This window comes from Halalkalicoccus subterraneus (assembly GCF_003697815.1).
Lineage (GTDB): Archaea > Halobacteriota > Halobacteria > Halobacteriales > Halalkalicoccaceae > Halalkalicoccus > Halalkalicoccus subterraneus.
In genome coordinates, this window is record NZ_RDQG01000023.1 from 1 (window position 1) to 54519 (window position 54519).

Annotated in this window: 57 protein-coding genes and 1 pseudogene (1 of these 58 only partly in view); 31 read left to right on the forward strand and 27 right to left on the reverse strand. The window is 64.9% G+C overall.

What is annotated here, in order from left to right; translation table 11 throughout:
• The 6 genes and pseudogenes from EAO80_RS06380 to EAO80_RS06405 form a co-directional block, all read left to right on the forward strand.
• Positions 1–269 (forward strand): annotated as a pseudogene (locus EAO80_RS06380) (NAD(+)/NADH kinase); the annotation flags it as partial.
• Positions 270–341: 72 nt separating this feature from the next.
• A complete protein-coding gene (locus tag EAO80_RS06385; protein ID WP_122089098.1) occupies positions 342–1373 on the forward strand; it encodes a phosphate signaling complex PhoU family protein in 1032 nt (343 codons plus the stop codon).
• A gap of 53 nt (positions 1374–1426) precedes the next feature.
• Positions 1427–1612: a DUF7525 family protein gene (locus EAO80_RS06390; RefSeq protein WP_122089099.1), complete on the forward strand. Its 186-nt coding sequence runs from the start codon at positions 1427–1429 to the stop codon at positions 1610–1612.
• A gap of 41 nt (positions 1613–1653) precedes the next feature.
• Complete coding sequence (locus EAO80_RS06395; protein ID WP_122089100.1) at positions 1654–1878, forward strand: DUF7123 family protein; 225 nt, start codon at positions 1654–1656, stop codon at positions 1876–1878.
• A 39-nt stretch (positions 1879–1917) separates the two neighbouring features.
• A complete protein-coding gene (locus EAO80_RS06400; protein ID WP_122089101.1) occupies positions 1918–2352 on the forward strand; it encodes an SRPBCC family protein in 435 nt (144 codons plus the stop codon).
• A complete protein-coding gene (locus EAO80_RS06405) occupies positions 2349–3158 on the forward strand; it encodes a carbon-nitrogen family hydrolase (protein ID WP_122089102.1) in 810 nt (269 codons plus the stop codon). Before EAO80_RS06400 ends, EAO80_RS06405 begins: the two co-directional genes overlap by 4 nt.
• 296 nt (positions 3159–3454) lie before the next feature.
• Here the strand turns inward: EAO80_RS06405 and EAO80_RS06410 are convergent, their stop codons facing one another.
• Both EAO80_RS06410 and EAO80_RS06415 read right to left on the reverse strand, forming a co-directional pair.
• A complete protein-coding gene (locus tag EAO80_RS06410) occupies positions 3455–4987 on the reverse strand; it encodes an aldehyde dehydrogenase family protein (RefSeq protein WP_122089103.1) in 1533 nt (510 codons plus the stop codon).
• Between the two features lie 89 nt (positions 4988–5076).
• A complete protein-coding gene (locus EAO80_RS06415) occupies positions 5077–5874 on the reverse strand; it encodes an RIO1 family regulatory kinase/ATPase domain-containing protein (protein ID WP_122089104.1) in 798 nt (265 codons plus the stop codon).
• Positions 5875–5970: 96 nt separating this feature from the next.
• Between EAO80_RS06415 and EAO80_RS06420 the strand changes: the two genes are divergently transcribed.
• Positions 5971–7113, forward strand: a complete 1143-nt coding sequence (locus EAO80_RS06420) for an acyl-CoA dehydrogenase family protein (RefSeq protein WP_122089105.1) — start codon at positions 5971–5973, stop codon at positions 7111–7113.
• Between the two features lie 96 nt (positions 7114–7209).
• Here the strand turns inward: EAO80_RS06420 and EAO80_RS06425 are convergent, their stop codons facing one another.
• Complete coding sequence (locus EAO80_RS06425) at positions 7210–7392, reverse strand: YHS domain-containing protein (protein WP_122089106.1); 183 nt, start codon at positions 7390–7392, stop codon at positions 7210–7212.
• A gap of 127 nt (positions 7393–7519) precedes the next feature.
• On the opposite strand from EAO80_RS06425, the gene EAO80_RS06430 reads away from it, so the two are divergent.
• The gene (locus EAO80_RS06430; RefSeq protein WP_122089107.1) at positions 7520–9430 is read left to right on the forward strand and encodes an ABC transporter ATP-binding protein; all 1911 of its coding nucleotides are present in this window, start codon (positions 7520–7522) and stop codon (positions 9428–9430) included.
• Between the two features lie 217 nt (positions 9431–9647).
• On the opposite strand, the gene ggt is transcribed toward EAO80_RS06430, so the two are convergent.
• From ggt to EAO80_RS06445, 3 genes are all read right to left on the reverse strand, one after another.
• A complete protein-coding gene (gene ggt, locus EAO80_RS06435; protein ID WP_122089108.1) occupies positions 9648–11261 on the reverse strand; it encodes a gamma-glutamyltransferase in 1614 nt (537 codons plus the stop codon).
• A 201-nt stretch (positions 11262–11462) separates the two neighbouring features.
• Positions 11463–12719: a Glu/Leu/Phe/Val family dehydrogenase gene (locus tag EAO80_RS06440; protein WP_122089109.1), complete on the reverse strand. Its 1257-nt coding sequence runs from the start codon at positions 12717–12719 to the stop codon at positions 11463–11465.
• Between the two features lie 63 nt (positions 12720–12782).
• Positions 12783–13625: an HpcH/HpaI aldolase/citrate lyase family protein gene (locus EAO80_RS06445; RefSeq protein ID WP_122089110.1), complete on the reverse strand. Its 843-nt coding sequence runs from the start codon at positions 13623–13625 to the stop codon at positions 12783–12785.
• An 81-nt stretch (positions 13626–13706) separates the two neighbouring features.
• On the opposite strand from EAO80_RS06445, the gene EAO80_RS06450 reads away from it, so the two are divergent.
• Positions 13707–14261, forward strand: coding sequence for a YqaA family protein (locus EAO80_RS06450; RefSeq protein ID WP_245998495.1), 555 nt, complete (start codon positions 13707–13709; stop codon positions 14259–14261).
• 54 nt (positions 14262–14315) lie between these two features.
• Positions 14316–14765, forward strand: coding sequence for a MaoC family dehydratase (locus tag EAO80_RS06455; RefSeq protein ID WP_122089112.1), 450 nt, complete (start codon positions 14316–14318; stop codon positions 14763–14765).
• On the opposite strand, the gene EAO80_RS06460 is transcribed toward EAO80_RS06455, so the two are convergent.
• The gene (locus EAO80_RS06460) at positions 14762–15094 is read right to left on the reverse strand and encodes a DUF5658 family protein (RefSeq protein ID WP_122089113.1); all 333 of its coding nucleotides are present in this window, start codon (positions 15092–15094) and stop codon (positions 14762–14764) included. The genes EAO80_RS06455 and EAO80_RS06460 overlap by 4 nt on opposite strands.
• Before the next feature lie 140 nt (positions 15095–15234).
• Positions 15235–16932, reverse strand: coding sequence for an acyl-CoA carboxylase subunit beta (locus EAO80_RS06465; protein WP_122089114.1), 1698 nt, complete (start codon positions 16930–16932; stop codon positions 15235–15237).
• A gap of 118 nt (positions 16933–17050) precedes the next feature.
• On the opposite strand from EAO80_RS06465, the gene EAO80_RS06470 reads away from it, so the two are divergent.
• Entirely contained in the window at positions 17051–17251 is a 201-nt protein-coding gene (locus EAO80_RS06470) for a hypothetical protein (RefSeq protein ID WP_122089115.1), read from the forward strand.
• A gap of 66 nt (positions 17252–17317) precedes the next feature.
• Complete coding sequence (locus tag EAO80_RS06475) at positions 17318–18409, forward strand: baeRF10 domain-containing protein (protein ID WP_122089116.1); 1092 nt, start codon at positions 17318–17320, stop codon at positions 18407–18409.
• Positions 18410–18756: 347 nt separating this feature from the next.
• On the opposite strand, the gene EAO80_RS06485 is transcribed toward EAO80_RS06475, so the two are convergent.
• Both EAO80_RS06485 and EAO80_RS06490 read right to left on the reverse strand, forming a co-directional pair.
• Positions 18757–19614 carry a class 1 fructose-bisphosphatase gene (locus tag EAO80_RS06485; protein ID WP_122089117.1) on the reverse strand — a complete coding sequence of 286 codons (858 nt, stop codon included), beginning with the start codon at positions 19612–19614 and terminating at the stop codon, positions 18757–18759.
• A complete protein-coding gene (locus EAO80_RS06490; RefSeq protein WP_122089118.1) occupies positions 19614–20429 on the reverse strand; it encodes a class I fructose-bisphosphate aldolase in 816 nt (271 codons plus the stop codon). Before EAO80_RS06490 ends, EAO80_RS06485 begins: the two co-directional genes overlap by 1 nt.
• 181 nt (positions 20430–20610) lie before the next feature.
• Here EAO80_RS06490 and EAO80_RS06495 point away from each other — a divergent pair, with 181 nt between their 5' ends.
• The gene (locus EAO80_RS06495; protein WP_122089119.1) at positions 20611–21468 is read left to right on the forward strand and encodes a 3-hydroxyacyl-CoA dehydrogenase family protein; all 858 of its coding nucleotides are present in this window, start codon (positions 20611–20613) and stop codon (positions 21466–21468) included.
• Complete coding sequence (locus EAO80_RS06500) at positions 21465–21734, forward strand: hypothetical protein (protein WP_122089120.1); 270 nt, start codon at positions 21465–21467, stop codon at positions 21732–21734. The genes EAO80_RS06495 and EAO80_RS06500 overlap by 4 nt, the downstream gene beginning before the upstream one ends.
• Here EAO80_RS06500 and EAO80_RS06505 read toward each other — a convergent pair.
• Positions 21725–22849, reverse strand: a complete 1125-nt coding sequence (locus EAO80_RS06505) for a squalene/phytoene synthase family protein (RefSeq protein WP_122089121.1) — start codon at positions 22847–22849, stop codon at positions 21725–21727. The two genes, EAO80_RS06500 and EAO80_RS06505, sit on opposite strands and share 10 nt — an antisense overlap.
• 228 nt (positions 22850–23077) lie before the next feature.
• Between EAO80_RS06505 and EAO80_RS06510 the strand changes: the two genes are divergently transcribed.
• Positions 23078–24220 carry an acyl-CoA dehydrogenase gene (locus EAO80_RS06510; protein ID WP_122089122.1) on the forward strand — a complete coding sequence of 381 codons (1143 nt, stop codon included), beginning with the start codon at positions 23078–23080 and terminating at the stop codon, positions 24218–24220.
• Positions 24221–24376: 156 nt separating this feature from the next.
• On the opposite strand, the gene EAO80_RS06520 is transcribed toward EAO80_RS06510, so the two are convergent.
• On the reverse strand, positions 24377–25369 hold the full coding sequence (locus tag EAO80_RS06520; protein WP_122089151.1) for an arsenic resistance protein: 993 nt from the start codon (positions 25367–25369) through the stop codon (positions 24377–24379).
• Between the two features lie 81 nt (positions 25370–25450).
• Between EAO80_RS06520 and EAO80_RS06525 the strand changes: the two genes are divergently transcribed.
• From EAO80_RS06525 to EAO80_RS06535, 3 genes are all read left to right on the forward strand, one after another.
• On the forward strand, positions 25451–25714 hold the full coding sequence (locus EAO80_RS06525; RefSeq protein WP_122089123.1) for a DUF7111 family protein: 264 nt from the start codon (positions 25451–25453) through the stop codon (positions 25712–25714).
• Between the two features lie 49 nt (positions 25715–25763).
• Positions 25764–26930 carry a thiolase domain-containing protein gene (locus EAO80_RS06530; RefSeq protein ID WP_122089124.1) on the forward strand — a complete coding sequence of 389 codons (1167 nt, stop codon included), beginning with the start codon at positions 25764–25766 and terminating at the stop codon, positions 26928–26930.
• 169 nt (positions 26931–27099) lie between these two features.
• On the forward strand, positions 27100–27477 hold the full coding sequence (locus EAO80_RS06535) for a Zn-ribbon domain-containing OB-fold protein (protein WP_122089125.1): 378 nt from the start codon (positions 27100–27102) through the stop codon (positions 27475–27477).
• Here EAO80_RS06535 and EAO80_RS06540 read toward each other — a convergent pair.
• A complete protein-coding gene (locus EAO80_RS06540) occupies positions 27454–28392 on the reverse strand; it encodes an alpha/beta fold hydrolase (RefSeq protein WP_122089126.1) in 939 nt (312 codons plus the stop codon). The two genes, EAO80_RS06535 and EAO80_RS06540, sit on opposite strands and share 24 nt — an antisense overlap.
• Here EAO80_RS06540 and EAO80_RS19995 point away from each other — a divergent pair.
• Positions 28391–28714 (forward strand): hypothetical protein, encoded by a 324-nt coding sequence (locus EAO80_RS19995; protein WP_211330654.1) that lies wholly within the window; start codon positions 28391–28393, stop codon positions 28712–28714. The two genes, EAO80_RS06540 and EAO80_RS19995, sit on opposite strands and share 2 nt — an antisense overlap.
• 1 nt (position 28715) lies before the next feature.
• Here EAO80_RS19995 and meaB read toward each other — a convergent pair whose 3' ends face one another.
• Both meaB and EAO80_RS06555 read right to left on the reverse strand, forming a co-directional pair.
• Positions 28716–29702 carry a methylmalonyl Co-A mutase-associated GTPase MeaB gene (meaB, locus tag EAO80_RS06550; protein WP_122089127.1) on the reverse strand — a complete coding sequence of 329 codons (987 nt, stop codon included), beginning with the start codon at positions 29700–29702 and terminating at the stop codon, positions 28716–28718.
• Entirely contained in the window at positions 29699–30115 is a 417-nt protein-coding gene (locus EAO80_RS06555; protein WP_122089153.1) for a cobalamin B12-binding domain-containing protein, read from the reverse strand. Before EAO80_RS06555 ends, meaB begins: the two co-directional genes overlap by 4 nt.
• A 181-nt stretch (positions 30116–30296) precedes the next feature.
• Between EAO80_RS06555 and EAO80_RS06560 the strand changes: the two genes are divergently transcribed.
• Positions 30297–31397, forward strand: coding sequence for a putative sulfate/molybdate transporter (locus EAO80_RS06560; protein ID WP_122089128.1), 1101 nt, complete (start codon positions 30297–30299; stop codon positions 31395–31397).
• A 1-nt stretch (position 31398) separates the two neighbouring features.
• On the opposite strand, the gene EAO80_RS19560 is transcribed toward EAO80_RS06560, so the two are convergent.
• The 3 genes from EAO80_RS19560 to EAO80_RS06570 are packed head-to-tail and all read right to left on the reverse strand — an operon-like array spanning position 31399 to position 33252.
• Positions 31399–31551, reverse strand: a complete 153-nt coding sequence (locus EAO80_RS19560) for a hypothetical protein (RefSeq protein ID WP_162993908.1) — start codon at positions 31549–31551, stop codon at positions 31399–31401.
• A gap of 40 nt (positions 31552–31591) precedes the next feature.
• Positions 31592–32338, reverse strand: a complete 747-nt coding sequence (locus EAO80_RS06565; protein ID WP_122089129.1) for an ABC transporter permease — start codon at positions 32336–32338, stop codon at positions 31592–31594.
• Positions 32335–33252, reverse strand: coding sequence for an ABC transporter ATP-binding protein (locus EAO80_RS06570; RefSeq protein ID WP_122089130.1), 918 nt, complete (start codon positions 33250–33252; stop codon positions 32335–32337). The genes EAO80_RS06565 and EAO80_RS06570 overlap by 4 nt, the downstream gene beginning before the upstream one ends.
• A gap of 240 nt (positions 33253–33492) precedes the next feature.
• Between EAO80_RS06570 and EAO80_RS06575 the strand changes: the two genes are divergently transcribed.
• From EAO80_RS06575 to EAO80_RS06590, 4 genes are all read left to right on the forward strand, one after another.
• Complete coding sequence (locus EAO80_RS06575) at positions 33493–34566, forward strand: phosphate ABC transporter substrate-binding protein PstS family protein (protein ID WP_122089131.1); 1074 nt, start codon at positions 33493–33495, stop codon at positions 34564–34566.
• A 48-nt stretch (positions 34567–34614) separates the two neighbouring features.
• Complete coding sequence (gene pstC, locus EAO80_RS06580; protein WP_122089132.1) at positions 34615–35616, forward strand: phosphate ABC transporter permease subunit PstC; 1002 nt, start codon at positions 34615–34617, stop codon at positions 35614–35616.
• Positions 35616–37235: a phosphate ABC transporter permease PstA gene (gene pstA / locus EAO80_RS06585; RefSeq protein WP_122089133.1), complete on the forward strand. Its 1620-nt coding sequence runs from the start codon at positions 35616–35618 to the stop codon at positions 37233–37235. The genes pstC and pstA overlap by 1 nt, the downstream gene beginning before the upstream one ends.
• 83 nt (positions 37236–37318) lie before the next feature.
• On the forward strand, positions 37319–38332 hold the full coding sequence (locus tag EAO80_RS06590; RefSeq protein ID WP_122089134.1) for an aldo/keto reductase: 1014 nt from the start codon (positions 37319–37321) through the stop codon (positions 38330–38332).
• A 1-nt stretch (position 38333) separates the two neighbouring features.
• Here EAO80_RS06590 and EAO80_RS06595 read toward each other — a convergent pair whose 3' ends face one another.
• Positions 38334–39092 carry a DUF7546 family protein gene (locus EAO80_RS06595; protein WP_122089135.1) on the reverse strand — a complete coding sequence of 253 codons (759 nt, stop codon included), beginning with the start codon at positions 39090–39092 and terminating at the stop codon, positions 38334–38336.
• Positions 39089–40477 carry a heme o synthase gene (locus EAO80_RS06600; protein WP_394343429.1) on the reverse strand — a complete coding sequence of 463 codons (1389 nt, stop codon included), beginning with the start codon at positions 40475–40477 and terminating at the stop codon, positions 39089–39091. The genes EAO80_RS06595 and EAO80_RS06600 overlap by 4 nt, the downstream gene beginning before the upstream one ends.
• A 114-nt stretch (positions 40478–40591) precedes the next feature.
• On the opposite strand from EAO80_RS06600, the gene coxB reads away from it, so the two are divergent.
• Positions 40592–41398 (forward strand): cytochrome c oxidase subunit II, encoded by an 807-nt coding sequence (coxB, locus tag EAO80_RS06605; RefSeq protein WP_122089136.1) that lies wholly within the window; start codon positions 40592–40594, stop codon positions 41396–41398.
• A gap of 123 nt (positions 41399–41521) precedes the next feature.
• Positions 41522–41806: an amphi-Trp domain-containing protein gene (locus EAO80_RS06610; RefSeq protein WP_122089137.1), complete on the forward strand. Its 285-nt coding sequence runs from the start codon at positions 41522–41524 to the stop codon at positions 41804–41806.
• Between the two features lie 342 nt (positions 41807–42148).
• Here EAO80_RS06610 and EAO80_RS06615 read toward each other — a convergent pair whose 3' ends face one another.
• The gene (locus EAO80_RS06615) at positions 42149–43054 is read right to left on the reverse strand and encodes a cytochrome c oxidase subunit 3 (protein ID WP_122089138.1); all 906 of its coding nucleotides are present in this window, start codon (positions 43052–43054) and stop codon (positions 42149–42151) included.
• Positions 43055–43142: 88 nt separating this feature from the next.
• Here EAO80_RS06615 and EAO80_RS06620 point away from each other — a divergent pair, with 88 nt between their 5' ends.
• The 5 genes from EAO80_RS06620 (at position 43143) to EAO80_RS06640 (ending at position 46371) form a co-directional block, all read left to right on the forward strand.
• Positions 43143–43400 (forward strand): DUF7410 domain-containing protein, encoded by a 258-nt coding sequence (locus tag EAO80_RS06620; protein ID WP_122089139.1) that lies wholly within the window; start codon positions 43143–43145, stop codon positions 43398–43400.
• A 38-nt stretch (positions 43401–43438) separates the two neighbouring features.
• Positions 43439–43822 (forward strand): DUF7541 family protein, encoded by a 384-nt coding sequence (locus EAO80_RS06625; RefSeq protein ID WP_122089140.1) that lies wholly within the window; start codon positions 43439–43441, stop codon positions 43820–43822.
• A 45-nt stretch (positions 43823–43867) separates the two neighbouring features.
• Positions 43868–44095, forward strand: coding sequence for a DUF6684 family protein (locus tag EAO80_RS06630; protein WP_122089141.1), 228 nt, complete (start codon positions 43868–43870; stop codon positions 44093–44095).
• A gap of 109 nt (positions 44096–44204) precedes the next feature.
• Positions 44205–45932: a cbb3-type cytochrome c oxidase subunit I gene (locus EAO80_RS06635; protein WP_122089142.1), complete on the forward strand. Its 1728-nt coding sequence runs from the start codon at positions 44205–44207 to the stop codon at positions 45930–45932.
• Between the two features lie 175 nt (positions 45933–46107).
• A complete protein-coding gene (locus EAO80_RS06640; protein WP_162993909.1) occupies positions 46108–46371 on the forward strand; it encodes a DUF7520 family protein in 264 nt (87 codons plus the stop codon).
• A 12-nt stretch (positions 46372–46383) separates the two neighbouring features.
• Here the strand turns inward: EAO80_RS06640 and EAO80_RS06645 are convergent, their stop codons facing one another.
• The 6 genes from EAO80_RS06645 to EAO80_RS06670 form a co-directional block, all read right to left on the reverse strand.
• Positions 46384–47991 (reverse strand): long-chain-fatty-acid--CoA ligase, encoded by a 1608-nt coding sequence (locus EAO80_RS06645; protein ID WP_122089144.1) that lies wholly within the window; start codon positions 47989–47991, stop codon positions 46384–46386.
• 59 nt (positions 47992–48050) lie between these two features.
• Positions 48051–49757, reverse strand: a complete 1707-nt coding sequence (locus EAO80_RS06650; RefSeq protein ID WP_122089155.1) for a methylmalonyl-CoA mutase family protein — start codon at positions 49755–49757, stop codon at positions 48051–48053.
• Positions 49758–49829: 72 nt separating this feature from the next.
• Entirely contained in the window at positions 49830–51029 is a 1200-nt protein-coding gene (locus EAO80_RS06655; protein WP_122089145.1) for an acyl-CoA dehydrogenase family protein, read from the reverse strand.
• A 71-nt stretch (positions 51030–51100) separates the two neighbouring features.
• Positions 51101–52423 carry an MmgE/PrpD family protein gene (locus tag EAO80_RS06660; RefSeq protein ID WP_122089146.1) on the reverse strand — a complete coding sequence of 441 codons (1323 nt, stop codon included), beginning with the start codon at positions 52421–52423 and terminating at the stop codon, positions 51101–51103.
• A gap of 35 nt (positions 52424–52458) precedes the next feature.
• On the reverse strand, positions 52459–53256 hold the full coding sequence (locus tag EAO80_RS06665; RefSeq protein WP_122089147.1) for a CBS pair associated ParBc domain-containing protein: 798 nt from the start codon (positions 53254–53256) through the stop codon (positions 52459–52461).
• A 42-nt stretch (positions 53257–53298) separates the two neighbouring features.
• Positions 53299–54519, reverse strand: the 3' portion of a protein-coding gene (locus tag EAO80_RS06670; RefSeq protein ID WP_122089148.1) for a DHH family phosphoesterase. Its footprint extends 255 nt past the window's final position; 1221 of the gene's 1476 nt are visible here — the last part of the coding sequence; the start codon falls outside the window, past its right edge — the gene reads right to left on this strand; the stop codon is at positions 53299–53301.

A 54519-nucleotide genomic window follows, 5' to 3' on the forward strand; every position in this document is an offset into this window, starting at 1 on the left:
CGGAGATCCTCGACGCTCTCGGCGAGCGAAACGTCATCGTCGTCTCGCCGATCGGCGGCCAGGGGTTCGTCTTCGGGCGGGGCAACCAGCAGCTCTCACCCGCCGTAATCCGGCGGTGTGAAATCGTGATCGTCGCCTCACGCTCGAAGCTCGACGAAACCGGGGTGCTCCGCGTCGATACTGGGGATCCCGACCTCGACGAGGAGCTTCGCGGTTGGACGCGGGTCCGGGTTGGGCGGGTCGAACGCCGGATGCTCCGAATCGTCTGAACGTCGCCATTATTATTAGACATATAATGAGCAGGTAGTGAATATTAATACCCCCCAAGGCATATCGCCGCCATGGATACGCGAAAGGTCCAGCGGCTGGGACCATCGACGTTGGCGATGACGTTACCCGCGGACTGGGCGAAAGAACACGGCGTCGAGAAGGGCGACGAGGTGACCTTGCGGCGAGGGAGCAAGGGCGCGCTGACGGTGATGCCCGAGTCTGCCGACCGGGAGGAAAGCGAGGCGATCATCCACGCCGACGAGCTCGACGCCCGAGCGGTCGAGCGGGCTATCATCGCCCAGTACGTGCTCGGCCGTCGGATCATCCACGTCGAACAGGAAGACGGAGCGCTCTCGTCTGACCACATCAACGCCATCTACGAGGCCGAGACCCAGCTCATGGGGCTGGGCGTGATCGAGGAGACCCCAGAGAGCATCGCGATCCGGTGTTCGGTCGATCCCGAGGACTTCACCCTTGACAACCTCCTCCAGCGCCTCGAAAACACCGGCAGCACGATGCGTGGCGAGGCGGTCAAGGCCCTCGCGATGGGCAATCCCGATCTCGCCCGCCGGGCACTCAACCGCGAACGACAGGCCAACAAGATCTTCGTCCTCCTGCTCAGACTGATCTTCACTGCCTACCAGAACCCGACGCTTGCGCGGGCGGTCGGGCTGGACGACGGGTTCGCGCTGATCGGCTACCGATCGATCGCGAAGAACCTCGAGCTCACCGCCGACAACGCCGAGGACATCGCCGAGATCGCCCTCGAATCCGAGGACCACTCGTTGAACGTCGACAGCGCGACGATGCGCCGCATCCGGGAGTTCACCGACCAGGTCGATGACATCACGGTACTGGCGGTCGAGGCGGCCGTCAAGCGCGATTACGACCTGACGATCGAGGTCCGCGAGCTGTTCAAGGAGATCTCCGATCGCGAGGACGAGATCCTGAACGACCTCCCCGAGATGGACAACGAGGACCTCCTGAAGGTTCGGGAGGTCCTCGTCAGCCTCCAGCAGACCGCCCAGTTCGCCATGCGGAACGCCGAGATCGCGGCGAACCTCGCGTTGAACAAGGAGAGCGAGCACGTCACGATTCACTGATCGGCTTTCGGGAACCACAACGCACTAATCGCCCCGTCCGCGTATGGCGAGACATGGCACGAACGACGCAGGTGACCTCAGACAAGGGGATCGGGATAGGGCTACTCTTCGGACTGCTGGCCGCCGGCGGCGCGCTCGCGATGGTCGCCGTACCGGGCGGGCTGATCAGCGCGTGGGGCTTCGCGGCGGCAATGATCGCCGGGACGATCCTCGTGGTGGCAGTCCACGCCTACACGTAGGCGGGAAATGTTAAAGTCCGTCTGTACCCTACATCGGACCAATGAGCGATATCACGGACGACGACCAGCGCATTCTCACCTACCTCCGTGACAGCGTTTCAGCTGGCGAGAGCTACTTCCGATCGAAACACATCGCGAAGGCGCTTGGTCTCTCATCGAAACAGGTCGGCGCGCGACTCCCGTATCTCGATGAGAAGACCGACGAGGTCGAAATCGAGAAGTGGGGCCGATCGCGCTCGACGACGTGGAAGGTCACCCTGAGTTGATCCGGCGTCTTTTTGGTCGCAGGCTTCCCGACTCGTAGTATGACTGTTCGGGTCCAGCGACGTTTTACGCTACCGGCGACCTGCGAGGAGGTCTGGGAGTTCATTTCGGACCCCGAGCGGCGTGCGCAAGCGATCAGCGTCGTCTCGGAGTACGAAGTCGAGGACGGATCGGGCCGAAAAGCGACCTGGTATATCGACATTCCAATCCCCGTGATCCGGCGGGCCGCCCGCGTCGAAACCGAGGACGTCACCCGAGATCCGCCGAACTACGTCGAGTTCGTCGGCCGCTCGAAAGTGATGCAGGTCACCGGTACCCACCGGCTTGAAGCGCTAGAAGACGGATGTCGGCTCACCAACGAGTTCGTCGTCGACGGTAAGCTCCCCGGCGTCGAGCGGTTCTTCAAGAAAAACCTCGATTCGGAGCTCGAAAATCTAGAGAACGCGATCCGAGAGTACCTCGACGAACGGCAATGAAGCTCGCGCTCGCCCAACTGGACATCGAACACGGCGCAATCGAGACGAACGTCGAGCGCGCGGTCGAAGCCATCGCCGAGGCTGCCGAGCGCGATGCGGATCTGGTCTGCCTGCCGGAGATCTTCAACGTCGGCTACTTCGCCTTCGAGGAGTACGAACGCGCGGCGGAGGGGTTGTCGGGGCCGACGTTATCGCAACTCTCCGAAGCTGCCGTCGAGTACGGGATCAACGTGCTCGCGGGAACGATCGTCGAGGACCTCGCGGCGACGACCGGGGCCGATACGCCCGCCGACGAAGGACTCGCCAACACCGCCGTTCTCTTCGGTCACTCGGGCGAGCGCCGGGCGATCTACCGGAAACACCACCTCTTCGGATACGAATCGGCCGAATCCGAACTGTTGGTGCCGGGCGAGGACCCCCGCTCGGGGATCTGCGAGGTCGAGGGGTTCACCGTCGGAATCACGACGTGTTATGACCTTCGATTCCCCGAACTGTATCGCGACCTCGTCGATCAGGGTGTCGACCTCCTGCTCGTACCGAGCGCGTGGCCCTACCCGCGCGTCGAACACTGGATGACGCTCGCGCGGGCGCGCGCCATCGAGAACCAGTGTTACGTCGCGACCGTCAACGGGAGCGCCGAGTTCGAGGGCTCGACGCTCTTGGGTCGCTCGACCGTTTTCGACCCGTGGGGGACGACGCTCGCGAGCGCTGCGGACGAACCGGCACTGATCACGAGCGAAGTCGATCCCGAGCGCGTCGAGCGGGTCCGCGAGGAGTTCCCCGCCCTTCGGGACCGGAGATCATAACGGTTCTACACCGGTAATCGGTCAGATCCGAGCAAACACGTTTATTAGGCTCGACCCCCGAGTAGGGGATGCCGAAGAGCGCTTTTCTCGCTTGACGGCACACACAACCCGCGTCGCGCTCCGCTGGACCGCACCCGGACGGTCCATCTCTCGCCTCGTTCCGTTCGTTCTAACAGCCGCCTAATACTGGTTAGCGTCTGTATACTGATAGTCAGTGGCGTGGTAGAACGGAGCGCTGGTGCAAGCCAGCACAGTGCCTATCGAACGGGGTCTAGCCCGGCCCCGTTTTCTGTTCCTCAGTCGTCGCCGGTCTTGATGTCCGCCGAGAGTCCCTGGGCCATCTCGATGTCCCGCGAGTTGTTCAGGGTGAAGGCGGTGCGCTCGGTGACGGCCTCGATGACCTCGCGCGCGCTCGGATACCCGTTGCCCGACTTCTTCACGCCGCCGAAGGGGAGGTGGACCTCCGCGCCGATACACGGCAGGTTCGCATAGCCGAGTCCGACCTCGCCGTAGTCCCGGAAGGCGTTGATCTGGCGGTAGTCCTCGCTTATGATCGCGCCCGCGAGCCCGTAGGGCGTGTCGTTGTGGATCTCGATGGCCTCTTCGACGTCACCCTCGTACTCCACCAGGGCGACGTGGGGACCGAAGACCTCCTCCTGCAGGCAGCGAAGCTCCGGGTCGTAGTCGATCTCGTAGACGAAGGGGCCGACCCAGTGGCCGTCCTCCGAGCCCTCCGGAAGTTCTCCTGAATCGGGCTCCGCGCGGTCGACCAGTACGCGCCCGCCCTCCTGTCGCGCGAGGTCGTTGTATTTGTGGAACTTCTCGACCTGACTGTCGTCCACGACGGGCCCCATGAAGGTGTCCTCGTCCATCGGGTCGCCGATCTTGACCGACTCGGCGAGTTCGACATAGCGCTCCTTGAACTCGTCATACAGGTCAGAGTGGACGATCAGGCGTTCGCTCGAAACGCAGCGCTGGCCGGTGGTCTTGAAGCTCGACATGATCGCGGAGTGAACTGCCGTGTCCATATCGGCCTGTTCGGTCACGACGATGCCGTTCTTCCCGCCCATCTCGCAGGCGGCCAGTTTGCCGGGTTCAGAACCCACTTTTCCCGCGATCTCGTGGCCGACCTCCGCGGAGCCGGTGAACAGCACGGTCGAAACGCGCTCGTCCTCGACGATGGCGTTACCGGCGTCGCCGAAGCCCTGGACCATGTTGAAGACTCCATCAGGGATGCCCGCGTCCTCGAACATTTCGGCGATGATCTGCCCGCAGCGAGGCGTCTGTTCGGCGGGCTTCCACACCACCGTGTTGCCCTCCACCAGCGAGACCGCCATGTGCCAGAACGGGATCGCGACGGGGAAGTTCCACGGGGTAATGCAGCCGACGACACCGCGTGGCTTGCGGCGCATGTAGGCGTCCTTTGCGGGGATCTCCGAGGGAACCACGTCACCGTGGGGATGGCGGGCGTTGCCCGCGGCCCACTCGACCATGTGCCAGGCCTCGGCGACGTCGGCCTTTCCCTCACTGATCTCCTTGCCACACTCCTCGGTGACGACCCGACCCAACTCGTCGTGGCGCTCTTTCAGTTCGTGGTAGATGTCCCAGAGGTACTCCGCGCGGTCGATGTACGAGAGGGCGCACCACTCCTCTGTGGCCCCCTCGGCGGCTGAAAGCGCGCGGTCGATGTCCTCTTCGGTGCCTCGGCGGAACTCGCCGAGCGTCTCGCCGGTCGCGGGGTTGACGCTCTTGAAGGTCTCGCTCCCCTTGCCGTCGGTCCATTCCCCGGCGATGTAGTGCTGCGAGGCGCTTGTGGCTTGTTGACTCATGATCGTCCGGGAGTTTGCGAGGCGAGGGTAAAAAGCTGCCCTCCAGTCGGATGTGGGGGCGGGATCGGAGCCGAAACCGAAGCGACGGATCAGTCCGCTCGTCGTTCGATTTCACCCTTCAATCGGGTGGCCTCGAACTCGTGGTCCGGGCGCAGGCGGACGAGATCGAGGAAGTCACGTGCGGCAAGCAGCGTCGCGGCGTCGTAGTGCTCGGCGGCGAGATCGACGGTACAGTTCGCTCCGAGCGCGGGTTCGAGCGTCGCGATCGCACAGGCGATGTCGTAGGCTCGCGCGGTCGAGAGCCCGTCCTTTCGGACGTTGGTCGCGTCGATGAAGTACAGTTCCCCGCCGTGGACGAGGACGTTCTCGCCCCGGAGGTCGCCGTGGGCGAGGTTGTTGGCGTGCATGAGCGTGAGCGCCGAGAACAGTTCGGACGCAAGCGCCTCGACCTCGGTGGATGGAAGTTCGTCGAGGGTACGAAACTCCGGGAGATATTCGAGGACGAGAACGCCGAACTCGTCGACGCCGAAGGCCTCGATCGGCTCGGGAGCGTTCAGCCCGATCTCGCGGACCCTCCGGGTGGCCTCCAGTTCGTGCTGGCTCATCGCCAGTGGGTCCTCGAAGCGCTCGAAGAACCCTTCCTCGCCCCGTGAGAAGACGCCGAGATTGCGCGCGCCAGTAAAGAGCGCCTGCACCAGCGCGTTCTGCGGGCTGATCACCTTTACGAACCATTCCTCGTCGACGACACACGGCGTCGAGAGCCAGTTGTCCGCCTCCAACACCGAGATGCGAACGCTCTCGCGGTCGTATCGCTTGGCGATCTCGCGACCGATTCGTTCGAGCTGTGGCTCGTCGACTCGCCCACGAATCAGCCGACGGAACTCCATTCACTGAACGAACGATCCCGAAGGGTATAGGCGCTTCGCGACCGGTCTATCACGGTCGTTCGCTGTTTTTAAGCCGACACTCGCGCAAGACGGGGTATGGATTTCAGGCTCCCCGACGAACACCGAATGATCCGGGACACCGTCCGGGACTTCTGTGAGGAGGAGATCGCGCCCATCGCCCAGGCAATCGAGAGCGAACACCGCTATCCCGAGGAGGTCTTCGAGCAGCTCGCGCAGTTGGACATCATGGGTGTGCCCATCAGCGAGGAGGACGGTGGACTCGGCGGCGATCAGCTGATGTACGCGCTCGTCACCGAGGAGCTGGGTCGGGTTTCGGGCTCGATCGGACTCTCGTATGCCGCCCACGTCAGCCTCGCCTCGAAGCCGATCGAGCTGTTTGGAACCGACGAACAGAAGGAGAGATGGTTGAAACCGCTCGCGGAGGGCGAGTACGTCGGCGGGTGGGCGTTGACCGAGCCCGGAAGCGGGTCGGACGCCTCGGACATGGATACCCGCGCCGAAAAGGACGGCGACGAGTACGTCATAAACGGCACCAAACAGTTCATCACCAACGCCTCGGAAGCCGGCTCGATACTGGTGAAGGCCGTCACCGACCCCGAGGCGGGCTACGACGGGATTTCGACGTTCATCGTCGACCCCCGCGAGGACGACGGCTTCGAGGTGACGACGATCTGGGACAAGATGGGACTGAACGCATCACCGACCTGTGAGATTCGATTCGACGACCTCCGTCTCCCCGAGGACCGCCTGCTCGGCGAGGAGGGCGACGGTTGGGACCAGACGAAGAAAACCCTCGACGGCGGGCGAATCAGCATCGCGGCCCTCTCCGTGGGGCTTGCGCAGGGCGCCTACGAGGCCGCTCGACAGTACAGCACCGAACGCGAGCAGTTCGGCCAGCCGATCTCGAAGTTCGACGCGGTTTGGAACACCGTCGTCGCGATGCACCGGAAGACCGAGCGCGCCCGTTTGCTCACCCACGACGCGGCCACGACCTACGACCGGGGCGAGGAGGTCACCAGAAAGAGCGCGCTCGCAAAACTCGACGCCAGCGAGGCCTGTCGTGAGGTCGCAGAGGACGCCGTGCAGGTCTTGGGAGGCTACGGCTACACCGAGGACTTCGCGCCCCAGCGTTTTTATCGCGACGCGAAACTGATGGAGATCGGCGAGGGCACCAGCGAGATCCAACACCTCGTCATCGGTCGGGAGATCGGGCTGTAAAACGGCCGTTCGGTGTAAACAGGTGTGGTGGCCGGTCCGAGCGTGGCTGCCAGTCCGGCAGCCACGTGAGGAGGGCGGGGAAAGGCTGGCGGTCGGTTACGAACCCGCGTACTCCTCGGGAGCCGCTTCGAACGATTCCTTGTGATCCGAACAGCAGAAGTAGTAGATCTCGTCGTCGAACTCCGTCTGGGCGGGCGCGTAGCTCTCCCCGCCGTAGCCCTCCTCGGAGCCGGGAGTGGTCTCTTCGATCTCGTTGTCACAGACCGGACAGTCGGTCATGGTAGGTATGCGTTGTGTCCCCGACGGCAAAAGTCACCGGTGTGCGACTGCCGGCCGCCGGGCGAAACCGGGTCTCGACGTGGAGTTTCGGCGGATACATACGCCCCCGATTCGTTCGTGACGGCAGATGGGTGCGACCGAGGAGAACGTCTTCGACGTCTATCGTGACCGGGTCGAGCGCCCGCTCGTCCGGTTGTTCCGTGTCTACGGGCGACCCGAGATCCGGTGGTTCGGACTCGGAATGGCCGCGAACGTCGTCGCCCGGCTCGCGAGCCTGCTTCCCCCGCTGGTGCTAGGGATCGCCCTCGATGCGATCTTCGTCGAGACCGAGCCCTTCTCGCTTCCCGTGGTTCCCGACGCGTGGCTCCCCGCGACGCAGTCGGGCCAGTTCTGGTTCTCGGCGGCGCTGATCTTCGGCGCCTTCCTCACGACGGCCCTTTTCACGTGGGTCTACGGGATCGCCGCAAACGTCTTCGCACATCGCGTGATGCACGCGGTTCGCACCGACAGCTTCGAGCGGATGCAACGCCTTGACATGCCGTTTTTCGACGACAAACAGACCGGCGAGGTGATGAGCGTGCTGAACAACGACGCCTCGAATCTAGAGGTCTTCCTCGACGACGCCCTGCAGAACTCCGCGCGGCTGGGCGTGATGCTGCTCGGGATCGCCGTTATCCTGTTCTATCTCAACGCCCAGCTCGCGTTCGTCACGCTGATCGCGGTGCCGGCGATGGTACTGTTTACCCTCTGGTTCATGCGGGTCGTCGAGCCGATCTACGTCGCCCAGCGCGCCAGCGTCGGCGACCTGAACACCCGCCTGGAGAACAGTTTAGGTGGGATCCAACTCGTCAAGACGGCCACGACCGAGGAGTACGAAACCGAGCGCGTTCGGCGCGCCTCCTACGAGTACTTCGAGCAGACGATGCGGGTAATCAAATACAACTACGTCTACCGGCCGGGCATGGAGCTGCTGGCGGGGGTCGCTTTTGGGACCACGTTCGTCGTCGGCGGGATCTGGCTCTTCTCGGGCGCGCCGGGTCCCTTCACTGGCGAACTCACGGTGGGCACGTTCGTCACGTTCCTGTTGATGACCCAGCGGTTCGTCACACCGCTCGCGGAGGTCTCGAACATCATCGACCAGTACGAGAACGCGAAGGCCTCCAGCGAGCGCGTCTTCGGGCTGATGGACATCCCCGTTCGGATCACCGACGCCCCCGATGCGGTCTCGCTCGACGATCCAGAGGGATGCGTCGAGTACGACCACGTCGACTTCGCCTATCCCGAGAACGCGCTCAAGGCGGCCGAGCAGGAGGCCTCGGGCGAGCGCGTTCTCCACGACATCGATTTCGAGGTCGAACCCGGAAATACCGTCGCGCTCATCGGGCCGACCGGCGCGGGCAAATCGACCCTGCTGAAACTCCTGTTGCGGCTGTACGAAGTCGACCGCGGCGAGATCCGCGTCGACGGCCACGACGTTCGCGACCTGACGCTGTCGAGCCTGCGGGGTGCGATCGGCTACGTCGGCCAGGACGCCTACCTCTTCGACGGTACCGTCGCCGAGAACGTTCAGTACGGTGACTTCGATGCGGGCGAGGAGCGGATCCGGGAATCCGCCCGCGCAGCCGAAGCCCACGAGTTCATCCTCGATCTGCCGAAGGGCTACGACACCCGGATCGGAGAACGCGGGGTCAAACTCTCGGGAGGCCAGCAACAACGGCTCTCGATCGCGCGGACGATCCTGCAGGACCCGGAGATCCTCATTCTCGACGAGGCGACCTCCGACGTCGATACCGAGACCGAGCGGCTGATTCAGGAGAGCCTTGACCGACTCACCGCCGAGCGCACGACGTTCGCCATCGCCCACCGGCTCTCGACGGTGAAGGGCGCCGATACGATCCTCGTGATCGAGGGTGGCCGGATCACCGAGCGGGGGACCCACGAGGAGCTTCTGGAGACGGGCGGGACCTACGCGACCCTCTGGGGTGTGCAGGCCGGCGAGGTCGAAACGGGTTCCGATTCGGGAGCCTCCGAGGACTGAAAAGCCGAACGGAGCAGTACGGTACGGTGGCCGGTCCGAGCGTGGCTGCCAGTCCGGCAGCTACGCGAGGAGGACGGGGAAAGGCTGGCGTCCTCAGCGAGCGGTTCGGATCCGAACCGCTCGCAAGTTGGCCTTTCTTAGGGACCTGAAACGGGCGACCAGCGCGAGGTCGCTTCGCGTCCCGTGAGCGAAGGCCGCTAGGCCGGGCGAGGGCTTTCTAGAACCCGACCGCCTGCCCGTCCTTCCGTGGATCCGACCCACCGATCAGGCTTCCCTCCTCGTCGCGGTAGACGACCTGGCCGCCACCCCAGTGACCACCCTCGCCGAAGAACTCACCTTCCTCGACGACCTCGTGGCCACGCTCTCGCAATCCCTCGACGACGGTATCGGGGAGCCGCGAGGTTTCGAGCGCGACACGAGTCCCGTCGAGCCAGCGGAATCGGGGTGCGTCGAGTGCGGCCTGCGGGTTCAGCCCGTCGACCATGTTGGCGGCGACCTGCAGGTGGCCCTGTGGCTGCATCGACCCGCCCATCACGCCCCACGAGGCGCGAAACTCGCCGTCCTCGCGGAGCATTGCGGGGATGATGGTGTGGAACGGCCGCTTTTCGGGCGCCAGCCGATTGGGGTGATCGGGATCGAGGCTGAACGAGTGCCCGCGGTTCTGCAGCGCAAAGCCGCCCACCGTGAGCCCGCTGCCGAAGCTCATGTAGATGCTGTTGATAAACGAGACGGCGTTACCCTGTGGGTCGACGACGGTGAGATAGGCCGTGTTCGCGTGTTCACTCGCCTTCGCACCGTACGTCTTCGCTTCAGGTCCGATTTCGCTCGCGCGCTCGCGTGCGTAATCCTTCGAGCGCATCGTCTCCGTGGGAACCTCGACGTGCGCGGGGTCACTCACGTGGGCGTAGCCGTCCGCGAAGGCGAGTTTGGTCGCCTCGATCAGTCGGTGGAGGCGGTTTTCGTCGGTCGGCTTGTCCTCGATCCCGAGTTCCACAGCGAGGTTGAGCGCTTCGAGCGCGACGATCCCCTGGCCGTTGGGCGGATGTTCGAGCACCTCGATCCCGCCGTACTCCGTGCTGATCGGCTCCTCCCAGGTGCTCTCGTGGGCCTCGAGGTCCGACAGTGAGAGCGTCCCGCCGTGGTCTCCGACGACATCGACGACCTCCTCGCCCAGTTCCCCGCCGTAGAGCGCCTCGGGGCCCTCGCGGGCGATCAGACCGAGCGACTCGGCGAACGTGGGGTTGGCGAAGTGCTCGCCGGGGTCGGGCGCTCGGCCGTCCCGCAGGAAGGTTTCGGCGCTCGTATCGAACCCGGCGATTCTGTCGGCGGCATTCTCCCACTGGCGGGCGACGTACTCGGTGACCGGGATTCCGGAGTCGGCGTACTCGATCGCGGGCTCTAAGAGATCGGCGAGGTCGACGGTACCGTAGGTATCAAGTAGCGTCGACCAGCCGTCGAGCGCGCCCGGTACCGTGACGGGCAGCCCTCCCGCGGTGGGCATGGCCGGCTCGCCGTTTTCCTCGGTGTCGGTTCGCTCGCGGTAGTCCTCGAGATCGGCGTCGGCGGGCGCCCGACCGCTCCCGTTGAGCGCGCGGTATTCGCCGTCGAACTGAGTGAGCGCGAACATGTCGCCGCCGATCCCGGTCATGTGGGGTTCGACGACGTTCAGTACGGCGGCGGTCGCGACCGCGGCGTCGGCGGCGTTTCCGCCCTCTTCGAGGGTTTTCACGCCCGTTCGTGCCGCCAGTGGATGGCTCGTCGCGACCATACCGTTTGGGGCCATGACCGCCGAGCGCCGGCCGGCGAACTCCCAGGGATACTCGAACTCCATGCCGGGCGTCCGTACCGGGGGGTATTCAATGGTGAAGAAGGGGCAAAGGGAGGCTACGGGCGATGCGGTGGCCGATCCGAGCGTGGCTACCAGTCCGGCAGCCACGCGAAAAGGGCGGGAAGGGCAAGCTCCCTAAGCGGTCCTGGCCGGAAACGAAAAGGGCGAAATACGCCTGTACAGGCGTGCTAAGGACTTTCGCGTTTAGGGGAACGTGCCGCCTTCCTCGAACGCGTTCACGACCCGCCCGATCGCGACGACGTAGGCCGCGGTCCGGAAGTTCGGCACGTCGTGTTCCTCGTACGCCTCGACGAGGTCCTCGAAGGCGGTGACGATCACGGCCTCCAGTTCGTCGTTCACCCGCTCTTCGTCCCAGTAGAAGCGCTGGCGGTTCTGGACCCACTCGAAGTAGCTCACGGTCACCCCGCCGGCGTTCGTGAGGATGTCTGGAAAGACGGTCACCTCGCGGTCGGTCAGCACGTCGTCGGCGTCGGGCGTCAGGGGGCCGTTGGCGGCCTCGACGATCACGTCGGCCTCGACCTCGCGGGCGAGCTCCTCGTCGATGGCGTTCTCGAGGGCCGCGGGCACGAGCAGGTCGACGTCGAGCGTCAGCAGCTCCTCGCCGGAGAACTCCTCGTCGGCACCCTCGTAATCGACGACGCTGCCGGTCTCGTCCTTGTGATCGCGCACGGCCTGCGTATCGAGGCCGGATTCGCCATAGATCGCCCCCGAGGAGTCCGAGACCGCGACGACCGTCGCGCCCTGCTCCTCCAGCAGATTCGCGGCGATCCAGCCGGCGTTGCCGTAGCCCTGAACGGCGACGGTGGCGTCCGCGATATCGCGGCCGAGGTAGGAAAAGGCCTCCCGGGCGGTGAGCATGGTCGAGCGACCCGTCGCCTCGACGCGCCCCTCGCTGCCACCGCTCTCGATCGCCTTGCCGGTGACGACGCCCGGCGCGGTGGTGTTCTCCAACGTCTCGTAGGTGTCCTTGAGCCAGTTCATCTCGCGCTGGCCGGTGTTGACGTCAGGTGCGGGAATATCGCGGTCCTCTCCGATGAGCGGGCGGAGTTCGGTCGCAAAGGCCCGTGTAATCCGTTCGAGCTCGGCCTCGGAGTACTCCGTGGGATCGATGACGATCCCGCCCTTCCCGCCGCCGTAGGGAATACCGACGATCGCACACTTATACACCATCCAGCCCGACAGCGCCTTTACCTCGTCACGGGAGACGTTCGGATGATAGCGGATTCCTCCCTTGTACGGCCCGCGATCCCCGTTGAACTGCGATCGAAAACCCCGAAATCGCCCCAGTGAACCGTCGTCGAGTTCGACCGAGAGGTTCGTCTCGAGGACGCGTTGGGGGTGTTTCAACCGATCGAGGACACCCTTATCGACGTCGAGATACGCGGCGGCGTCGTCGACCTGCTCCTGTAAACTCTCGAAAGGGTTGACTTCCTCGGCCATTGGTTACTTTCACACCGGGTGCGATGTTAAGCGTGCCGGAACACGGGGTTATATCGTGACGGATCAGGTACCGTCGGAATCGGCGAGGGCGGCCCGCTCGCGGATCCGTTCGGCCCGCGCGATCAGCGGGGCATCGATCATCTCCCCGTCGACGCGAAAGACGCCACGAGCGTCCCGGTCGGCCTGTTGTCGGGCGTCAAGCACTCGGTCCGCCCACTCGATTTCGTCCTCGTCGGGCGTGAACGCGTCGTTGATCGGTCCCACCTGAGCGGGGTGGATCGCCATCTTGCCGTCGTAGCCCAACTGGATCGCGAACCGGGTCTCATCGGCGAGCCCCTCTGTGTCCTCGATGTCGGTGTAGACGGTGTCGATCGCCTCGCAACCGGCGGCGCTGGCGGCGATCACGACCCGCTCGCGGGCGTAGAGGACCTCCGTTCCGTCCGAGGTGCGGGTCGCGCCGATATCCGCCGAGAGGTCCTCGGCACCGAAGACGAGCGCGTCGGTGGGGCCGTGTGAGGCGATTTCGGGTGCGGCAAGCACGCCCGCCGCGTTCTCGATCAGCGCGAGGACGGGAAGCGAGTCACCGTACTCACGGACGGCCTCGTCGAGCGCCGCCAGGTCGTTCGTCCCGGTTACTTTCGGTACCATCAGACAGTCAGGCCGGACGTGTTCGAACATCGCGAGGTCGTCCTCGAACTCGGGATTGACCCGGACGCAGACCTCGCAGTCGGGATCGAACGCCGACTCCGCGAGGATCTCGGCGACCGCCTCGCGGGCCTCGGTCTTTCGTTCGGGGGCGACGGCGTCCTCGAGGTCGAAGACGATCACGTCCGCGCCCGAACCGGGCGCTTTGCGGAGCATCTCGGGGCGATCGCCGGGTGTGAACATGACGCTTCGACGGACCATGGGGGACGTTCGGTCGCCTTCCGTATGTACCCCGACGAAGGAGAAGGAGACGTTTATGTCGTTGGCGGGCCGACATCTATCGTGGACAGTTCGACTATCGGCGTCGCGCTCCTTCAGGGGGGAGGGCTCGATTGGGTCCGGACCCTGGTCGAGACGGCGACCGGATGGCCCGGCGTCGGTATCGTGTTCGTTTACTCCTTTCTGATCGCGTTCGCGTTGCCGGGCCCGAGCGAGATCGTCCTGGCGGCGCCGCTCGATATCACCCCGTCGCGGGTGATGACGCTCGCCGTGATCATCCTAACCAGTGCGACCGGAAAGGCCATCGGGAGCGTGTTCGCGTTCCACATCGGACAGGAGGCCAAACAGGCGGGTCCGATCGTCCGCTGGCTCGAACGCTCCCGGTTCGACATCGTCGCGTGGTCCGAGAAACAAACGGTCGAGATCGCCCAGAAGTACGGCTACGTGGGGTTGGCGCTCGCGCTGTGTGTCCCGTTTTTCCCCGATACGATCTCGCTGTACGCCTTCGCCGTTTTAGAGGGGAACTACTGGCGGTTCGCGGTGGCGACGTTCGTCGGAAGCCTCGGACGGCTGCTCGTGACGCTCGGCCTCGTCGGCGGGTTGACGAGCGTGATATAGTACGGACGAGCCGCGAACGCCAGCGTTTTCGGGGTTCGTACCGATCCCGAACGCATGTCCGGTCTGTACTACGAGGACGTTACGGTGGGCGAGACGATCGAACACGAGAAGCGTCGCACGGTGAGCGAGGCGGACAACCAGCGCTTCTGTGATATGACGATGAACCAGCAGCCCCTCCACCTCGATTCGGCGTTCGCCGCCGAGAGTCAGTTCGGCGAGCGCATCGTCAACGGGTTGTATACGATGAGCCTCGCCGTCGGGCTCTCGATCCCCGAGACGACCGACGGAACGATCGTCGCGAACCTCTCATACGACGACGTTTCACACCCTGCACCGGTGTTTCACGGCGATACGATCCACGCGCGCTCGACCGTGACCGAGAAACGCGAAACCAGTGACGGGGAGCGTGGCGTTGTCACCATGCGCGTCGAGGCGTTCAACCAGGACGACGACCTGGTCTGTGAGTTCGAGCGGACCGTCCTCTCGCTGAAGCGGGAGCACTAGGTCGCAGCGAGAAGCAGCGCCGCGTTGATCAGCGAGGCGATGGTCCAGGGAATCGCCAGCCCGAGCGGAACGACCGCGGCGTAACTCGCCGGGAGGACGCTCCGACCGAGAAAGCCGACCCCGAGCGCGAACAGTTTGAGCGCGCCGAGCGCGACGTACCCGAACCGCTCCAATCCGAACCGAGCGATCGGGTTCCCCTCGATCAACCCCCGCTCGATCCCGTGATACGTGAGAACGGTGTCCGCAAGCATCGACGCGAGGACGACCCCCCAGAGCGCCGTCTCGTGTTCGGCGAGCGCCTCCCAGATCCCCACCTCGTGTGTCGACATCCACTACACGTGCGTGAACTGTCGGTATTGTTATCGATCGCCTAGGGACCGATGGGAGGGACCCTAAACGTCCCTTCCGATCCGGCTCGCGCCGACGGGTGGTTCCCCACCCTGGGTGACAGCGACAGATGATCGGTGGCTCAGAGAACCGTCCCGTGTTTCTTCTCGGGGAGGTCTTTTTCGAGCCCCTCGTAGAACGCAAAGCGGTTGACCAACTCCTCGCGCAGGTCGCTCGGCGGGACGATATCGTCGATCACGACCTCGCTGGCCATTCGGTGGACGTCGATGTCGTCTCTGTATTCCTCGCGCAGGTCGGCCTCGCGTTCGGCGCGCTCTTCGGGATCGTCGATGTCGTCCAGTTTGTTGCGATAGACGGCGTTGATCGCGGCCTCCGGTCCCATGATGGCGATCTCGCCGGAGGGAAGCGCGATCGTGCTCTCGGGGTCGTATGCGGGCCCGCTCATCGCATAGATGCCCGCACCGTAGGCTTTCCTGACCACCACGCACTGTTTGGGCACCGTCGCCGAGGAGGTCGCGTAGATCATCTTCTTTCCCTTCTCGAGGATGGCGTCCTTTTCCACTCCGGAGCCGGCCATGAACCCCGGCGTGTCACAGAGATACAGCAGGGGAACCTCGTAGGCGTCGGACTTCCAGATGAACTCGGCGGCCTTCTCGGCGGCGTCGGGGAAGATCGCCCCCGCGCGGTGGTTCGGCTGGTTGGCGATAATTCCCACAGGACGGCCGTCGATCCGGGCGTAGGCGGTAATGATCTCCGCCCCGTAATCGGGTTTGAGCTCGAAATACGAACCCCGGTCGACGACTCGCTCGATCAACTCACTCATGTCGTAGCCCCGATTAGGTTCTTCAGGCACGACCGAGTCGATCCCCTCTGGTGAGCGTTTCGGCGGCTTCGCTTCTCTTCGTGGGGGTTTCTCACCGGCCTTATCGGGCAGGTAGGTGATTAGCTGGGCGACGAGGTCTCTCGCATGCTCCTCGTCGCGCGCGACGAGGTCGGCGCTGCCGGAGTGTTCGGCGTGGACCCGCGGCCCACCCAACTCCTGCATGTCGATCTCCTCGCCGGTGACCATTTGGACCATTCGTGGGCTCGCGATCGCCATCGCGCTCATCTCCTCGACCATCACGGTAAAGTCGGCAAAGACGGGGGTGTAGGCCGCACCCGCAATGCAGGGCCCGTACAGCACGCAGATCTGGGGGACTCGCCCCGAAAGCATCGAGTGATTGTAGTAGTACTTCCCGATCCCCTCCCGGTTGGCGAAGAAGCCACGCTGTTGGTCGATTCGACCCCCTGAGGAGTCCATCAGATAGAGGACTGGCTTCCCGTTTTTCAGCGCGCGCTGTTGCATCCGGAGGAACTTCTCCACACCTTTGCCGGCCATGCTGCCGGCTTTCACGGTGAAGTCGTTGGCCATGAAGTGGACCTCTCGGTCCTCGAACTCGGCGGCTCCCGTGAGCAGGCCGTCGGCGGGCAGTCGATCCTCGGAATCGAACTCGGCGAACCTCCCGTCCTCGAACAGGGGTCCGTCGGGGAACCACAGGTCGAGCCGGTCCCGAACGAACAGTTTGCCCTGTTCGGAGAGGCGCTCCTTGTACTTCTCGGGGCCGCCGCGCTCGATATCGGCGATCTCCTCACAAAGGAGGCGTTCGCGTTCCGTGGGTCCGAGGTCGTCCTCGTATTCGACCGTTGCCTCCCGTATGGCGGTCGGTTCTTCGTCGTCGCCGACGTAGATCTCGACCTCGTGTTCGACGTGTGCTGCGAGCGCGGCGGCGATCGCGGAGGCCTCCTCCTCGCTCGCGCCCGCGCTGATCCGGACGTCCATACCCCGTTTGTGCGGGGTGATTTGAAACCGTTTTCCATTGAAGATTCGTCCTCGTGGGTTCCCACGCCGAGGATCGCCACCACCTTTTAGTGACTCACTGTAATTAGATCTAATTACAATGGTGGGCGAGAACACAACAAGAACCGACGAGCGAGTCTCGCGCCATGACCTGCTTCTCGGGCTGATTCCAAGCGCGTACGCCGTCGGCCTCGCCGCACAGGCGGTGCTTTCGGTCTCCCTTCCGGCGGTGTTGGTTCTCGCATCGCTCGTCGCTGCCACGGGCGTGCTCGATGCGGTCGTCGTCCACCCGCCCGCGTAGTGCCTCCCGAATAGCAGGTGCAAGAACAACGTTTAGGCGGTGTCGGCGTTCACAGTCGATCACAGGATGAGCGCCACGACATACGATCTTCGCGAGCGGATGGCAACGGTAGAGGAGGCGTCGGCTGATCGAACGGCACTCGTCACGGTCGCGATCCCGCCCGAGGAGGACCTCGAAGCGGTTCGAAACCGGATCGAACGCGATCACGCCCAGTCCGAGTACGGCGATTCGGGGCCGACGAACAGCGACGTCGAGGAGTCGCTCGAAGAGCTTCGACGGATCCTGCGCGAGTACGAAACCGTTCCCGAGAACGGACTCGTCGCCTACGTCGGCGTCGTCGACGAGGAACGGGTGGAGTACGTCTTCGACGATCTGCCCGCCCCGATCGAGGCGTTCGTCTACGAGCAGTCGAACGAGTTCGACACCGAGCCCCTCGAAAGCATGACCGAGCCCTCGGCGACCTACGGCCTGCTCGTCGTCGAGCGCGGCAGCGCGGCCCTCGGACGACTGGAAGGCGAGGAGGTCGTCCCGATCGACACGCTGGAAAACGAGGTCGCCGACGAAACCCCGACGGAGGACAACGCGCCCGAAGGCGTCGAGGGTGGGGACCTCGAGGGACGACAGACCGAGTGGAAGGAGGGCTTTTTCGACGACGTGGCCGACGCGGCAGAACGGGCCTTCCTCGGTGAGGACCCCGTCGACGAACTCCTCGTTGGCGGGACCGAGATCACGGTCGAGGAGTTCACCGGCGACGACCGCCTCGACCACCGGCTTCGTGACCGACTCGCCGGCACCTACACCGTCGAGTACGCCTCCGAACAGGGACTCAGACAGCTCGTCGATCGCGCCGAGTCGGAGCTGACCGACGCCGAGGACCGACCCGCCCGCGAGGCGCTCGATCGCTTCTTCGACGCGGTCGACGACGGCGAGGAGGCCGTTTACGGACGCGAGGACGTCGACGAGGCACTCACATACGACGCCGTCGAGACGCTGCTGCTCTCGGAGTCGGTCCCCGTCGAGGAGGCGAGCGAACTCGCCGAACGCGCCGAGGAGATCGAGGCCGATCACGTGGTCATCCCCATGGAGATCGAGCGTGGAGAGCAGTTCGAGCAGGCGTTCGGCGGCTACGGCGCGCTGTTGCGTTTCGAGATCGAATAGGCCGCCTCCGTGTCCGGCGAATGACACCGAACCGGCGGTTCGATGGTGGGACTATCCGCCGTCGGATCGTCCGACGCAGCGGCCGTATAGCCACCACGGAGCATCGAGCACCATTAGCAGTACGAGAGTCACATCGAGTCCCAGTACGAACCCGTCAGTAACACGTAACGAGAGCTACACGGCGAGGGCACTGATGGCGACCCTCCGTACTCGGCTCGGATTCCACTCGAAAAGGGCGGATCGAAGCGCGGACATCGCTCGAACAATAGATCCTCTCTGACCTGTTCGTTTCGGGCGCACTTACGGGACCGTTTTCGGCGGGCGCTGGGAGGTTCGTCGGTCGGGGATCAGTTCAGCGTGTCTTCCAGTCGGTCGATCAGTTCGGTCGAGCCGACGTAGACGGGTACGCGCCCGTGGAGTTCGTCGGGGTCGATATCGAGGATCGAGCGCTCGCCGTCCGAGGAACGTCCGCCGGCGGTCTCGACGATATACCCCACTGGATTGCCCTCGAACTGGAGGCGGAGTTTTCCCTCGGGGGCTGACTCCAGAGCGGGATACGCGAAGATTCCGCCGTAGGTGAGTACCTGATTGACGTCGCCGATCATCGAACCCCCGTAGCGAAGTCTGAGACTCTCGTCGCTCTCGATCCTCTCGACGAAGCTCGAAAAGTCGTCGGTCCAATCGGGAACTCGGCCACCAAACCCGTAGACGGCGGGATCGTCGGGCAGGGAGAGATCCGCACGGACGGATTCGCGCTCGCCGTCGGTCACGACGTACTCGGTGACCTCACCCTCGGCGGCGGCCGCCATCGTGGTGATCGGGCCATACAGGACATAGGTCGCCCCGACGAGGTCGCGCCCGGCGGCGGGAAGCGGGGCGTCGTAGACCCCGACGATGGTCCCCATCGTGTTGTTCGGCTTGAGGTTCGAGGAGCCGTCGAGCGGGTCCACCGCGACCGAGAGACCGTCCCCCGTATCGACCGCCTCCGCGGTCTCCTCGCTCGCGTACTGTCCGACCCCGTCGATCGCGCCCAGACGCTCCTCAAGGAGATCGTCGGCGTAGTCGTCGGCGGCGAGTCTGAGCTCGCCGCTGGGGTTCTTTCCGGCGGTTTCGGCCCGCCGTCCGGGGAGGGCGGCGCGGATCTCGGGGGCGGTGCGTGCGACGGCCTCGAAGACAGCCTCAACGGTGTCCGAGTGATCCCCCATCAGTCGTCGGAGGGGGCGGCCGTTTCGGTTGCCGCGAGCGCGTCGGCGGCGCTCGCCTCCTCAAATATCACCTGTTCGAGTCCATCGAGCAGTGCCGTTGGGTTCTCGCGCTGGAAGACGTTCCGACCGACGGCGAGCCCCGAGGCCCCGGCGGAGATCGCGCTCTCGACGGTCTCGAGAAACTCCCTGTCGCTCGCTTTCGACCCGCCGGACATCACGACCTTGCTCTTTCCTGCCATCGCACAGGCGTGTTCCATCGCCTCGGAGGAGCCGGGATATTTCACCTTCGTGATGTCCGCGCCGAGTTCCAGCCCCAGCCGGGTGGCATACGAGATCACGTCGGGCTTGGTGTCGTTTTTCAGCCCCTGCCCGCGCGGGTACGACCACATGACGACGGCCATGCCCTCGTCGCGGGCGGTTTCTTGGACGTCGCGGAACTCCTCGGCCATCTCGACCTCGTGGTTCGAACCACCGTAGAGGGTGAAGCCGACCGCGTCCGCACCCAATTCGGCGGCGTATTCGGGCGTGCAGTTGACCGCCGAGTCGTACTCGCCCATCCAGAGGTTCGAGGTGCCGTTGACCTTCAAGAGGAGATTTACGTCGTCCTCGTAGGAGGGGTAGTACGTCTCGGCGATGCCTTTCTGGACCGCAACGGCGGTGACCGCGTCGTGGGTGGCAGCCTCGAACACGCGCTCGGGGTCCATCGTTTCCGGAACCGGCTCGAAGTCCACGGGGCCGTGTTCGAGCCCGTGGTCGTACGCGAGGATCAGTGCCTTCCCGTCGCGGACGATCGGGGAATCGGTTAGCGGGAGCATCTGTTTCAGGGTTCAGTTACCTGCTATAAGAATCTACTGCCGTGCGTTCGTGGTATCAGTATCCTATCAGGCGAGTAGGAGGGCTGTAACCCGGACGACGACCAGATGAGGAAAATAACTAGCTACTAGAATAGTAAATTTCGTCCGGCACGTTTAGGACCGTTCCTGATGAACGTCGCGTATGAACCTCGATTCGATCGGGAAGGTCGGCGTCGTCGGCGCGGGGACGATGGGAAACGGCATCGCCCAGGTCTGTGCGGCGAGCGGCTACGACGTGGTGATGCGCGACATCGAAGAGGAGTTCGTTGAGAACGGGTTGGAAGCGATCGACGACAGCCTCTCCAGGTTCGTCTCGAAGGATCGACTGAGTGCTGAGGACGTAAAAGGGGTCAAAAACCGGATCACCGGAACGACCGATCTCACTGATCTCGCGGACTGCGATCTCGTGATCGAGGCCGCCGTCGAGAAAATGGGGATCAAACGGGACATCTTCGCGGACTTGGAGGACGTCACCGACGAGAACGCCGTGCTCGCGACCAACACTAGCACACTCTCGATCACGACGATCGCGAACGCGACCGAGCGCGAGGACCGGGTGATCGGTCTTCACTTCATGAACCCCGTCCCGATCATGGAGGGTGTCGAAGTCGTCGTCGGCGAGAAGACCGGCGATGAGACGGTCGAACTGGCCCACGCGTTCGCCGAAGACCTCGGGAAGACGACGTGGGAGTCGGACGACAAGCCCGGCTTCGTCACCAACCGGATCCTGATGCCGTGGATCAACGAGGGAATCCGTGCGTTCGACGAGGGCGTCGCCTCGAAGGAGGACATCGACGCGGGGATGGAGCTGGGAACGAACGTCCCGATGGGCCCGCTGACGCTCGCGGACCACATCGGCCTCGACATCTGTCTCGATGCCAGCGAGACGCTCTCCGAGGAGCTCGGTGACCGGTACAAACCCGCCTACCTGCTGAAGCGAAAGGTCGAGGCGGGCGACCTGGGCAAGAAAACGGGGACGGGCTTTTACGAGTACAAGTGAGCGACGAGAGCGAGGAACTGGCCGAAGCGCTGTATCGCGAACTCGAAGCGACCGAGGACCTCCCGATCGATCGGAAGGCGAACCGGTGGCTCGGCGAGGCCCAGGCGGTCGCGGAGGCGATCCGCGACGTGTCCGGAGACGCGCGCCACAAGGGGGCGAGAGACGTCGTCCGCCTGCTCTCGGAGGTCGAAAGAACGAACAACGATCGGGCAGACGAACACGTCGAGCGGGCGAAAGGGTTGGCCGAGCGGCTGGCTCAGACCTGATCGAACGGGCGTTCCGCGATCGTCGTCCGCAGGTCGCCGACGACGGCGGCGTCCGTCTCGTCGACCATCCGCTCGACGATGGCGTAGACTTCTCCCCGGGCGATCTTCACGCCCACCTCCGAGAGAGCGTCCTCCGGACGGGCCGAAAGCTCCCGGAGGGTCGCGACCGCGAGCAGGTAGGGGATCGCCCACGCCGCGAGCCGGTTGCCGTCGATTTCGGGGAGGGTTTCGAGATAGCGCTGGGCATCGTCGAGATACGTCCGTGCGTGGTCGGCGGTGCGCCGAACGACCGGCGCGGCCGCCGCGTCGGCGAGCAGTCGGTCCTCCGGAACGCCCTCGGAGTCGAGCCATACGGCGGGGAGATAGACGTTGTCCTCCTCCCGGCGGTCCGTGTAGACGTCCTTCGAGATGTTCACCAGTTGGAGCAGGAGACCGAACTGCTCCGCGTTCTCGTAGAGAGTTCGCTCGACGGCCGGGTCGACTTGGTCAGCGCTCGAAACGCTTCCGTCGGCTCTGGCGGCGACCCCGGGGCTCGGCTCGCCGGTGCGATCCCGACAGATGAGGTTCGTGATGAGGATTCCCACGGTTCCGGCGGCGTAGTAACAGTACTCTTCGAGTTCCTCACGGGTCTGGAGTCGGAGCCCGCCCCGGTCGCTGTAGCGTTCGACGAACAGCGCCATCCCGGAGATCAGTTCGAGAACGGGCGGACGAATGGCCTCCTTGACGCCCTCGGACTGGCGTTCGAACGTCTGGACGACGCGAGGGGCCTGCGAGACGACCTCCCAGTCAGCGGTTCGACCCCCATCCCCGTCCTCGGGGATCCACTCGGCGACGTCGTCGGAAAAGGCCTCGATCCCGGTCGGGTCCGTCGGGTCGAGGACCGCGTAGTAGGTCCGAAGCAGCGTCGATTGGGTCTCCGGCGGGATGTGGCGGGCGTCCTCAATGGTATCGGCGATTCGACAGAGCAAGTAGCCCACGCAGATGTACGACGACATGGGCTCCTCTAGGACGTCGATCGTCAGCGCGAACGTCCGTGAGACGCCATCGACCGCCTCGTGACACCATTCGAGGTCGGCAGTCGCTTCGGGCAACGAGTTCCGGGGAGATCCAGACATGACCGTTGGGGTTCCTATGGGTCGGAGGTAAAAAAACCCACAGGACCCGGCCTCGACCGTTAAAAGCGGTAGACTGTCGCTTTCACGAGGACAGGATAGGACAGTCGGCCGTCCGGAATCCGGTTCGATGTACCTTCGCACACTCGCCCTTCGGACGGAGACGCCCCACGACCGGCGTATCCGAAATCGAACCCGAAACCTAAAGCATCAACCGGGAAGATCGGTGGTATGGATTTCAGTCTCTCCGCCGAACAGAAACAGATCCACGGAATGGTCGCAGAGTTCGTCGACGAGGAGATCAAACCGCGCGCGAGCGAGATCGACGAGACCGACGAGTTCCCCCAAGATCTTGTCCGTGAGATGGGCGAGTTGGGGCTGATGGGGATGCCGTTTCCCGAGGAGTACGGCGGTGCGGGCCTCGATTATCACTCGTATGCGATCGGCCTCGCGGAGATCGCCCGGGGGTCGGGCGGGCTCGGCACCGTCGTCGCCGCCCACGTCTCGCTCGCGGGCAACATGCTCTACGAGTTCGGCAACGAGGACCAGAAGGGGACGTACCTGACGCCGCTCGCGGAGGGACGGGAGATAGGCGCGTTCGCGCTCTCGGAGGCCGGCGCGGGAAGCGACGTGCCCGCAATGGAGACGACTGCTCGAAAGGACGGCGAGGAGTACGTCATCGACGGCGGGAAGCTCTGGATCTCCAACGGGTCGGTCGCCGACACCGTCACCCTCTTCGCGAAGACCGACCCCGAGGCCGGCAACAAGGGGATCTCCTCGTTCATCGTCCGGCCCGAGGAGGACGAGGGCTTTGACGTCGAGGGCACGGAGCACAAACTCGGCGACAAGGGCTGTCCGACCGCGGAGCTCCGATTCGACGGGATGCGGCTCCCCGAGACCCGACGGATCGGCGAGGAGGGCGAGGGGTTCGTGCAGGCCCTAAAGACCTTGAACGGCGGGCGGATCACCATCGCGGCCCGCGGGGTCGGTCTCGCACAGGCCGCGCTGGACGACGCCCGCGAGTACGCGAACGAGCGCGAGCAGTTCGGCCAATCCATCGGCGAGTTCCAGACGATCAAACACAAGCTCGCGGACATGGACACCAAGCTCAGCGCCGCGCGCCTGCTCATGCACCGGGCGGCCGATAAGAAGATCCGCGGCGAGGACTACATCAAGGAGGCCGCACAGGCGAAGCTCTATTCGAGCGAGATAAGCAGAGAGGTCGCAAACGAGGCGATCCAGATCCACGGCGGGTACGGCTACACCACGGATTTCGACGTCGAGCGCTACTACCGGGACGCCAAACTCAACGAGATCTACGAGGGCACAAGCGAGATCCTCCGGAACACGATCGGCGACAAGGTGTTAGACTGACCTGACGACCTGATTCCGCTCAACGAATCCCGTGTCGTGCCGTTCCGACGTCCCGTCGGACTCGACTGCGTACTCAACGAATTCGACCGGTATCCCCACATCAAATGAGAGTGATTCGTTCGTCGCGGCCCGCCCGATAGCGCTTTCGGCCGATACTCAGTCCGTGTTCGTCGGCCGTCCCGACCCCGGCCACAGGCCCCGGTCACGGATCGCGAGCAGGAGCCGTGAGACGACGCTCAACAGGGGGAGTTCGAGCAGCGGGCCGATGACGAGCGCGAGCGGGATCAGCGGCTCGTGGGGAAAGGCGACCACCGCGATGGCGAGCGCCGTCGGGGAGTTGCGCGAGAGGATCGTACAGTCGAGACATGCGACCTCCTCATAGGAGAACTCGAGGACGCGGCCGATCCCCAGCCCGAGCAGGAAGTTGACTGCATAGAAGACCAACACGGGGACGGCGATCAGCGCGAGCACGCCCGGCTCTTCGAGGACGATCCCTCCCTGTGAGGCGAACATGGCGGCGATCGCGAGACAGAGGAAGACGATCTGGACCGGGGCCAGCCGCGAGGCCACGGTCCGGTCGAACCACTCCTCCCCGCGAGTTCGGATCGCGCCGCGCCGAGCGAGCGTCGCGGCGGCCAGCGGCACGACGAGCACGAGCAGGACGCTTTCGACGAGGAGGTCGAGCGGGAGCGAGACGAGGGTGCCCGCGAAGACGTAGAGGTAGACGGGCAGAAGCAGGAGCTGGAGGACGAGGTTGTAGGGAAGCAGCGAGGTCGCGAGCGACACGTCCCCGCCAGCGATGTCGGTAAAGACGAGGTACCAGTCGGTACACGGCGTCACCATGAGCATGAGCAGCCCGACCCACAGCGCCGGCTGGTCCCGGAGGAAGAGCGCACCGAGGAGCACGGCGAAGATCGGGTTCCAGACGAAGTTGATCGCGAGGCTCGTGCCGACGACCCGCCGGTTGCGAAACGCGTCCGTAAGCCTCGACAACGGAACCCGTGCGAACGCACCGAAGAGCATCATCATCAAGAAGACGAGGATCAGCGACTCCGCCACCGACGACACGCCCGGAACCTGCCCGGCGGCGAGCCCGCCGAGGACGGCCAGGATCACGAGGACCGTCTGGTACTTCTCGAGGAGGTCCACTACCCCCGGTTCGTCCTTGACGCCGATAACGACGCGGGTCACGACCGACAGGTTGGCCTTCCCGTCCCGCGAACGGAGGGTATGACCGAGACGGACACTGACGAAATCACCGTCGACTACCGCGAGACCGACACCGAGCGCGTCCTCGAGTTCGAGCGCGAGGGGCGAGTCATCGAGATCGCACAGAACCGCGAGGGCTACGCCATGCTGATGGTACGCGAGGGCGGCGACGAACTGGAGCGCTACTACGGCTTCGACATGGCGCTGGATCACGCCGCCGAACGGCTCGGGGTGCGACCTGCTGCCCTCCCGGTGCCCGATCCGGCGTCGGACATGGGACTGTGATTCGTCCACATTCGGCAGCCCTTTATCCGCCTATCGTCTACGAGTGACCATGACAGGTGTACGAATCGCTGGCACGGGACACACCCACTTCGGGCAGTTCCCCGAGCGCACGGGGCGGGACCTCTTCGCGGAGGCCAGCGGCGAGGCCATCGAGCAGTCGGGTATCGACCGCGACTCGATCGAGGCGCTCTTCTACGGGAACTTCATGGGCGAACTGGCGGAGGACCAGGGCCATCAGGGCCCGCTAATGGCCGAGATGGCGGGGATCCGAGCGCCCGCAACGCGCTTCGAGAGCGCGTGTGCCTCGAGCGGCGTCGCGGTGCGCGAGGCCGTCAAGGACGTCCGTAACGGCGAGGCGGACGCCATCCTCGTCGGCGGGGCAGAACGCATGACCAACCTCGGGACCGCGGGCGCGACCAAGGCGCTGTCGATCGCCGCCGACGAACTGTTCGAGATCCGTGCGGGAATGAACTTCCCCGGCGCGTACGCGTTGATGGCCCAGGCCTACTTCGACGAGTACGGCGGCGACCGGGAGGACCTGGCCCACATCGCGGTGAAGAACCACGAGAACGCCCTCGAGAACGAACACGCCCAGTACCAGCGTGCGATCACCGTCGAGGACGTTCTGGAGGCTCCACCCGTCGCTGAACCGCTCGGGCTCTACGACGCCTGCCCGATCACCGACGGCGCGAGCGCGATGGTGCTCGTCAGCGACGAGTACGCCGAACGCGAGGGGATCGACGCGCCCGTTTCGATCACGGGAACGGGCCAGGGCAGCGATCGGATAGCGCTCGCGGACCGCGAGTACCTCGTGCGCACGCCCGCGGCCACCGCGGCCGCCGAGGAGGCGTATGCGGATGCCGGAATCGGCCCCGAGGAGGTCGAAGTCGCGGAGGTCCACGACTGCTTCACGATCGCCGAGGTGCTCGCGGTCGAGTCGCTCGGCTTCTTCGAACACGGAGAGGGGATCGGGGCGGCCCGCGCGGGCGAGACGACGAGAGAGGGGCGGATCCCGATCAACCTCTCCGGGGGCTTGAAGGCGAAGGGCCATCCCGTGGGGGCGACCGGGACGAGCCAGATCATCGAGCTCTCGAGGCTGCTGGCGGGTGAGCACGTCAACAGCGACGCCGTTCCCGACGCCCGCATCGGCCTCGCGCATAACGCCGGCGGCACCGTCGCGAGTACGACGGTTCACGTCTTGGAGGTCGCGCCATGAGCGAAGCGAGGCGCCACGCGCCTCGGGAACGCGATCGGACCACGTCCGCGAGCGAGTGTAACGGGCGACTGGCGCGATTACGCCAGAGCGGGGCTCTGGCGGTAGTCGCACGAGGGAGCGTGAGCGAGCGAGTGTGGGGACGACGGAACGGAGTTCTGGAGAGGGAGTCATGAGCGAACAACGCGACGAGGGCTACGACGAGTGGATCGCGGCGATCGACCGGGGCGAGGGCTACGCGCTCGAATGCCCGAACGGACACGGATCGCTGCCGCCGCGCAGGCTCTGTCCGGAATGCGGTGATCCCGACCTCGAAGAACAGCCGCTACCCGACAGCGGGACGCTCGATACCTATACCCGAATTCATGTCGCGACCCCCGAGTTCGTCGATGACGCCCCCTACACCGTCGCGATCGTCGACTTCGGAATCACCCGTCTGACCGGCCAGCTTCGCGGGGTTGAGGAACCCGAGGCCGGGATACGCGTGGACGTCGGGGTCGAGGAGCGAGAAACCGAGGACGAACCGTTACTGGTCTTCCGACCCGCGTAGCTCCTCTCGGATCACGCCGACGAACTCGCGAGGGTGTTCGACGTGGGGCAGCAGGCGGGCGCGGTCGATCACGACGAGCTTCGCGTCGGCCGTCTCCGCGAGGGTGCGGCCCTGCCTGAGCGGCGTGATGTCCGCTTCCCGGCCCCAGACGAGCGTCGTCGGCACGTCGAGGTCCGAGAGTTCCTTCCCGAGATCGATCGGTCGGTCGAGAAAGCCGCTGATGAACGAGGCGGGCGCGTAGCGCGCGCCGGGCTGGTGGGCACTCACCCACTCGTAGTCGAGGGTCTCGTCGGTGAGGTTCGCCATGTCGTAGTAGCCGTGGTCCGCGTTGAAGTACCGGATCGAGGGCTTGCTCGCGATCAGGTTGTACAAACCAGTACCGACGACGGGGGCTCGGAGCAGCGAGCGCAGGCGCGGGCGCTTGGTCGGCATCGTCCGTGCGGTCGGGCAGACGAGAACGAGCCGCTCGAAATCGATATCGGCGGCGGCCTCGACGGCGTACGCGCCCGACAGCGAGGAGGCGATGCAGGTGGCGTCCTCGACGGTATCGCGCGCGAAGTCGGCAAGAAACGCGGAGTAGAGCTCCCCCGAGTACGAAAGCGGCGGGCGCTCGGAGTTCCCGAAGCCCGGCAGGTCCGGGGCGATGACGTGAAACTCCTCGGCGAGGTCCTCGACGACCGCCGCGAACTCGTGGCTGGAGGCGGCGGCGTTAATCCCGTGGACGAGCAGGAGGTCCGGGTCGGTCGGCTCGCCGGATTCGGTGTACGAGACGTCCATGCCGCGCCAGCGGTAGGTGTGCTGGCGGCCGGGGAGGGCCGACGAGAGCGATCCGGCACGACTGGCGAGCGTTCGGTTACCGGTTGCGGCGAGGCCGACGGCGGCCGCGCCGGCGCCGACGAGGCGTCGTAGCTTCATGCTCGGTCCATCGGACGGAGGGGTCTTAACCCTGATCGACCGCGCTGTTCGGCCAGTTCAATTCCTTCTGCAGATAACAGCCGTCTTCCAGACGGCGTTCGAACTCACGGAGCCGGGACGCCCGCTGGTCGCCGTCGAGTTCGAGTCGGACGTGACACGCTTCGTCGTCGATCTCGGAACGTGGCCCGACCGGACCGACACGGGGGACGATCCGAGATATCACGTTCGGATCCGACGATACTCGTGGCAGGATTCGGCGGCGCCGGCGACCGAGACCGCGATCGAGGTCCCCGGGTTCGGGAGTTTCGATCACGTCGGCTGAGCTATCGCGGCGATGGTTCCGCCTCCTCGCGTGCGAGACACTCCGCCAGTGGCTCGATGATTCCGTCGGCGACCGTGTAGGGATCGGTTTCGCGGGCGACGATCCGATCGACCAACTCCTCGATCCCGCCGCGGCGCTCGATCTCTCCCTCAAGCAGTCGGCCGGCGTCCTCGCGAAGCAGGGTGCGGACCTCTTCGGCGTAGCGGGTGCGCGCTTTCTCTTCGAGCGCGCCGGAGGTCTCAAGGAACTCGCGATGGGCCGAAAACGCATCGAGCAGGTCGGAAAGTCCCTCGCCGCTCGTGGCCACGGTCTCGACGATCTCGGGGGTCCACTCGCCGTTGTCGCGGCCTTCGAGCATCTCCGAGAGCTGTTTCACGGTTCGATCGGCGCCGGCCATGTCGGCCTTGTTCACGACGAACACGTCGCCGATCTCCAAAATGCCGGCCTTGAGCATCTGGATGTCGTCGCCGCTCTCGGGCTGGACGAGGACGGCGACCGTGTCTGCCGTGCGCACGATATCGACCTCGTTCTGGCCCGCCCCGACCGTCTCGACGATGACCCGGTCGATCCCGAAGGCGTCGAAGGCCGTGATCGCGTCGCCGGTCGCCGTCGAGAGTCCCCCTAACTGGCCGCGAGCGCTCATCGACCGGACGAACGTGTCCATGTCCCCCGTAGTGGAGGCCATCCGGATCCGGTCGCCAAGCACTGCGCCACCGGTGTACGGCGAGGAGGGGTCGACCGCGATCACTCCTACTGTAAGGCCCTCATCACGGTAGGATTTGGCGAGTTTGTCCACGAGCGTCGACTTTCCCGCGCCCGGACTCCCCGTGATTCCGATGACCTCGGCGTCGCCGGTGTGTTCGTGGAGCGCGGCCACCAGGTCGCGGTAGCCCGGCGAGCGGTTCTCGATCCGCGTGATCGCCCGCGCGAGCGCGCGGTACTGCCCGTCGAGGAGGTTCTCGACGAGATCGGCGTCGGGGCTGCTCATCGCTCGGGGGCGTTCTCGCGAACGAACTCGATGGTTTCGCTCATGGGCGTCCCCGGTCCGAAGATGGCGTCGACGCCCGCCTCCTGAAGCGGCTCTTTGTCTTTGTCGGGGATCACGCCGCCGAGGATGATCAGCGTGTCCTCGAACGCGCCGTACTCCTCGAGTCCGGCGACGATCTTCGGGACCAGCGTGTTGTGAGCCCCCGAGAGGATCGAGATCCCGAGCACGTCAACGTCCTCCTGGACCGCCGCCTGGACGATCTCGTCGGGCGCGTTGTGCAGCCCCGAGTAGATGACCTCGAAGCCGGCGTCGCGGAACGCCCGCGAGATGACGTGAGCACCACGATCGTGGCCGTCGAGGCCGACCTTCGCGACCAGACACCGGATCGCCCGCTGGTCCTCCTCGACGCTCATTTCGATCGCCTCCACACGGTGTTCATGGCCGTACTTTTCCGTCGAGGGGTTTCACTGTAACGGACGTCCATTATGGAGATCGGAAACGACTGATGAAACCCAATTCGGTTATACCATCGTATCGTGTCACCTCGTTCGGTTTCTGGGAAGGGTCATACAGTTCCGGCGTATAGGGTCCGTAGTGGCCGTTTCAGTCCGAATTACTGAATCCCGACGGATCGAGTTCTCCGCCAACGAGGTGACCGGTGCGGTCGGTGATTCGCTTACGGTGTTGCCGATCGTGGTCGCGCTGGCGCTGTTGACCGAGATCTCGCTTCCGCACGTACTGGTCGCCTTCGGCGTCTTCCAGATCGTGTGGGGGGTCTGGTACGGTCTGCCGATGTCGGTCGAACCGATGAAGGCGCTCGCCGCGCTCGCGATCGCAGGCGCGCTCTCGTATGCGGAGCTCGCGCTCGCCGGCCTCGTGTTGGGAGTCGTGTTTCTCGCGATCGGGACGACGGACACGCTGTCCGTCGTCGAGCGCTGGATCGGCGAGCCGGTGATCCGGGGGATCCAGTTCGCGGTGGGACTGATCCTGCTGGAGACCGGCCTCTCACTCGCGGCGGGGGACGTGGCGCTTGCGGCCGTCGGACTGGCGGTCGCGCTTGCGGTCATCGCGTTCGGCTACGGGAACGCGAGCGCGCTCGTCGTACTGGCGATCGGCACGGGGATCACCCTCTGGACGGCCGGATTCCCCGCCATCCTGTTTCCCGGCGTTCCGCCGACACTCGCACTGGGCGAAGCGCTGACGTGGAGCGCGGCCGACGGGATCGTCGCGCAGTTCGCGATGACGATCGGCAACGCGGCGCTCGCGACGTCGCTGCTCTTTGCCGATCTGTTCGACGAGGACGTACCGGCCGACGACCTCGCGACGAGCATGGGCGTGATGAACCTGCTTACGGTCCCGCTGGGCGGGATCCCGATGTGCCACGGCTGTGGCGGCCTCGCAGGCAAGTACGAGTTCGGCGCGCGCACCGGCGGGGCGAACGTGATCCTCGGAACGGGTTACATCGCCCTCGCGTTCGTGACGACCGGCGCGCTCGTCGCCGCCTTTCCCCTGGCGATGCTCGGAGTGTTGCTCGCGATCGTCGCGGTCTCACTCGGCGCGAACGTCCGGGAGTCGTCGAACCTCCCGCTCTCGGTCGGTATCGGGCTGCTCGCGCTGGTCTGGAACATCGGGGTGGCGTTCGCGCTGGGGATCTGTGTGTATCTCCTGTTCGAACGCTACCGACGCGGGGCGTGACTCAGGGATCGGTCGGGACGACGGCGGTCGACTGGATCCACGCCCGGTCGTTCTCGGCGTCCTGGATCACGGCGATCGTCCGCGACTCCTGGCGGTACTCGCTGTATCGATATCTGTCCCCCTCCCACGGGCGTTCGGTCAGTTCGTCGGCCACACCGTCCCCTCGGCAGTGAGGTATGATAAGCCTTGACAAATCAGTCCGTCTCCGGGAGTGCGTACGCGCCGGCGACGAGGAAGACGACCGCGAGCCCCGAGAGGATCGCGAGGTCGGTCACCCAGGGCCCACCCGACACCGTGACCTCCCGGACGCCCCGCGAGAAGTAGGTGAGAGGAAGGAGGTCGATCACCGGCCCCATCCACGACGGAAGGAGCGCGGGCGGAACGAACGTCTCGGCGAGAAACAGCATCGGCAGCGCGACGGAGTTGGCGGCGGCGATCACGCCGTCCTGGGAGTCCGCAATCCGGCCCAGAAGCGCGCCGATCCCACAGAAGACCGCCGAGCCGACCAGTACGAACGGGACCAAAAGCGGCGAGAGGGAGAAGGTGGCGTCGGTGAGCAGCCACAGCACGGCGATGAGGATCGCACTCGCGATCCCGACGAGTACGGCGTTGACGAGGGTGTGTGCGAGCAGCCATTCGGTCCTCTTGAGCGGCGTCGTCGCCAGCTTCTCGAATCGGTTTCCCTCGCGGTGGCGCGCGACGGTGCTGCCGACCCGCGAGAGCGGCGTGAACAGGACGACGACCGCGAGGTAGCCCGCGAGATAGTACTCGGGCGGTTCGGTGAACAGTCCGCCGCCCGTGGGATCGGTCGTCACGAGCGCGCCGAAGATGACGATCAGGATCACCGGGAAGAAGAAGGTGAAGAAGACCGCGGTTCGCCGGCGGACGAAGGAGTACCACGCCGCGACGAACTCCGCGCGGGTGCGCGAAAGCGAACTCATCGGGCCCCTCCGACCGGGGCGGGTTCCTCGGCGGCCCGCTCGCCCGCGAGTTCGAGATAGACGTTTTCGAGGGAGGGCTGGGTCCACGAGAGCGACTCGTAGTCGATGTTCGCCCGTTCCAGTGTGGCGACCGCCTCCCCGATCTCCTCGGGACTGATACCGTGGATCGTGAGCGTTCGGTCGCTCGCGGAGACGCGATATCGACTTCCAGCGAGCGCGTCGGCTCCGGCGTCGGTCTCGACGACGAGTCTGCTCTCCCCGCCGTGGTCGGCGACCAGCGCCCCGGGAGAACCGACCTCGACCAGCCGGCCGTCGGCGAGCAGTCCGACCCGATCGGCGAGCTCCTCGGCCTCCTCCATGTTGTGCGTGGTGAGAAAGACGGTCGTACCGTCGGCGGCGAGGTCGGCGACGAGCCTCCAGAGGTCCCGGCGGCCGGCAGGGTCGATTCCAGTGGTCGGCTCGTCGAGGAAGAGCAGATCGGGGTCGTTGACGAGCGCCGTCCCCACGCAGATACGGCGTTGCTGCCCGCCCGATAGCGTCTCGTACCACGAATCGGCGTCGTCGGCCATCCCGACCTCCGCCAGAACGTCCACGACGGGGCGAGGCTCGTCGTACAGGCCGGCGTAGTACTCGAGCAGTTCGCGGCCGGTGAGGCGTTCGGGTGGCGAGAACGCCTGCGGAAGGAGCGAAATCCGGTTCTCATCGACGGATTCGGGGGAGGATCCGAATACGGAGACAGTCCCCTCGACGTCGGTAGTGCCGGTCAGCGCGCGCACGAGCGTCGTCTTGCCCGCGCCGTTCGGGCCGATGAGCGCGAACACCTCGCCACGCTCGACGGTCAGGGAAACGCCGTCGAGGGCGGTCGTGTCGCCGTAGCTCCGGGAGAGTCCCTCGGCGACGAGCGCGTCGTCCATATCGGGAGAAGTGGCGAGGCCGTCCTAAGGGGTTCGATCCGTTACCGGCGCCGGTAGCGGTTCCGGATCAGGATCACCCTGACGTATCGCGAGTCGAGGGACGGGATGGGTGATACCGTCTTCCGAACTCTATATAGTACACGGTAGAGATCATATAGAAATGACGCGTATATATGGTTCGATGCTCATACATATAGATCATAGCAACTGACATACCCGTACTGGCGTTTGATACACTCGATGGCCCACGACTCAGGGTATCAGGTCGATTCGGTATCGCGGCGAAAGTTCCTCCTCTCTTCGGGTGCCGTCGGGGCGACGGCGCTCGCGGGATGTAGTTCGGACGCGAACGACGGTGGCGGCGGTGGCGGTGGTGATGGCAACGGGAGCGGTAACGGAAACGGGAGCGGAGACGGGGGCGGAGACGGTTCCCAGAACCTCTCGGGGGACATCCGGATCTCCGGGAGCAGCACGGTCTACCCGGTCGCCCAGGAGGTCACTCGGCTGTTTCAGGAGGAGAACTCCGACGTGAGCTTCAACCTCACCCGCGACGGCAGCGGCGGCGGGTTCGAGAACGTCTTCATCCCCGGCGACAGCGACCTCAACAACGCGAGCCGCCCGATCGAGGAGGGAGAGCTCCAGCGGTGTCGCGACAACGGGTTCGAGCCCGTCGAATTCTTCATCGCACAGGACGCGCTGACCGTGGTCGTGAACAACGAGGCCGACTTCATCGACTCGATTTCGCTGGAGGATCTCGAGACCATCTGGTCGGCCGAGAGCGCGCCGGAAAGCTGGTCCGACGTCAATTCCGACTGGCCCGACGAGCCCTTCGACCTCTACGGTCCCGCGAGCACGTCGGGGACCTACGACTACTTCATCGAGGCCGTTCTGGGCGAGGACGGGCAGATCCGCGACGACTTCGAGGGCACCGAGGAGGACAACCTCATCGCGCAGGGCGTTTCGGGCAACGAGTACGCGTTTGGCTACCTCCCCTTCGCCTACTACACGAACAACCCCGACAGCGTCAAGGCGCTGACTCTCAGCGAGGGTGGCGGCGATCCCGTCGAACCGAGCCTCGAGGGCGCCCAGAGCGGTGATTACCCGCTCGCGCGCCCGCTGTTCTTCTACGGGAACATGAACATGATTCAGGAGAAAGAGCACCTCCAGGCGTTCCTCGAGTTCTACATCAACGAGGGCGACGAGGACTACATCGCCGACGATATCGGCTACGTCCCGAGCAGCGACGAGATGGTCCAGAACAACCTGGACGCCCTCGAACAGGCGACCGCCGGCGAGTACGAGTACAGCGCGTAGCGTGGGTCAGTTCCCCGCGACCGAGTCGCCCTCCTCCCCTCTTTGACAATGAGCAATAGACAAGATCCGGAGGCGAATTCGCTCCAGCGGAGCGGGTTCGTCGTCCGGAAGGAACGGCTGTACGGCGGTCTGATAGCCGCGTGTGCGGTACTGACGATCTTCGTGACGGTTGGAATAGTTCTCGCGCTGTCGGGCCAGGCGATCGCGTTCTGGTCGGAGATCTCCCCGATCAGGTTCTTCACCGGTACGCAGTGGAGCCCGATCATCAGCCAGAACTACGGCGTCCTGCCGCTGGTCAGCGGGACGCTCATCGTGACGATCTGTTCGGCGCTCATCGCGCTCCCGATCGGGCTGGCGGCCGCGATCTACCTGAGCGAGTACGCGAGCGCGCGTGCCCGCTCGATCCTCAAGCCGGCACTGGAGGTACTGGCCGGCGTTCCGACGGTGATCTACGGGTACATGGCGCTCGTCTATATCACGCCGCTGTTCGGGAACGTCCTCCCGCTCTCGGTGGGACTGATCCCGCCCGGGGTCCCGGTCCTGCCGGAGTTCACGTTGGTCGTGCCCGCACTGCGGACGTTCAACGCGCTGTCGGCGAGCATCGTCGTCGGGATCATGATCATCCCGATGGTTTCCTCGATCAGCGAGGACGCGCTGAGCGCGGTGCCCGACTCGCTTCGGGAGGCGGCCTACGGCCTCGGCTCGCGGAAGTTCGACGTCTCGACGCGGGTCGTCGTGCCAGCCGCAACGTCGGGAATCGTCGCCTCGTACGTGCTCGCGATCTCGCGGGCCATCGGCGAGACGATGGCGGTGACGATGGCGATGGGGATGAGCCCACAGATGCCGTACTTCCCGAACGTCCTGCGGAACCTCGCCGAGTCAAGCCAGACGATGACCGCCGCGATGGTACAGATCGCGGGCGCGGATCAGACTCCCGGAGCCACCTACGAGGCGATGTTCGCCATCGGAATGACGTTGTTCGCCATCACGCTCACGATGAACGTGCTTGCGGAACTGGTCCGACGCCGCTTCAGGGAGGCCTACGAGTGATGTCCACGGAAGATACCACCACCGATCGGCTGCAACGAACCACGAGGCATCGATTCGACCAGCTGAAGGGCCAACTCTTCGAGGCGCTTCTCGTCGTCGCGACGCTCGTCGGAATCGTTTCGTTGCTCGTGTTGTTCGGGTACATCGCCCTCGACGCGTTTCAACCGATGACGGCGTCGGCTCAATGGTACCTCCTGTACTTCGGGACGCTCGTGGCGCCGAGCGCCGCCTTCACGCTGTACGCTCGCCGTCGCCCGGCGGTCAGGGCGGCCAACGCCAGGGCCTTTGCGGTCGTCTTCGGCAGCCTCGCGGTGAGCCTCGTTACCTACGTCGTCGTGGACTCCCTGAGCCCCTACGACGTCCTGATCTACGCCCTGTTCGGCGCGATCCCCCCGGTCCTGATCGGGCTCTACGGTCGCGAGCGCCACAGTCAGCTCACTGGTCCGGCGATCCCGGTGTCGATACTTCTCGGGCTCGCGCTCGCGGGCGGGCTCTACGGCGTGCTCCGCCCGATCGTCGGTTTGACCGCCCACTGGATCGCCTACGTCGGTATCGTGACGCTCCCGGTCGCGGCGATCCTGGGGGCGCTCGAGACGCACCGCCGGTCGCGTCGGGAGGGCGCGTTCGTCGCGACGGCGGTTTTCCTCGTAACACTCGCAGTCGCCGTCGGCGGGCTCGCGACGGGACGCGATCCGTCGCTCTGGGTCGTCCTCACCTCGGCGTTCGTCCTCCCGGTCGGCTACGTCGTCGGCGAGACGGTCCTGACGGATGAGGAGGGCCGGATCGGCGTCCTCGGCCCGTTCATCGTCATCGGCGGCGTATTGCTGGGGGCGGCCCTCGAACGAGCACTCGGGATCCAGGGCTTGGAGGGATTTCTCACACCGTCACTACTGTTGAACTCCTGGGACGGCCTCAACGCGATCAACGCGGGCGTCTACCCGCAGATCGTCGGCTCGATCGTCATCGTCGGGTTCATGTCGATCATGGCGTTCCCCGTCGGAATCGGCGCGGCGGTCTACCTCGAGGAGTACGCGCCCAAGACGGGTCCGTTCGGGCGGCTCGCGACGCTGCTCGAGGTGAACATCTCGAATCTGGCCGGCGTTCCGTCGGTCGTCTACGGGCTGCTCGGGCTGGCGCTGTTTCGGAACACGCTCGGGTTCGGGTCCGGCGTCGTGATTGCCGCCGCGGGAACGCTCGGCTTCCTCATCCTGCCCATCGTCGTCGTCTCGACACAGGAGGCGATACGGGCGGTCCCGAACTCGTTGCGCGATGCGGCCTACGGAATGGGCGCGAGCCGCTGGCAGGTGCTCCGTGGCGTCGTGCTTCCCCGTGCCGTTCCGGGGGTACTTACCGGTACGATCCTGTCGCTCGCTCGTGCGATCGGCGAGACGGCGCCGCTGGTCATCATCGCCGTCGCGACGACGACCTACACGCCACCGTCGGGTTTGTTCTCAAGTGCGACCGCGCTACCGCTGCAGATCTTCGCCGCCCGCAGCAACGTCGACGCCGCGTTCAGACACGGCGTCGTCCCGGCGGCCGCGATCGTGTTGCTGGCGCTGATGCTCGCGATGAACGCGAGCGCCGTCCTAATCCGCAACCGGTTCGATCGCGAACACTGAGCACCGGACGGTGCCATCGACGAATCGCCCGAAGCGTTCGCCGGGAGGGTGATGGTTTAGGTGATCGAGCCTGCAGGGAGCGTATGGAGTATCACAACCTCGGTTCAACCGGGACGACGGTTTCGGAACTCTGTTTCGGAACCTGGCGCTTCGGAAAGGAGAGCGGCGGCACCGTCGAGACCGACAGGGACACCGCCCGCGAGTTGCTCGATACGGCTTGGGAGCACGGTATCAACTTCATCGACACCGCGAACGTCTACGGCACTCCCAACGGAACGAGCGAGGAGTACATCGGCGAGTGGCTGGAGGATCACGACCGCGAGGAGTTCGTGCTCGCCTCGAAGGTGTACTTCCCCTTCGACGGGTGGGGCGAGCCCGGCCCGAACGACTCGGGGCTGGGGCGCAAACACATCCGCGCGCAGATCGAGGGCACCCTCGATAGGCTGGGAACGGACTACCTCGATCTCTACTACATCCACCGCTTCGACGAGGACACCCCCATCGAGGAGACGCTCGATACGCTCGATACGCTGGTCGAGAAGGGCAAGGTGAACTACCTCGGCGCCTCGACGATGGCCGCCTGGCAGCTGACGAAGGCGCTGTGGAAATCGGAGGTGGAGGGGTTCGAGCGCTTCGAGGTGACCCAGCCGCTCTTTCACGCGGCGTATCGCGACGACGTCGCGGACTACCTCGACGTCTGTGCGGATCAGAACCTGGCTGTCTGTCCCTACTCGCCGCTGGCGGGCGGCTTCCTCACCGGCAAGTACGAAAAGGAGGGTGAGGAAGTCGTCGGCCCCGAGGGCTCGCGCGCGGATCTGGACGACCGCTTCGAGGACTACTACGTCTCCGAACGCGGCTGGCAGGTCTTAGAGGAGATCCGCGCGGTCGCCGACGAGGCGGGCGCGACCCCCGCACAGGTCTCGCTGCGCTGGCTGATGGATCAGGAGGCGTTCTCGTGTACGCCGATCGTCGGCGCGCGCACAACCGACCAATTGGAGGAGAACGTCGGCGCGGTCGAGGTGGACCTCTCACGTGAGCAGCGCGAGCGGATCGAGGACGCGCGCTACGAGGAGGAAGGGCGACGCTTCGGTCACTAAGTCACTGACCGCGGCGCTGTTCGCGTTTCCGGCGCCAGCGCACCTCGCGGTCGCTCATCCCCTCGTTTTCACCTTCATCGTCGTTCGTCCGCTCGCGCTTGAACGGTCGCCAGTACAGCAGGGCAATAGTGGCGAGAAAGATCGCGGTACCGGCGACGTACGACTGGAGGCTCGTGGCCACCGCGGTTCCGGCGCTGCCGAACGCGCCGACGAAGATCGGCGCGATCAGCGGCCAGACACACGAGAAACACGAGAAGAGGCCGATGACGCCCCCGAGCGCGGAGTCCGCGGCGTCGATGAGAGTCGCGTAGACGAGATACGAGAGGGCGACGTAGCCGACGACGAGGAACGGAACGAGCGTAAATCGGACGAACTCGCCGTTGTACGAGATGATCGGGCCGATGCCCGGGGAGGGCATCGAGACGTCGAGCCCGGTCGGGAGCTGTGGGATCCCCGTCCAAGCCAGCCCTCCGAGGACGAACAGCGCCAGCAGGTAGCCGACCGCGACGGCGCCCGCGATATATCGGTGGCGCTTCGTTCGAGGATCGGGGTTCGTCCGCAGGATCGCCCAGAGACCGACGTTGATCCAGATAAACGGATAGACGACCGCGAAGACGCTCTCGACCCGTACGTCCGCGATGAGGTGATAGACCACCAGAACGGCGAGTTCGGTGTTGACGAGCAGCCCGCCGTACAGCAGCGTCGAGGTCCGCGGGCGGAAGCGGTCGGGGAGCGAATCGAAGTCGAGGGTGCGGGTCATAGGGCGAGCGCATCGACGATGATCGCCAGCAGCAGCATCCCCAGATAGGCGTTCGAGGCGTGGAACGAGCGCATCGCGGCGCTTCGGGTCTGCTCGCGATGCAAGCGCATCACCTCGCGCAGGAAGATCGCCCCGAAGACGACGCTAGTAGCGGCGAAGAGCCAGCCCAGCGTGTCGACGGCCGCCAGCAGGCTCGCGGCGACCAGCGTCGCGCCCAGGTAGTAGACGATGTGCTTTCGGGTGAGGCGCTCGCCCCGCACCACGGGCATCATCGGGAACCCGCCGCGTTCGTAGTCGTCCTTGTACGCGAGCGCGAGGTTGTAGAAGTGTGCGGGCGTCCAGCAGAAGATCACGCCCGCGAGCACCAACGCCGGCAGGCCGATCTCCCCCGTTGCGGCGGCCCAGCCGATCAGCGCGGGCAGGGCCCCCGCGGCCCCGCCGATGACCGTGTTCTGGACCGTGTTCGGTTTCAAAACGAGCGTGTAGACCACGCTGTAGAAGACGATCGCGGTCAGACCCAACAGCGCCGCAAGCGCGTTGACGAAGACGTAAAACGTCGCGAGCGAGGCGAGTCCCAGCAGCACGCCGAACGCGAGCGCGTTCCTGACGGAAACGATCTCGGTCGCCAGCGGGCGGTCGGCGGTGCGTTTCATGCGCTGGTCGACGTCGCGTTCGAGCACGTGGTTGAAGGTGCCGCTCGCGCCGATGGCGAGGGTACCACCCAAGAGGGTGGCGACGATCGTGTCGACGGTGAGTGCAGGGCCCACTGCGAGGGCCATCGCCGCGGCGGCGACGAGGCAGAGCAGCCACATCAGCCGCGGCTTCATCAGGCTGAAGTACGCCCCGAGCGTCGCCCGCAGGCCGGTCGTCGATCGTGGCTCGGGAGTCGGGGCGTCCGGACGATCCCGGACCGGTTCGGGGTCCTTGGTGAGCGGTTCGTCGCGCTCGCGGGTGGGGAAACGGCGTTCGAGCGACCACGCGAGACCGACCAGTAGCCCGCCGAAGATGAGGGTCCCGACCAGCAGGTGAACCGCCGAGATCGTCGGTGGCGCACCCGTCGTGGCGACGACTGCACCGATTCCGACCTGAACGGGGTAGAGCCCCGCGGCGACGAGGAGCGCTCCGCGCACGCGCGGTGGCTCGCTTCGCCACCCCATGACGACGCTTGCGAGGGCGCCGACCCCGACGAGCGCCGCGAGCAGGCGGTGTGTCCACGCGATCGTGACGGCCGTCCCGGCAAAGGGGTAGGCGCCGCCGCAGGCAGGCCACGTCGAGCAGGCTGCGGTGGCGTCGGTGAGCGCGGTCGTCGCACCCGCAATGACCAGCAGATACGCACCCATCGTCGTCGCCGCGAGCACGGCGAGGAAACGCGACCGGTCGGCGATCGGTTCCGTAGACACGTCTACTTCGGACTTGGTGTGGGCGTACTTAGCCTCCGCGGTCGCGTCGTCCGACCCGAAAACGCACACATTTATGCCCGTTCTCGCAAAGCAACGGGTATGAAACGGACCCGGAGCCTCCTCGTCCTCTGTGTGGGGCTTTTTCTGTTCGCCGTCGAGCCGGTCGCGGCACAGAACTCGATCAACGACCAGCTCATCGGCGAGTTGAACAACGTCCTCCTGTACGCCGCGATCCCGATCACCCTGCTGGTACAGGCGGTCCTGATCTACGCGGTGTTCAAGTTCCGTAACAACGACGACCCGCGCCCGACCCAGGAGAACCGCCGACTCGAGATCACCTGGACGGTCGCGACCGCGATCGTCCTCCTGTTCGTCGGACTCGCGTCCTATCAGGTGATGGCGGATCCCTTCATCACCGCCCAGAACGACGACGTCCCCGGCGAGGACGCCGTCGAGATCGACGTCGTCGCGTACAACTACGGCTGGGACTTCATCTACCAAGATGAAGGAATCGAATCGACCAGCTCCGCGACGATCCCGACCGACACCGAGATCTACTTCAATGTCGGGGCCAGCGAAGAGCAAAACTCCTACATACACGGGTTTCACGTCCCTGACCTCGGGTTGAAACAGGACGCCAACCCGGGCCAATCGAACACGGTGAAGACCGAGGTGTACGAGGAGGGCGAATACCAGGGCTACTGTTCGAAGTACTGTGGTGTGGGCCACTCGAGCATGTACTTCACCATCGACGCGGTGAGCGAGGACGAGTACCAGCAGTGGGTCCAGGAGCAGCAGTCCTCCGGCGGTAGCGGCAACGAGAGCGGTGGCAACGAAAGCAGTGGCAACGAGAGCGGCAATGCGAGCGGCGGTAACGAAAGCAGCAACGCTAGCGGCGGTTCATAACGTTCAAACGCATTTCCTTCTCCGGCCCGCCCGTCCGACGAACGCTCCATTTCTCCGAAACGTGTGTCCGACCCACATGCCGGCTGGGTTACCGTTATCACGGTTGCTGGCGTATCGACGACCATGCCAGAAGAAGTACTCTTCAAGACCGAACAGTCCCGCTCGCGCGAGGAAATCGCCACCTACCTCCGAGCGGTCGCCGACAAGCTCGATGGGAACGGCAGCCTCACTCTCAGCGCCGGCGACGAATCGGTGGATCTCGCGGTCCCCGACCGGCCCACCTTCGAGATCAAAGCCGAGCGCGAAAGCGAGGGAAACGACTCCGAACTCAGCGTCGAGTTCGAACTCGAATGGGACGAGGGCCAAGAGGGAGAAAGCGGGACGAGCGGCGATCTAACCATCGAGTGACGTCAGTCGGGCTGCATCGATAGCCGCACGTTGAGCACCTCGCGAGTCCATCGATGGTCGAATATCTCCGGAAGCAACTGTGGGCGTCATCCGTTTTCATCCGTGAGGCCGTCCCATCTTCGGCATCGGTAAACGGGTGTGTACGCGGCAGGTTCGCTGTCGATCACGTTTCATCGCTGCGTTACGTCCCGTTTCATCGCTCAACAGCGCGCCTGCGTCGGCCCACGGGTCCCGATGAGGGTTAAGGACCAAGTTCAGTTGGTGTCGACACAAACGATAGCCCCAGCAGTGAGGGGTGGAATAGGGGACAGAGAAGATCGAGAAGGCGACCGCGCTACCGTCTCAGATGACCGCGCCGAGGTAGAGGACGACGACGAGGAAGATCCAGACGACGTCGACGAAGTGCCAGTACATCGAAACCGTCGAGACGGAGGTGTGACGTTCGGACGAGTACTGCCCGTAAAGCGCCCGAAGGAGGAGGATGCCGATGAGAACGGCCCCCATCGAGACGTGCAGCCCGTGCAAACCAGTCAGCCCGTAGAAGGCACTGGCGTACAGCGCCTCTTGGGCTGCGGCCAGCGTGAAGCCCTCGTGGACGATGAACTCGTAATACTCGTAGCTCTGTCCGATGAGGAAGACCACGCCGAGCATGAAGGTCGCGGCGAGACCGAGGGTGAAGTTGCGGTGGTTGTCCTTGAGCAACTGGGAGTGCGCCCAGTGGATCGTCCCGCTGCTCAGAACCAGAATCAGCGTGTTCGCGAGGACGATCTCGCTGATGATGGGGATCTCGACCGAGCCGAGCGTGACGGTGCCGGCGACGAGCGGCCCCGAGATCACCTCGAAGTCCGCGGGGGGCCACGAGACGATACGGATGTGGAAGTAGTAGACGAAGACGGCGCCGAAGGTCGCGACCTCCGTACACAAAAAGAGCACCATCCCCCAGCGGAGGCTCGCGTTGCCGTGGTCTTCGGCGTCCCAGAACGCCTTGACGAACGCGTGGTACGTCCAACCGTACAGTCCTGCGAGGAACGTGGCGACGCTCACGGCGAAGACGCCGCCGCCGACGATCGGTGCGAGCGCGAGCCCGCCGAGCGAGAGGATTGTCAGGGCCGCGCCGACGTAGATTCCGGAGGCGCCGATGGCAGTGATGAAGGGCCACCAGCTGGCCTCACCAAAGCCCTTCGGCCAGTCTTCGACGGCCGGGAGGTGGTGGCCGTGGTCGTCGCCTGAGTCTTCGGAGACGGTCATGGAATCGCCTTTCGCGTCGATTACCAAAAAGCCTCCCAACCGCCGCCGCCTCCGGAAGCTACAACAGACCGTCCTCCCTATCGGCGGTATGGTCGAGTACGCCCTCGACGGCGACGAGACGGTCCACACCTGTCCGCACTGCGAGCGCCCGTTCGCACGCGCGGAGTACGTGACGCTCCACGCCGGTCTCGACCACCCCGGAACGCTCTCGGAGGAGGATCGCGAGCGATTCGCAGCGGCCTACCGCAGCGAAACCGCCGGAATCAGACGATTTCGATTAAAGGCGATCGGGACCCTGATCGGTCTGTATTTCACCTTCCTGTTCGTCTACCTCGTGGTCGCCTAGTTCGATGGGTTTTCGGTTGGTTGTTCCCTATGGTGGGTATGGAAGAACAGACGGGGCTGAGTGATCAGTACCGAAAGGCCAGCCCGTGGCCGCTGTTTATCGCACTGGGGCTCGCGGTCGCGGAGGTGGGCGTCATCTTCGATCTCGTTCCGATCGCGGTCGGCGGGATCCTGTTGCTCGTCGGCAGCCTCGGCGGGGTCATGAGCGAATCCGGTTACACGGCGACGCCGTGGCGATTCATCGGCGCTCTGGGTGGCGTCTTCGTGATCGTCGGAATCGCCCTGACCGTGCTGTACCCGCTGGGTGGCGGCGGCGCCCTGAACATCGGCTTCCGTGGCGTGGCATTCGGCGTCGCAGGCTTCCTGTGTATTGTCGGGGCCCTTGGCGGCCGCTTTGTCGTCGAAGATCGATCCTCGGTGTGAGGACGGAACCACTAGCTATTTGATTGCCGACCGGGTACGTCGGGTATGAGCAGACTGCTCGACGACCGCGTCTTCAACAAGGAGACGCTGCTCGATTCGACGGTGAACCTGGTCCCGTTCGGTATCCTGGCGTTCTTTCTCGTCCTGTTCATCGTCGCAACGCCCGACGGCTGGAAGGACGGGTCGCTGATGAGCATCTACATGCTGACGCTGGTTATCAGCATGAGCTGGGGGCTGCTTCACCTGACGTACGCGACCGCAAAACGGATCTGACAGGTCACCGGCGGACGGTTTTCACGCCGGCGGAACCTAACGTTTCATTACGCTCCGATACTGAGGACCGACCATGCAGATAGACGGACAGATAGCTTTGACCGTCCTGATGGGGTTCCTTCTGCTGATCGTCGCAGGGTGGATCGCCCGCATCGAGGACTGGCGTTCATACACGCCGCTCGCCAGTGGGGGTGGGCGCGCGGTCGACGATACCGCATACGAAACACAGGAGAAACCGGGGGGAATCGTCCGTTGGCTGACGACGGTCGACCACAAGGACATCGGCATCCTCTACGGTGCGTTCGGGCTCTTCGCGCTCGCGTGGGGCGGCGTCTCGGTGACGCTGATGCGGACCGAGCTGTTCACGCCCAACTCGACGTTCCTCGACCCGACGACGTACAACGCGTTGATGACGAGCCACGGCATCACCATGCTGTTCCTGTTCGGGACGCCGATGATCGCCGCCTTCGCGAACTACTTCATCCCGCTTCTGATCGGGGCCGACGACATGGCGTTTCCGCGAATCAACGCGATCGCCTTCTGGTTGCTGCCGATCGCGGGGAGCCTGATCTGGATTCCTTTCCTCTTGATGGCGTTCGGCGTCGAGCCGGCACAGACGGGCTGGACCATGTACCCGCCGCTCTCGGTCGACCAGAGTGCCCTTGGAGTTGATTTCCTGTTGCTCGGGCTGCACCTCTCGGGGATCAGCGCCACTCTCGGTGCGATCAACTTCATCGCGACGATCTTCACCGAGCGCGGACCCGACGTCGGCTGGGAACGGCTCGACATCTTCTCGTGGACGATGCTCACCCAGTCGGGGCTGATCCTGTTTGCGTTCCCGCTTCTGGGGAGCGTCCTGATCATGCTGCTGCTGGATCGGAACCTCGGGACGACGTTCTTCACCACCGATGGCGGGGGGTTCATCCTCTATCAGCACTTGTTTTGGTTCTTCGGTCATCCCGAGGTCTACATCCTCGTGTTGCCGCCGATGGGACTCGTGAGTCTGATCCTGCCGCGATTCGCCGGGCGTAAACTGTTCGGCTTCAAGTTCGTCGTCTACTCGACGCTCGCGATCGGGGTCCTCTCCTTCGGCGTCTGGGCCCACCACATGTTCACGACGGGTATCGATCCGCGGATCCGCGCGGCGTTCATGGCGGTGTCGCTCGCGATCGCGGTACCAAGCGCGGTGAAGGTCTTTAACTGGGTCACGACGCTGTGGGCCGGACGCATCCGACTGACGGTGCCGATGCTGTTCTGTATCGGCTTCGTCTCGAACTTCATCATCGGCGGCGTAACGGGCGTGTTTCTCGCCTCGATTCCCGTCGATCAGGTGCTCCACGCGACGTACTACGTCGTCGGGCACTTCCATTACATCGTGATGGGCGCGATCGGGTTCGCGCTCCTGGGTTCGGTCTACTACTGGTTCCCGCTCGTCACCGGGCGGATGTACCAGCGCAAACTCGGTCTGGTCCACTTCTGGCTCAGCTTCATCGGGACGAACGTGACGTTCTTCGCGATGATCCTGCTCGGGTACGGCGGCATGCCACGCCGATACGCCGAGTACCTGCCCACCTACATGACGCTCCATCAGGTGACGACCATCGGGGCGTTCCTCATCTTCCTCGGTGGACTGGTGTTCGTCTGGAACGTCGTCCAGTCGTGGCTCGAAGGACCGCGCGTCGAGGACGGCGATCCGTGGAACCTCAAGGAGGACGGACTCACGACAAACGAGTGGACGTGGTTCGAGGACAAGATCGAGACGCGGCTCGCGACCGACGGTAGCGGCGAGACGGACGACCAGACGATGGCCGACGGCGGCGAGCAGATGGAAGACTGAGAAAGCGAGTGTCTAGCCCGTCGCGACGATAAAGAACGCGGTCACCGCCATCAGAACCGCAATACCACCGAGAACGAGCGCAAGCAGTTCCTTTTCGGTCAGCTCTCTGTCGAGCATATTCGAGGTCGGGCCGCCGGAGGGAAAGCCTCATCGTTTCGCCGGACGAACCGCCCGTGTGAACGAATCTGCCGCCACCACGACGCGGAGCGTGTCGGGTCAACAGCTCGTCATCGGGCTCTACGTCGGACTGGTCGCCTTCGCCGGATGCATGGGATTCATCCTCGGCGCAATAGTCGAAGACCTGCGATCAGTCGCGATCCTCGGCCTGATTTCGGTGCCGCCGACGCCGGCGGGAATGGCCCTCTACGGTTCGGTGACGATCGCCGCCCTTCTCGGCGTGTTGCTGCTCGCGGTCCGATATGTCGCACCCGAGCGCTAATCTCGACGACGATCACCCCTCGCCGACCATCCGCTCTTCCTCGTCCCACTCGCGCTGGCGGAGCTCGAACTTCTGGATCTTGCCGGTCGCCGTCGTCGGAAGCTCGGAGACGAACTCGATCTCGTGGATGACCTTGTAGCCGGCGAGGCGCTCGTGGGTGAACTCGGTGATCGCCTCGGCACTCACGCCGGGTTCGTCGGGATCGCCGTTGGCGGGCACGACGAACGCCTTCGGGGTTTCGCCCCACTTCTCACTGGGTGCGGGGATCACCGCGGCGTCGGCCACGGCGGGATGCTCAAACAGGGTGTCCTCGAGTTCGATGCTCGAGATGTTCTCGCCGCCCGAGATGATGATGTCCTTCTTTCGATCCTGGATCGAGATCATGCCGTGTTCGTCGATCACGGCCAGATCGCCGGTGTGGTAGTAGCCCTCGATCCGGTCGGAGAAGGCCTCCTCGGTAGCCTCGGGCTTCTCCCAGTAGCCGTCCATCACCTGGTTGCCGCGGACGACGATCTCGCCGATGGTGGCGTCGTCGCGGGGCACGTCCTCGCCGTCCTCGTCGACGATCCGCACGTCCGTACCGAGGTAACCGAGCCCCTGGCGCTTCTTGATCGCGAACCGGTCGGCCCCCTCCGGCAGGAGCCGTCTCGCGTCTGAGGTCGTGATCAGCGGGCCGGTCTCGGTCGCACCGTAGACGTGCTTGAGATACCAGCCGAACTCGTCCTCGATCGCCCTGATAGTCGCTTCCGGTGGCGCGGCACCGGCGGTCGCCGCCCGCACGGGGTTCGCTCCCTGAGTCCCCTCGCCGGTCTCCTCGTAGCGCTCGATCAGCATGTTCAACACGGTCGGCGCAGCGCAGAGATAGGAGACGTCCTCGCTTCTGATGGTTTCGAGGATCCACTCGGCGTCGACTCCACGGGTACAGACGTGCGTCGCGCCCATGCCGGTGATCGCGTAGATGTGGCCCCAGCCGTTGACGTGGAACATCGGTAACGTCCAGAGGTAGACGTCGTCGTCGCGGATCTCCTGGTGGACGCTGATGAGATAGGCGTGGAGCGTCTCGGTCCTGTGGGTGCGACAGACCCCCTTCGGGTCGCCCGTCGTCCCCGAGGTGTAGTTGATGGTGATGACCTCGTCCTCGCTCATCTCGGGGCGGTCGTACTCGCCGTCCCGATCGATCAGTTCCTCGAAGTCCTCCCATTCCCCGTCGGTGGCGCCCGCATCGTTCGAGATGTAGAGTTCCGTGGGGACCGATCCTCGAACCGGTTCGATCTTTTCGGCGTGTTCGTGGTCCGCGATGATCGCCGTCACGCCCGCGTCGTTGAGGATGTACTCGAAGTCGTCCGGGACGAGCCGGTAGTTCAGCGGCGTGTGGATCGCGCCCAGTTGCATGATCGCGTAGGCGGCTTCGAGATGGTAGTGGGTGTTCGGATCCAACACCGCCACCCGATCCCCCTTTTCGATCCCCCGCTCCTGCAACGCCGCCGAGAGTCGGTCCACGCGCTCGCCGAGTTCGTCGTACGTAAAGCGCTCGCCCGTCGTCGCCACCACGGCCTCCTGATCACCGTAGTGGGTGCGCGCGCGGTCGAGAAAGTCAGTCGTCAGCAGTGGCTTGTGCATACCTCGCCTAACGATTATCACAAATAGTGATATACGTTTTCGTCGGCGTTCGAGAGCAGTTACCGCGCCAGTCCGGCAGTTTCCTGATAGGAACCGTGCTCGGCCTCGAAAACGGCCATGATCTCGCCCATCGTCGCATAGGCCTTGACGGCGTCGACGATGACCGGCATGACGTTCTCGCCCTCGCGGATCGCCTCGCGGAGCGAATCGAGATGGGACTCGACGGCCGCGGCGTCGCGTTCGGCCTTGACCTCCCGAAGGCGTTCGGTCTGGTGGTCGTAGGCGGCCTGCTCGTCGACGTGCAGCACGTCGGGGCTGGTGTCCTCTTCGAGAGTGTAGCGGTTGACACCGACGACGACCTCCTCGCCCTCTTCGACGCGCTCCTGATACTCGTAGGAGGCGTCCTGGATCTCGCGGTGGAAGTACCCCTCCGAGATCCCGCGGAGGACGCCGTCACGCACCGATCCGTCGCCCATCTCGCGGATCTCCTCCAGGTATTCCATCGTCCGGCGCTCGGTCTCGTCGGTGAGCGCCTCGATGGCGAAGCTCCCCCCGAGGGGGTCGACGATGTCCGCGGCACCCGACTCCTCGGCGATGATTTGTTGGGTTCGCAGGGCGACCCGCACGGCCTCCTCGCTGGGGAGCGCGAGCGCCTCGTCGAAGGAGTTGGTATGGAGCGACTGCGTTCCCCCAAAAACGCCGGCAAGCGCCTGAATCGTTACGCGTACGATGTTGTTCAGTGGCTGTTGAGCAGTAAGGGACTGGCCCGCCGTCTGCGTGTGGAACTTCATCTGCTTCGAGCGGGGGTCCTCCGCACCGTACCACTCGTCCATGATTCTCGCATACACTCGCCGGCCCGCACGGTATTTGGCGACTTCCTCGAAGATCGAGTTGTGCGAGTTGAAGAAAAAGGAGAGTTGGGGCGCAAAGGCGTCGATCTCCAGTCCACGCTCGATCGCGTCCTCGACGTAGGCGAAACCGTCGGCGAGAGTGAAGGCGAGTTCCTGAACCGCCGTCGAACCCGCCTCGCGGATGTGATAGCCCGAGATCGAGACGGGCTTGAACTTCGGCGTCTCCTCGATAGCGAACTCGATGGTGTCGGTCACGACCTTGAGGGACGGCTCCGGGGGGACGACCCACTCCTTCTGGGCGATGAACTCCTTCATCATGTCATTCTGGAGGGTTCCACGCACCTCCTCTCGGGGCACGCCCTGTTGGTCGGCCAAGGCGACGTACATCGCGTAGATCACCGCAGCGCTGGGATTGATCGTAAAGCTCGTCGAGACCTCCCCGATGTCGATCCCGTCGAACAGTACCTCCATGTCGCGCAACGTATCGACGGCGACGCCCTCCTTACCGACCTCGCCCTCCGAGAGGGGATCGTCCGAGTCCTTGCCCATCAGGCTGGGCATGTCGAACGCTACGGAAAGGCCGGTCTGACCCTCGTTGATCAGGTAGTGAAAGCGCTCGTTGGTCTCTTCGGCGGTGCCAAAGCCCGCGAACTGTCGCATGGTCCACGTCCGGCCCCGGTACATCGTCGGATAGACACCACGAGTATAGGGCTCCTCGCCCGGAAATCCCAGATCCTCGTCGTAGTCGAGATCCGCCACGTCAGCGGGCGTGTAGAGCCGATCGACGTCGAGGTTCGAGACGGTCGCAAAACGGTCTTTTCGCTCGCCGTGGCGCTCCACTACCGGCTCAAGGGTCGAATCCTCCCAACGGGTCCGCTCGGCACGGATCTCGGAGAGCTCGTCGTCGTCGTACATACCTTCCAGTTTTGCCGGGACGTCCATTAAGGATTCCGGGCCGTGAGGAGACAGCGCGTCGAGAAGAGATGATCAGTACGACCGCTCCAGTCCGAGGACGTTCTCGCCGAGGAAGTTGAGCGCGAGCTGTTGGGTGATCGGCACCAGCCGCGTGAGCCGCGCTTCACGGAAGTAGCGCTCGACGTCGTACTCGCGGGCGATCCCGAACCCGCCGTGGGTCTGGACCGCCGCGTCGGCCGCCTCGAAGGCCGCCTCGCTCGCGAGGTATTTCGCGACGTTTGCGCGCGCCCCGAGGTCGGCTCCCGCCTCCGAACCGACGGCGTTCGCCCCGTTGTAGACCACGGCTTTCGCCGCCTGCACCCGCGCGTAGGCCGCCGCCAGCGGGTGCTGGATCGCCTGGTTCGTCCCGATCGATCGCCCGAACACCTCCCGTTGGTTGGCGTAGTCGACGCCCGCGTCGAGGGCTGCCTCCCCCAGCCCCACGCACTCGGCGGCGATCACGAGGCGTTCCTCGTTGAGCCCGTCGAGCATCTGGTAGAACCCGCGCCCCTCCTCGCCGATGAGCCGTTCTTCGGGGACGCAAAGCCCCTCGAACCAGCATTCGTAGGAGTGAACGGCGTTGCTCGCGGTCTTCTCGATGGCCTCGAGTTCGAGAGTACCCTCACTCAGTGCTTCGTCGATATCGACGAGGAACATCGAGATCCCTCGGGTTCGCTTTTCGACCTCCTCCTTCGGGGTAGTTCGAGCCATCAACACCAGATAGTCGCTCGCGTCGACCCGTGAGGTCCAGATCTTCTGGCCGTCGATCACGTACTCGTCGCCCTCCTTTCGGGCGCGTGTCTCGATGGCCGTCGAATCCGACCCCGCGTTCGGTTCGGTGAGCCCAAAGGCTTGAATCGAGACCTCGCCGCTTGCGACCTTCGGGAGGAGGGCGGCTTTCAGTTCCTCGCTCGCGTATTCGACGAGCGAGACGGAGTTGTAGATCCCGCCGTGGACCGACTGGGCGGCGCTGAATCCGCCACCGCTGGCGGCGATCTCCTCCATCATCACGACCGTTTCTGGAGTGCCCATCCCCGCCCCGCCGTACTCCTCGGGAATCAGCGCACCGAACCAGCCGTGTTCGGCGAGCGCCTCGGCGAACTCGTGGGGGTACTCGCCCTCTCCGTCCTTCTCGCGCCAGTACGCCGCGTCGAAGTCCGCACAGATCTCGCGGATCGAATCGCGAACGAGGCGCTGCTGGTCCGAGAGCTCGACGGTGTCACGCTGGATCATGGTCAGAGTAGCCGCCGCATCACTATACGCGTACGGGATGGCCGACCGTTCCGATCCTGCTCGACGAACGCTCAAAGCGCGTCCGAGACGTCGAGCAGCGAGGACAACGAGGGGACCGTAGCGAACTCCTCGAGGTTTTCGTACAGTCGCTCGGCATGCCCCTCACGAAGCGTCCGGGTCGCACAGTCGAGGAACTTCGCGCGGCGGCGATCCTTCGAGAGCGGATGTCCGTACGTGCCCGGCGGGTTCTCCTGTCGGCGCTCGACGGTCCCTCCCCCTTCGATCCGAACGATAGAGGTATGAGCGTCGTAGGCGAGGTCCGGATCGGTTCGAAAGGAGACCCGCTTTCGGAGGCGTTCGACGGTCGGATCGGACAGCGCCGGCTCCTCGAACGTCGCCAGATCCACCCGGTCGCGCGCGAGCGCGCTCGCGACGGCGTACTCCATCGAGAACTTCGCCTCCAGACCCGTCTCGGGATCCGAGTGGGAAAGCGCGTCGTCCGCACCAGCCGAGGCCTCGACGGTGATCGACTCGACGCCAGTAGGGTCGATGTCGTGTTCGTCCGCGAGCGACTGGATCGCGGCGATGGCGGTATGGGTGAAGTAACAACACGGATAGGCCTTGGTGTGGATCCCCCGTTCGTCGATGTACCGTCCCGCAGGTGGTTCGACCTCGCTCGGTTCACCGTAGAGGTCGAGAAAGCCGCCCGCACCCCCGATCGACTCGCTGTCGGCGGTGACGCCGTCTCGTGCGAGCAGCCCGGCGGTGAGTCCCGACCGGGACGCAAAGCCTGCGTGCAGCGGCTTCGTCATCGAGCCGAAATTGCGCTTCAGCCCCGCGGGCGTCGAGGCGGCGATACAGAGGGCGTTTCGCGTCTCCTCGGACTCGAGATCGAGCAGCCACGCCGCCGCCGCGGCCGCGCCGAAGGCCCCGAAGGTGGCCGTCGCGTGCCAACCGTCCTCGTAGTGGCTGGGGCTGATCGGTGCGGCAACTCTACTCATGACCTCGAATCCCGCGACGTAGGCGGCGACGGCCTCCCGGCCGCTCGCCGTCGTCTCGCCGGCCAGCGCGAGGATCGGCGGGACGAGCACCACGCTCGGGTGGCCGTCGATCGCCCACGAGAGGTCGTCGTAATCGAGCGCGTGCCCCGCCGCCCCCAGCGCGAGGGCGTACTCCGGCTCGGCTCGCCCGGCGAGGTCCACCAGCCCCCCGTCGGGACGCCACCGCGAGACCGAACGCCCCACATCGGTCGACAGCCCCGCGAGCGTGACGCCGACCGTATCGACGAACGCCCGTTCGACGAGCTCGGTCGTCGAGTCGCCTATCGAGTCGGGGTCCGTCTCGGCGACGGTCGCAGCCAGGCGCGATTCGATGGGGTACCGTGTGCTAGCCATACCCGTCCCTCGGGCGGTCCGGCCATAAAACGGGGTTACTGGAGGCGTTTGGTCGTCTTGATGAGCGGGTGGCGCGCGTAATCGACGACCGCGATGTCCCCGATCGACGTGAGTCCCTCCTGGCGGGCGGTTCGCTCCATCCCGAGCTCCAGTTCCTCGTCGATGACGATCACGTAGGCGTCCATCTCTTCGACGTCGAGTTCGTCGGCCGCCATGACGCGGTGGTGGCCGTCGGCGAGCAGGAGCCGCCCGTCGACGTCGATGACGACCAGCGGTTCTGCTAGCCCGTGTTCGAGCTCGTACTTGCGCCCTTCGAGTTCGTCCGCGTAGACCTTCCCCTGTGTGGGGACGAGTTCCGAAAGCGAGATCGTCCGGCGTTCCTCCGTGACGGCAATGTCGTGAATGCTTTCGAGGGTGCGGATCAGCTTGCCGACCTTTTCGGGGGTCGCACGCTCGATCTGGCTGCGGATCACGTCGGCGTTCGAGATGATCCCTACCAGATTGCCCGCGTCGTCGACGACCGGCAACTTCTGGATGCCCGATCGGAGGATGACGCGTGCGGCGTCGGTCACCTTCATCCGGGGATGAGCGACGACCAGATCCGTGCTCATTACCTTGAAGATGGGTTCGTCATCCTCGGCGAGCAGGAGGTCACGGGCACTGATGAACCCCTCGACGCGCCGGCCGTCACAGACGGGAAAGCCGCTGTGTTCGTCGCTTTCTGCGATCCGCGTGGCCACCTCGCCGACGTTCGCATCCGGGGAGACCGTCACTACGTCCCGAGTCATGTACTCGTTGACCCGGGGTTTGCCATCGGTGATGCCGCCGTTCATAGCGTCCAGACGGAGGCCGGTCGCAAAAGGCTCACGCTCACGCTACCGCCGGCGGACCGCCGGCCATTCGTCGGGCGAGTCGGTCAGCCGAGTACTGCCCTCGGTGCGTGCCGAAAGCGTCTCGAAAAAACGTCCGTCGATCACCTCGCCGACGATCTGGGTCAACAGCTCCTCGTTGTCCTCGCTCTCCTCGCCGAGGAATCCGAGCGGGATCTGTGCGCCCGCCATTCCCGCGTGCCCGCCCGCGCTACCGATCTGGTCGAATGCGTCCCGGAGCGTCTCGCCGATATCGAGCGTCGGCCCGTGTGCCCGCGCCGAGAGGTAGACCGTCCCGTCGACGAACCCGTAGACGAGCGTCGCGACGATGCCGTCCATGTTGAGGAGCCGATCGGCGGCCTGTGCGAGGGCGTCGCGGTCCCGGAGGGTTCCGATACAGGACGTACAGACACCGTCTTCGACCCGCCGATTTTCGATGGCCCGCGCCAGCGTTTCGAACGTCTCGGGGCTGATCGTCGGGCGTTCGACCTGGTCGAGCGTCCCCACGTCGACCGAGGGTAGGAGGGTGGCTGCCGCCTCGAAATCGAGCCGGCAGACCCCCCGCGAGAAGTCGTTGGTGTCGGTACGGATGCCAAATAACAGCGCCGTCGCGAGCCGCTCATCGATGGCGAGTTCGAGGGCGTCGAAGTACTCGACGAGCATCGTGCTCGTCGAACCGACCTCGCTTCTGACGTCGAGGTGGCGCGCCTCGACCGGTCCCGGCGATGGATGGTGGTCGATCACGACGTCGATCGGCGTCTCCTCGGGGAGCTGGTCGTTGACTCCCGGCAGCGAGTGGTCGACGAGCGCGATCGCGTCGAACGCCTCCGCCGCCGCGGGCTCGTCGAGTGCGGTCAGCTCGAGGTCCAGAACGTTGACCAGCGCGCGGTTCTCCTGGTGGGAGATCTTGCCGAAGTAATACACGCCCGCGTCCGTGCCAACCGAGCGGGCGAGGCGCGCGAGTGCGACCCCGCTCGCGATGGCGTCCGGGTCAGGGTTGTCGTGGAGGATCACGCCGAGGTCGCCCTCCATTTGTCCTACCAGCGCGCGCAGGTGGCGCGCACGTGCGGTGGATCCACTGGTGATGACGCTCGCGGTGTACTCCCGGAGGGTTTCCGATGGGTCGAGGACCGTCCCCACTAGCGCTTCGAGCGATTTGCGGTCGTCGGCAGTGGGCTCGTCGCCGGCGTACGCGACGATCGGGATCGACTCGAAGACTTCGCTCGC

Excerpts from the sequence above, each read along its gene's own strand:
- EAO80_RS06660 (WP_122089146.1), bottom strand. The coding sequence starts at position 52,423 with ATGGCTAGCACACGGTACCCCATCGAATCGCGCCTGGCTGCGACCGTC.
- EAO80_RS06475 (WP_122089116.1), top strand. The coding sequence starts at position 17,318 with ATGAGCGCCACGACATACGATCTTCGCGAGCGGATGGCAACGGTAGAG.
- EAO80_RS06565 (WP_122089129.1), bottom strand. The coding sequence starts at position 32,338 with ATGAGTTCGCTTTCGCGCACCCGCGCGGAGTTCGTCGCGGCGTGGTAC.
- EAO80_RS06590 (WP_122089134.1), top strand. The coding sequence starts at position 37,319 with ATGGAGTATCACAACCTCGGTTCAACCGGGACGACGGTTTCGGAACTC.
- EAO80_RS06470 (WP_122089115.1), top strand. The coding sequence starts at position 17,051 with ATGGTGGGCGAGAACACAACAAGAACCGACGAGCGAGTCTCGCGCCAT.
- meaB (WP_122089127.1), bottom strand. The coding sequence starts at position 29,702 with ATGAGCAGCCCCGACGCCGATCTCGTCGAGAACCTCCTCGACGGGCAG.
- pstC (WP_122089132.1), top strand. The coding sequence starts at position 34,615 with ATGAGCAATAGACAAGATCCGGAGGCGAATTCGCTCCAGCGGAGCGGG.
- EAO80_RS06595 (WP_122089135.1), bottom strand. The coding sequence starts at position 39,092 with ATGACCCGCACCCTCGACTTCGATTCGCTCCCCGACCGCTTCCGCCCG.
- EAO80_RS06410 (WP_122089103.1), bottom strand. The coding sequence starts at position 4,987 with ATGAGTCAACAAGCCACAAGCGCCTCGCAGCACTACATCGCCGGGGAA.
- EAO80_RS06555 (WP_122089153.1), bottom strand. The coding sequence starts at position 30,115 with ATGAGCGTCGAGGAGGACCAGCGGGCGATCCGGTGTCTGGTCGCGAAG.
- coxB (WP_122089136.1), top strand. The coding sequence starts at position 40,592 with ATGAAACGGACCCGGAGCCTCCTCGTCCTCTGTGTGGGGCTTTTTCTG.
- EAO80_RS06620 (WP_122089139.1), top strand. The coding sequence starts at position 43,143 with ATGGTCGAGTACGCCCTCGACGGCGACGAGACGGTCCACACCTGTCCG.
- EAO80_RS06445 (WP_122089110.1), bottom strand. The coding sequence starts at position 13,625 with ATGGTCCGTCGAAGCGTCATGTTCACACCCGGCGATCGCCCCGAGATG.
- EAO80_RS06615 (WP_122089138.1), bottom strand. The coding sequence starts at position 43,054 with ATGACCGTCTCCGAAGACTCAGGCGACGACCACGGCCACCACCTCCCG.
- EAO80_RS06485 (WP_122089117.1), bottom strand. The coding sequence starts at position 19,614 with ATGGGGGATCACTCGGACACCGTTGAGGCTGTCTTCGAGGCCGTCGCA.
- EAO80_RS06415 (WP_122089104.1), bottom strand. The coding sequence starts at position 5,874 with ATGGAGTTCCGTCGGCTGATTCGTGGGCGAGTCGACGAGCCACAGCTC.
- EAO80_RS06630 (WP_122089141.1), top strand. The coding sequence starts at position 43,868 with ATGAGCAGACTGCTCGACGACCGCGTCTTCAACAAGGAGACGCTGCTC.
- EAO80_RS06650 (WP_122089155.1), bottom strand. The coding sequence starts at position 49,757 with ATGTACGACGACGACGAGCTCTCCGAGATCCGTGCCGAGCGGACCCGT.
- EAO80_RS06460 (WP_122089113.1), bottom strand. The coding sequence starts at position 15,094 with ATGTCGACACACGAGGTGGGGATCTGGGAGGCGCTCGCCGAACACGAG.
- pstA (WP_122089133.1), top strand. The coding sequence starts at position 35,616 with ATGTCCACGGAAGATACCACCACCGATCGGCTGCAACGAACCACGAGG.
- EAO80_RS06455 (WP_122089112.1), top strand. The coding sequence starts at position 14,316 with ATGTCCGGTCTGTACTACGAGGACGTTACGGTGGGCGAGACGATCGAA.
- EAO80_RS06635 (WP_122089142.1), top strand. The coding sequence starts at position 44,205 with ATGGGGTTCCTTCTGCTGATCGTCGCAGGGTGGATCGCCCGCATCGAG.
- EAO80_RS06625 (WP_122089140.1), top strand. The coding sequence starts at position 43,439 with ATGGAAGAACAGACGGGGCTGAGTGATCAGTACCGAAAGGCCAGCCCG.
- EAO80_RS06390 (WP_122089099.1), top strand. The coding sequence starts at position 1,427 with ATGGCACGAACGACGCAGGTGACCTCAGACAAGGGGATCGGGATAGGG.
- EAO80_RS06665 (WP_122089147.1), bottom strand. The coding sequence starts at position 53,256 with ATGAACGGCGGCATCACCGATGGCAAACCCCGGGTCAACGAGTACATG.
- EAO80_RS06540 (WP_122089126.1), bottom strand. The coding sequence starts at position 28,392 with ATGAAGCTACGACGCCTCGTCGGCGCCGGCGCGGCCGCCGTCGGCCTC.
- EAO80_RS06570 (WP_122089130.1), bottom strand. The coding sequence starts at position 33,252 with ATGGACGACGCGCTCGTCGCCGAGGGACTCTCCCGGAGCTACGGCGAC.
- EAO80_RS19995 (WP_211330654.1), top strand. The coding sequence starts at position 28,391 with ATGCTCGGTCCATCGGACGGAGGGGTCTTAACCCTGATCGACCGCGCT.
- EAO80_RS06405 (WP_122089102.1), top strand. The coding sequence starts at position 2,349 with ATGAAGCTCGCGCTCGCCCAACTGGACATCGAACACGGCGCAATCGAG.
- EAO80_RS06395 (WP_122089100.1), top strand. The coding sequence starts at position 1,654 with ATGAGCGATATCACGGACGACGACCAGCGCATTCTCACCTACCTCCGT.
- EAO80_RS06430 (WP_122089107.1), top strand. The coding sequence starts at position 7,520 with ATGGGTGCGACCGAGGAGAACGTCTTCGACGTCTATCGTGACCGGGTC.
- EAO80_RS06535 (WP_122089125.1), top strand. The coding sequence starts at position 27,100 with ATGAGCGAACAACGCGACGAGGGCTACGACGAGTGGATCGCGGCGATC.
- EAO80_RS06575 (WP_122089131.1), top strand. The coding sequence starts at position 33,493 with ATGGCCCACGACTCAGGGTATCAGGTCGATTCGGTATCGCGGCGAAAG.
- ggt (WP_122089108.1), bottom strand. The coding sequence starts at position 11,261 with ATGGAGTTCGAGTATCCCTGGGAGTTCGCCGGCCGGCGCTCGGCGGTC.
- EAO80_RS06645 (WP_122089144.1), bottom strand. The coding sequence starts at position 47,991 with ATGCACAAGCCACTGCTGACGACTGACTTTCTCGACCGCGCGCGCACC.
- EAO80_RS06510 (WP_122089122.1), top strand. The coding sequence starts at position 23,078 with ATGGATTTCAGTCTCTCCGCCGAACAGAAACAGATCCACGGAATGGTC.
- EAO80_RS06385 (WP_122089098.1), top strand. The coding sequence starts at position 342 with ATGGATACGCGAAAGGTCCAGCGGCTGGGACCATCGACGTTGGCGATG.
- EAO80_RS06420 (WP_122089105.1), top strand. The coding sequence starts at position 5,971 with ATGGATTTCAGGCTCCCCGACGAACACCGAATGATCCGGGACACCGTC.
- EAO80_RS06465 (WP_122089114.1), bottom strand. The coding sequence starts at position 16,932 with ATGGACGTCCGGATCAGCGCGGGCGCGAGCGAGGAGGAGGCCTCCGCG.
- EAO80_RS06610 (WP_122089137.1), top strand. The coding sequence starts at position 41,522 with ATGCCAGAAGAAGTACTCTTCAAGACCGAACAGTCCCGCTCGCGCGAG.
- EAO80_RS06495 (WP_122089119.1), top strand. The coding sequence starts at position 20,611 with ATGAACCTCGATTCGATCGGGAAGGTCGGCGTCGTCGGCGCGGGGACG.
- EAO80_RS06505 (WP_122089121.1), bottom strand. The coding sequence starts at position 22,849 with ATGTCTGGATCTCCCCGGAACTCGTTGCCCGAAGCGACTGCCGACCTC.
- EAO80_RS06400 (WP_122089101.1), top strand. The coding sequence starts at position 1,918 with ATGACTGTTCGGGTCCAGCGACGTTTTACGCTACCGGCGACCTGCGAG.
- EAO80_RS06440 (WP_122089109.1), bottom strand. The coding sequence starts at position 12,719 with ATGGCCGAGGAAGTCAACCCTTTCGAGAGTTTACAGGAGCAGGTCGAC.
- EAO80_RS06490 (WP_122089118.1), bottom strand. The coding sequence starts at position 20,429 with ATGCTCCCGCTAACCGATTCCCCGATCGTCCGCGACGGGAAGGCACTG.
- EAO80_RS06425 (WP_122089106.1), bottom strand. The coding sequence starts at position 7,392 with ATGACCGACTGTCCGGTCTGTGACAACGAGATCGAAGAGACCACTCCC.
- EAO80_RS06525 (WP_122089123.1), top strand. The coding sequence starts at position 25,451 with ATGACCGAGACGGACACTGACGAAATCACCGTCGACTACCGCGAGACC.
- EAO80_RS06655 (WP_122089145.1), bottom strand. The coding sequence starts at position 51,029 with ATGATCCAGCGTGACACCGTCGAGCTCTCGGACCAGCAGCGCCTCGTT.
- EAO80_RS06530 (WP_122089124.1), top strand. The coding sequence starts at position 25,764 with ATGACAGGTGTACGAATCGCTGGCACGGGACACACCCACTTCGGGCAG.